Annotated in this window: 55 protein-coding genes, 1 tRNA gene and 2 pseudogenes (2 of these 58 only partly in view); 35 read left to right on the top strand and 23 right to left on the bottom strand. The window is 67.7% G+C overall.

From position 1 onward, the window contains the following. On the top strand, window positions 1–97 hold the 3' portion of the coding sequence (locus SPHME3_RS0118075; protein WP_017977924.1) for a DUF2794 domain-containing protein. 242 nt of this gene lie to the left of the window's left edge; the window shows 97 of its 339 coding nt (coding positions 243–339); its start codon lies off the left edge, out of view; its stop codon occupies window positions 95–97. A 160-nt stretch (window positions 98–257) separates the two neighbouring features. Here the strand turns inward: SPHME3_RS0118075 and SPHME3_RS0118070 are convergent, their stop codons facing one another. Together SPHME3_RS0118070 and SPHME3_RS0118065 are read right to left on the bottom strand one after the other, a co-directional pair. Next, on the bottom strand, window positions 258–1,283 hold the full coding sequence (locus SPHME3_RS0118070; protein WP_017977925.1) for a hypothetical protein: 1,026 nt from the start codon (window positions 1,281–1,283) through the stop codon (window positions 258–260). A gap of 213 nt (window positions 1,284–1,496) precedes the next feature. Next, window positions 1,497–1,847, bottom strand: a complete 351-nt coding sequence (locus SPHME3_RS0118065) for a DUF6481 family protein (RefSeq protein ID WP_017977926.1) — start codon at window positions 1,845–1,847, stop codon at window positions 1,497–1,499. Between the two features lie 172 nt (window positions 1,848–2,019). Here SPHME3_RS0118065 and SPHME3_RS0118060 point away from each other — a divergent pair, with 172 nt between their 5' ends. Next, window positions 2,020–2,682 (top strand): spermidine synthase, encoded by a 663-nt coding sequence (locus SPHME3_RS0118060; protein ID WP_020486404.1) that lies wholly within the window; start codon window positions 2,020–2,022, stop codon window positions 2,680–2,682. A gap of 127 nt (window positions 2,683–2,809) precedes the next feature. On the opposite strand, the gene SPHME3_RS0118055 is transcribed toward SPHME3_RS0118060, so the two are convergent. After that, window positions 2,810–4,234: an aldehyde dehydrogenase family protein gene (locus tag SPHME3_RS0118055; RefSeq protein ID WP_024310467.1), complete on the bottom strand. Its 1,425-nt coding sequence runs from the start codon at window positions 4,232–4,234 to the stop codon at window positions 2,810–2,812. A gap of 109 nt (window positions 4,235–4,343) precedes the next feature. Between SPHME3_RS0118055 and SPHME3_RS0118050 the strand changes: the two genes are divergently transcribed. The 7 genes from SPHME3_RS0118050 (at window position 4,344) to SPHME3_RS0118020 (ending at window position 14,336) form a co-directional block, all read left to right on the top strand. After that, window positions 4,344–5,321, top strand: a complete 978-nt coding sequence (locus SPHME3_RS0118050; RefSeq protein WP_017977929.1) for a quinone oxidoreductase family protein — start codon at window positions 4,344–4,346, stop codon at window positions 5,319–5,321. A 211-nt stretch (window positions 5,322–5,532) separates the two neighbouring features. After that, window positions 5,533–8,904 carry a glycosyltransferase gene (locus tag SPHME3_RS0118045; protein ID WP_017977930.1) on the top strand — a complete coding sequence of 1,124 codons (3,372 nt, stop codon included), beginning with the start codon at window positions 5,533–5,535 and terminating at the stop codon, window positions 8,902–8,904. Window positions 8,905–8,917: 13 nt separating this feature from the next. Further along, window positions 8,918–9,592 (top strand): phosphoribosylanthranilate isomerase, encoded by a 675-nt coding sequence (locus SPHME3_RS0118040; protein WP_081609118.1) that lies wholly within the window; start codon window positions 8,918–8,920, stop codon window positions 9,590–9,592. 95 nt (window positions 9,593–9,687) lie between these two features. Next, window positions 9,688–10,440, top strand: a complete 753-nt coding sequence (gene modA, locus SPHME3_RS0118035) for a molybdate ABC transporter substrate-binding protein (RefSeq protein WP_017977932.1) — start codon at window positions 9,688–9,690, stop codon at window positions 10,438–10,440. Further along, a complete protein-coding gene (modB, locus tag SPHME3_RS0118030; protein WP_017977933.1) occupies window positions 10,440–11,129 on the top strand; it encodes a molybdate ABC transporter permease subunit in 690 nt (229 codons plus the stop codon). Before modA ends, modB begins: the two co-directional genes overlap by 1 nt. Next, window positions 11,119–11,721 (top strand): ATP-binding cassette domain-containing protein, encoded by a 603-nt coding sequence (locus SPHME3_RS0118025; RefSeq protein ID WP_017977934.1) that lies wholly within the window; start codon window positions 11,119–11,121, stop codon window positions 11,719–11,721. The genes modB and SPHME3_RS0118025 overlap by 11 nt, the downstream gene beginning before the upstream one ends. Before the next feature lie 80 nt (window positions 11,722–11,801). After that, window positions 11,802–14,336, top strand: a complete 2,535-nt coding sequence (locus SPHME3_RS0118020) for a TonB-dependent receptor domain-containing protein (protein WP_156002606.1) — start codon at window positions 11,802–11,804, stop codon at window positions 14,334–14,336. A gap of 167 nt (window positions 14,337–14,503) precedes the next feature. On the opposite strand, the gene rpsI is transcribed toward SPHME3_RS0118020, so the two are convergent. From rpsI to SPHME3_RS0118005, 3 genes are all read right to left on the bottom strand, one after another. Continuing rightward, complete coding sequence (rpsI, locus tag SPHME3_RS0118015) at window positions 14,504–15,064, bottom strand: 30S ribosomal protein S9 (protein WP_017977936.1); 561 nt, start codon at window positions 15,062–15,064, stop codon at window positions 14,504–14,506. Further along, window positions 15,064–15,543 carry a 50S ribosomal protein L13 gene (gene rplM, locus SPHME3_RS0118010; protein WP_017977937.1) on the bottom strand — a complete coding sequence of 160 codons (480 nt, stop codon included), beginning with the start codon at window positions 15,541–15,543 and terminating at the stop codon, window positions 15,064–15,066. The genes rpsI and rplM overlap by 1 nt, the downstream gene beginning before the upstream one ends. Window positions 15,544–15,687: 144 nt before the next feature. Beyond that, complete coding sequence (locus tag SPHME3_RS0118005) at window positions 15,688–16,746, bottom strand: COX15/CtaA family protein (RefSeq protein ID WP_018251128.1); 1,059 nt, start codon at window positions 16,744–16,746, stop codon at window positions 15,688–15,690. Window positions 16,747–17,054: 308 nt separating this feature from the next. Here SPHME3_RS0118005 and SPHME3_RS0118000 point away from each other — a divergent pair, with 308 nt between their 5' ends. The 10 genes and pseudogenes from SPHME3_RS0118000 to SPHME3_RS20300 form a co-directional block, all read left to right on the top strand. Next, window positions 17,055–17,450 carry a hypothetical protein gene (locus SPHME3_RS0118000; RefSeq protein WP_017977939.1) on the top strand — a complete coding sequence of 132 codons (396 nt, stop codon included), beginning with the start codon at window positions 17,055–17,057 and terminating at the stop codon, window positions 17,448–17,450. A gap of 404 nt (window positions 17,451–17,854) precedes the next feature. After that, on the top strand, window positions 17,855–18,526 hold the full coding sequence (locus SPHME3_RS0117990) for a ZIP family metal transporter (protein WP_017977941.1): 672 nt from the start codon (window positions 17,855–17,857) through the stop codon (window positions 18,524–18,526). Between the two features lie 74 nt (window positions 18,527–18,600). Then, complete coding sequence (locus SPHME3_RS0117985) at window positions 18,601–18,951, top strand: hypothetical protein (protein ID WP_020486406.1); 351 nt, start codon at window positions 18,601–18,603, stop codon at window positions 18,949–18,951. Window positions 18,952–19,064: 113 nt separating this feature from the next. Further along, window positions 19,065–19,436 (top strand): MerC domain-containing protein, encoded by a 372-nt coding sequence (locus tag SPHME3_RS0117980; RefSeq protein ID WP_017977943.1) that lies wholly within the window; start codon window positions 19,065–19,067, stop codon window positions 19,434–19,436. Window positions 19,437–19,477: 41 nt separating this feature from the next. Then, window positions 19,478–19,945, top strand: a complete 468-nt coding sequence (locus tag SPHME3_RS0117975; protein ID WP_017977944.1) for a Fur family transcriptional regulator — start codon at window positions 19,478–19,480, stop codon at window positions 19,943–19,945. Window positions 19,946–19,999: 54 nt separating this feature from the next. After that, window positions 20,000–21,925, top strand: coding sequence for a 1-deoxy-D-xylulose-5-phosphate synthase (gene dxs / locus SPHME3_RS0117970; RefSeq protein ID WP_017977945.1), 1,926 nt, complete (start codon window positions 20,000–20,002; stop codon window positions 21,923–21,925). Further along, window positions 21,922–22,071, top strand: coding sequence for a hypothetical protein (locus SPHME3_RS21440; protein WP_017977946.1), 150 nt, complete (start codon window positions 21,922–21,924; stop codon window positions 22,069–22,071). Before dxs ends, SPHME3_RS21440 begins: the two co-directional genes overlap by 4 nt. After that, window positions 22,064–23,134 carry a LuxR C-terminal-related transcriptional regulator gene (locus SPHME3_RS0117960; protein ID WP_231291985.1) on the top strand — a complete coding sequence of 357 codons (1,071 nt, stop codon included), beginning with the start codon at window positions 22,064–22,066 and terminating at the stop codon, window positions 23,132–23,134. The genes SPHME3_RS21440 and SPHME3_RS0117960 overlap by 8 nt, the downstream gene beginning before the upstream one ends. Before the next feature lie 60 nt (window positions 23,135–23,194). Next, entirely contained in the window at window positions 23,195–23,422 is a 228-nt protein-coding gene (locus SPHME3_RS0117955) for a hypothetical protein (RefSeq protein WP_017977948.1), read from the top strand. Between the two features lie 107 nt (window positions 23,423–23,529). Beyond that, a pseudogene (locus SPHME3_RS20300) lies at window positions 23,530–23,829 on the top strand (PIN domain-containing protein); the annotation flags it as partial. Here the strand turns inward: SPHME3_RS20300 and SPHME3_RS0117945 are convergent. Further along, complete coding sequence (locus tag SPHME3_RS0117945) at window positions 23,830–24,501, bottom strand: RBBP9/YdeN family alpha/beta hydrolase (RefSeq protein ID WP_017977950.1); 672 nt, start codon at window positions 24,499–24,501, stop codon at window positions 23,830–23,832. It lies immediately after the preceding pseudogene. Between the two features lie 403 nt (window positions 24,502–24,904). On the opposite strand from SPHME3_RS0117945, the gene SPHME3_RS0117940 reads away from it, so the two are divergent. From SPHME3_RS0117940 to SPHME3_RS0117920, 5 genes are all read left to right on the top strand, one after another. Next, window positions 24,905–25,645: a TlyA family RNA methyltransferase gene (locus SPHME3_RS0117940; protein ID WP_017977951.1), complete on the top strand. Its 741-nt coding sequence runs from the start codon at window positions 24,905–24,907 to the stop codon at window positions 25,643–25,645. Between the two features lie 114 nt (window positions 25,646–25,759). After that, on the top strand, window positions 25,760–26,278 hold the full coding sequence (locus tag SPHME3_RS0117935; RefSeq protein ID WP_017977952.1) for a TspO/MBR family protein: 519 nt from the start codon (window positions 25,760–25,762) through the stop codon (window positions 26,276–26,278). Between the two features lie 34 nt (window positions 26,279–26,312). Continuing rightward, window positions 26,313–26,579 (top strand): accessory factor UbiK family protein, encoded by a 267-nt coding sequence (locus SPHME3_RS0117930; protein WP_017977953.1) that lies wholly within the window; start codon window positions 26,313–26,315, stop codon window positions 26,577–26,579. A gap of 110 nt (window positions 26,580–26,689) precedes the next feature. Next, entirely contained in the window at window positions 26,690–27,193 is a 504-nt protein-coding gene (locus SPHME3_RS0117925) for a type III secretion system chaperone family protein (protein ID WP_017977954.1), read from the top strand. 4 nt (window positions 27,194–27,197) lie between these two features. Next, on the top strand, window positions 27,198–27,989 hold the full coding sequence (locus tag SPHME3_RS0117920; RefSeq protein ID WP_017977955.1) for a pyrroline-5-carboxylate reductase family protein: 792 nt from the start codon (window positions 27,198–27,200) through the stop codon (window positions 27,987–27,989). Between the two features lie 35 nt (window positions 27,990–28,024). Here the strand turns inward: SPHME3_RS0117920 and SPHME3_RS0117915 are convergent, their stop codons facing one another. Then, window positions 28,025–28,513, bottom strand: coding sequence for a MarR family transcriptional regulator (locus SPHME3_RS0117915; RefSeq protein ID WP_024310470.1), 489 nt, complete (start codon window positions 28,511–28,513; stop codon window positions 28,025–28,027). A gap of 61 nt (window positions 28,514–28,574) precedes the next feature. Between SPHME3_RS0117915 and SPHME3_RS0117910 the strand changes: the two genes are divergently transcribed. Further along, window positions 28,575–29,681, top strand: coding sequence for a branched-chain amino acid aminotransferase (locus SPHME3_RS0117910; RefSeq protein ID WP_017977957.1), 1,107 nt, complete (start codon window positions 28,575–28,577; stop codon window positions 29,679–29,681). 95 nt (window positions 29,682–29,776) lie between these two features. Beyond that, window positions 29,777–29,851, top strand: a tRNA-Gln gene (locus SPHME3_RS0117905). A 288-nt stretch (window positions 29,852–30,139) separates the two neighbouring features. Here the strand turns inward: SPHME3_RS0117905 and SPHME3_RS0117900 are convergent. The 10 genes and pseudogenes from SPHME3_RS0117900 to SPHME3_RS0117855 all read right to left on the bottom strand — a co-directional run bounded on the left by SPHME3_RS0117900 (window position 30,140) and on the right by SPHME3_RS0117855 (window position 38,800). Beyond that, on the bottom strand, window positions 30,140–31,219 hold the full coding sequence (locus SPHME3_RS0117900; RefSeq protein ID WP_017977986.1) for a CaiB/BaiF CoA transferase family protein: 1,080 nt from the start codon (window positions 31,217–31,219) through the stop codon (window positions 30,140–30,142). Between the two features lie 2 nt (window positions 31,220–31,221). Beyond that, window positions 31,222–31,536, bottom strand: coding sequence for a 2Fe-2S iron-sulfur cluster-binding protein (locus tag SPHME3_RS0117895; RefSeq protein WP_017977987.1), 315 nt, complete (start codon window positions 31,534–31,536; stop codon window positions 31,222–31,224). After that, a complete protein-coding gene (locus tag SPHME3_RS0117890) occupies window positions 31,533–32,531 on the bottom strand; it encodes an NAD(P)H-dependent flavin oxidoreductase (RefSeq protein ID WP_017977988.1) in 999 nt (332 codons plus the stop codon). Before SPHME3_RS0117890 ends, SPHME3_RS0117895 begins: the two co-directional genes overlap by 4 nt. Then, window positions 32,531–33,692: pseudogene (locus SPHME3_RS20295) on the bottom strand (acetyl-CoA C-acetyltransferase). Before SPHME3_RS20295 ends, SPHME3_RS0117890 begins: the two are co-directional and overlap by 1 nt. Window positions 33,693–33,703: 11 nt before the next feature. Further along, entirely contained in the window at window positions 33,704–34,477 is a 774-nt protein-coding gene (locus tag SPHME3_RS0117880; protein WP_017977990.1) for an enoyl-CoA hydratase/isomerase family protein, read from the bottom strand. Then, window positions 34,474–35,544 (bottom strand): phosphotransferase, encoded by a 1,071-nt coding sequence (locus tag SPHME3_RS0117875; protein ID WP_017977991.1) that lies wholly within the window; start codon window positions 35,542–35,544, stop codon window positions 34,474–34,476. The genes SPHME3_RS0117880 and SPHME3_RS0117875 overlap by 4 nt, the downstream gene beginning before the upstream one ends. After that, complete coding sequence (locus SPHME3_RS21435) at window positions 35,541–35,696, bottom strand: hypothetical protein (RefSeq protein WP_017977992.1); 156 nt, start codon at window positions 35,694–35,696, stop codon at window positions 35,541–35,543. Before SPHME3_RS21435 ends, SPHME3_RS0117875 begins: the two co-directional genes overlap by 4 nt. After that, window positions 35,693–36,877, bottom strand: coding sequence for an acyl-CoA dehydrogenase family protein (locus tag SPHME3_RS0117865; protein ID WP_017977993.1), 1,185 nt, complete (start codon window positions 36,875–36,877; stop codon window positions 35,693–35,695). The genes SPHME3_RS21435 and SPHME3_RS0117865 overlap by 4 nt, the downstream gene beginning before the upstream one ends. After that, window positions 36,874–37,635, bottom strand: coding sequence for an SDR family NAD(P)-dependent oxidoreductase (locus SPHME3_RS0117860; protein WP_017977994.1), 762 nt, complete (start codon window positions 37,633–37,635; stop codon window positions 36,874–36,876). Before SPHME3_RS0117860 ends, SPHME3_RS0117865 begins: the two co-directional genes overlap by 4 nt. Window positions 37,636–37,675: 40 nt before the next feature. Next, window positions 37,676–38,800 carry an acyl-CoA dehydrogenase family protein gene (locus tag SPHME3_RS0117855; RefSeq protein WP_024310474.1) on the bottom strand — a complete coding sequence of 375 codons (1,125 nt, stop codon included), beginning with the start codon at window positions 38,798–38,800 and terminating at the stop codon, window positions 37,676–37,678. 178 nt (window positions 38,801–38,978) lie between these two features. Here SPHME3_RS0117855 and SPHME3_RS0117850 point away from each other — a divergent pair, with 178 nt between their 5' ends. After that, on the top strand, window positions 38,979–40,496 hold the full coding sequence (locus SPHME3_RS0117850) for an acyl-CoA synthetase (protein WP_017977996.1): 1,518 nt from the start codon (window positions 38,979–38,981) through the stop codon (window positions 40,494–40,496). A gap of 152 nt (window positions 40,497–40,648) precedes the next feature. Here SPHME3_RS0117850 and SPHME3_RS0117845 read toward each other — a convergent pair whose 3' ends face one another. The 4 genes from SPHME3_RS0117845 to SPHME3_RS0117830 are packed head-to-tail and all read right to left on the bottom strand — an operon-like array spanning window position 40,649 to window position 46,162. Beyond that, on the bottom strand, window positions 40,649–41,755 hold the full coding sequence (locus SPHME3_RS0117845) for an NAD(P)-dependent alcohol dehydrogenase (RefSeq protein WP_017977997.1): 1,107 nt from the start codon (window positions 41,753–41,755) through the stop codon (window positions 40,649–40,651). 8 nt (window positions 41,756–41,763) lie between these two features. Continuing rightward, window positions 41,764–42,612: a helix-turn-helix domain-containing protein gene (locus SPHME3_RS0117840; RefSeq protein WP_017977998.1), complete on the bottom strand. Its 849-nt coding sequence runs from the start codon at window positions 42,610–42,612 to the stop codon at window positions 41,764–41,766. A 20-nt stretch (window positions 42,613–42,632) separates the two neighbouring features. Next, entirely contained in the window at window positions 42,633–43,862 is a 1,230-nt protein-coding gene (locus tag SPHME3_RS0117835; protein WP_017977999.1) for a cytochrome P450, read from the bottom strand. After that, window positions 43,862–46,162 (bottom strand): TonB-dependent receptor, encoded by a 2,301-nt coding sequence (locus tag SPHME3_RS0117830; protein ID WP_017978000.1) that lies wholly within the window; start codon window positions 46,160–46,162, stop codon window positions 43,862–43,864. The genes SPHME3_RS0117835 and SPHME3_RS0117830 overlap by 1 nt, the downstream gene beginning before the upstream one ends. A 202-nt stretch (window positions 46,163–46,364) precedes the next feature. Between SPHME3_RS0117830 and SPHME3_RS0117825 the strand changes: the two genes are divergently transcribed. The 6 genes from SPHME3_RS0117825 to SPHME3_RS0117800 all read left to right on the top strand — a co-directional run bounded on the left by SPHME3_RS0117825 (window position 46,365) and on the right by SPHME3_RS0117800 (window position 52,571). After that, on the top strand, window positions 46,365–47,780 hold the full coding sequence (locus tag SPHME3_RS0117825) for an aldehyde dehydrogenase family protein (RefSeq protein WP_017978001.1): 1,416 nt from the start codon (window positions 46,365–46,367) through the stop codon (window positions 47,778–47,780). A 385-nt stretch (window positions 47,781–48,165) separates the two neighbouring features. After that, the gene (locus tag SPHME3_RS0117820; RefSeq protein ID WP_231291986.1) at window positions 48,166–49,428 is read left to right on the top strand and encodes an OmpP1/FadL family transporter; all 1,263 of its coding nucleotides are present in this window, start codon (window positions 48,166–48,168) and stop codon (window positions 49,426–49,428) included. Between the two features lie 10 nt (window positions 49,429–49,438). Continuing rightward, the gene (locus SPHME3_RS0117815; RefSeq protein ID WP_017978003.1) at window positions 49,439–49,846 is read left to right on the top strand and encodes a YeeE/YedE family protein; all 408 of its coding nucleotides are present in this window, start codon (window positions 49,439–49,441) and stop codon (window positions 49,844–49,846) included. Further along, window positions 49,843–50,262 carry a DUF6691 family protein gene (locus tag SPHME3_RS0117810; protein WP_017978004.1) on the top strand — a complete coding sequence of 140 codons (420 nt, stop codon included), beginning with the start codon at window positions 49,843–49,845 and terminating at the stop codon, window positions 50,260–50,262. Before SPHME3_RS0117815 ends, SPHME3_RS0117810 begins: the two co-directional genes overlap by 4 nt. A 250-nt stretch (window positions 50,263–50,512) precedes the next feature. Further along, a complete protein-coding gene (locus tag SPHME3_RS0117805) occupies window positions 50,513–51,913 on the top strand; it encodes a sensor histidine kinase (RefSeq protein WP_017978005.1) in 1,401 nt (466 codons plus the stop codon). Between the two features lie 10 nt (window positions 51,914–51,923). After that, window positions 51,924–52,571 (top strand): response regulator transcription factor, encoded by a 648-nt coding sequence (locus tag SPHME3_RS0117800; RefSeq protein WP_017978006.1) that lies wholly within the window; start codon window positions 51,924–51,926, stop codon window positions 52,569–52,571. Here SPHME3_RS0117800 and SPHME3_RS0117795 read toward each other — a convergent pair. Further along, on the bottom strand, window positions 52,521–53,588 hold the full coding sequence (locus SPHME3_RS0117795) for a hypothetical protein (RefSeq protein WP_231291988.1): 1,068 nt from the start codon (window positions 53,586–53,588) through the stop codon (window positions 52,521–52,523). The genes SPHME3_RS0117800 and SPHME3_RS0117795 overlap by 51 nt on opposite strands. A gap of 411 nt (window positions 53,589–53,999) precedes the next feature. Here SPHME3_RS0117795 and SPHME3_RS0117790 point away from each other — a divergent pair, with 411 nt between their 5' ends. Both SPHME3_RS0117790 and SPHME3_RS0117785 read left to right on the top strand, forming a co-directional pair. Further along, window positions 54,000–54,575 carry a hypothetical protein gene (locus SPHME3_RS0117790; RefSeq protein WP_017978008.1) on the top strand — a complete coding sequence of 192 codons (576 nt, stop codon included), beginning with the start codon at window positions 54,000–54,002 and terminating at the stop codon, window positions 54,573–54,575. A gap of 58 nt (window positions 54,576–54,633) precedes the next feature. Next, on the top strand, window positions 54,634–54,959 hold the 5' end (the start) of the coding sequence (locus tag SPHME3_RS0117785) for a hypothetical protein (RefSeq protein ID WP_231291989.1). The gene runs 337 nt beyond the window's last position; 326 of the gene's 663 nt are visible here — the first part of the coding sequence; it begins with the start codon at window positions 54,634–54,636; its stop codon lies off the right edge, out of view.

Genomic DNA, 54,959 nt, shown 5'->3' with positions numbered 1-54,959 from the left:
GCTGATCGGCGAGCAGGGCATGGTCCTGAAGCGCGGCCAGGAGCTTGGTCCGGTACTGGCGCCGATCGAGCGGCGGTTGATGAAGCTGGTCGACTGACCGAGGGGCGAGGGCTCGCCTATCGATCGTCATCGCAGCGATGGTTCGGATATCCTTGTTATAGTGGGCAGCAGGAGCCGCGATACACCCCAGCCGTCGCTGGGGTGACCGCCGCTCGGATCAGAGGATGACGGGGAAGGCGGCGCCTCCCCCGGCTCCCTCAAGCGTATTGCACCGGTGGCAGTCGGCGGCGGAGCGATTGCGACAGCGCGGTCACCACGGCACGGCGCATCGGCTGCCAGAAGGCCGACAGGCATAGCAGCGCCGATCCGATGACGAAGGCGGTGAGCGCCGCGCCCAGTTCGATGGCGCCGGCGCTGCGGAACAGCGCGTAGAGCGCGGCCAGCACATAGGCGAGGCCCGACACCAAGAGCGCACGCCGGTCGACCGCCAGCGCGATGGCGGCGAAGCAGACGTAGAGCGCCAGCACCACCACGGCCATCCCTGCGCCGATATCGCCCCGGAACACGCCCAGCATCTGGAAGATCGAATGTGCGATCATCGGTGCAGCGGCGAGGTGTAGCCAGAAGGCGACGTCCGACCGACGCGTCTTGCGTTCGGTATCGCTCATGTCCCAACGCATCGCCGCGGCGAAGACGCCAAGGCCGCCGACCAGCAGCAGTGGCCACACCGCATCCTTCACGTCGGGGATGGCGGCGAGGATCAGGCCGATCGCGGTTGCGACCAATGCGGCCGCCCCGGCGGCGACGGTGATCGGCACCATGAAGCGGCGCCAGTGCAGCCACGCTGCGCCGGCGGTGGCCAGGCCAATGCCCGCGATCGCCAGCGCCCCCACGCGATCACTCAGGTTTGGCACGATAGCCTGCACGCCCTCGAACAGACCGCCAGCGACACCGCCGACGAAGGCGATCAACAGCAGGATGCTGGGCAGCGCCATCCGACGTTTGGCGGTGAAATATTCCGCGAGCACCCATGCCGTGCCCGCGACGAACACGCCACCGAGCGGACGGGCAAGCGAGGTGCCGATCTGCCCCACCGCGACGAGCAGCAGCACGATCGCGATCGAAACGAAGATGTCGTTGAAGCCGGTGAGCAGACGGAAATGCTCTTCGTCCACCGCCGGTGCTGCGTGCGCCGCGGCGATGTGCGCGCGCAGCGCCGCCGCGGCGTCGGCGGAGATCGCCCCCGCCGCCACCGCGCCATCGATGTCGCTTTCGCTATACATGGCGATCCTTCCCCAAGTTGCCGATCGGGGGAGGCTATCAGTAGTGTATTATTTGTTCAACACACTAATATCTTGGGTGTTTGGGCGCTTAGCGGACGAGGGGTCCCTAGCTCCGTCACCGCGACCTACGGGACGCAATGACGGTGGGGTTTCGGTGGGTGTGACGGGCGACTCGCCTGAGCGGTGATGTGCCGCGCCGTCACTCACGCGGGATCAGCGCTTGCCGACGCGGGCCTTGCGGGCGGCGTAGCGGGCGTCGCGGGCAGCCTTCATCTCCGCTTCCGTCGGGATGCGGGGCTTGGCCTTGGCGGCCGCTTCTTCGGCAGCGATGCGCGCGGCTTCGGCCGCGGCCTTCTTCTCGGCGATCGCCTGTTCGCGGGCGGCCTTCTTTTCGGCGCTCGCCTTGGCGCGCGCAGCTTCCTTGGCTTCAGCGGCGGCGATACGCTCGGCGAGGACCGCTTCGTCGACCTGCGGACGGTTGCGCAGCTTCTCGAGTGCGGCCTCCTTGGCCTTGGCGGACAGCGCGGCGCGCTCCTGGAACGTCTGGGGTTTGTAGGCGGCCATGTGGTGAACGGTATTCCTTATTGTCGGACTGACGGGTCGACGATGCGACCTCGGCGGCGTGCCGTTACAGCAAAACGTCGCATTCTCCAAAACGCTGCGTGTGGAACCGGCTCGCGGTGCGGCGGGCGAGCGTGTAGGGCGGCGCCTTTCGCCGCAACGAAGGACGCGATCGATGACTCCGCGCGAGCTATTGGGAACCGCCGAGGTGCCGGGCGGCGAGCCGCTGCGCCTGTTCCGCCGCGGTGGCGATTTCATGATCGTGCTGGAACGCAACGAGCTGATGAACAGCCGGATGAGCGGGTCGGAAGAGGCGCTCGCCGTCATGACGATCGAACGGCTGGCGTCTCACACCCCGCATCTGCTCATCGGCGGATACGGCATGGGATTTACATTGCGCGCGGCCTTGGCGGCATTGGGGCGGGATGCACGTGTGACCGTGGCCGAGCTGGTGCCGGAGATTATCGCCTGGGCGCGTGGGCCGATGGCGGACCTGACCGCGGGCGGGCTGGACGATCCCCGCGTGACGGTGCGGATGGGTGACGTCGCCGACGCGATCGGGGCGGCGACGTATGATGCGATCCTGCTCGACGTCGACAACGGGCCTGACGGGCTAGTGCGCGCCGAGAACAACCGGCTCTATTCGAACCGCGGGCTGGCGGCGGCGCGGGTCGCGCTGGCGCCGGGGGGCATATTGGCGGTGTGGTCTGCGGGGAAGGACGCGGCGTTCACCAAACGGCTGCGCGACGCCGGGTTCGAGGTGGACGAAGGGAGCGTCCGCGCGCGCAGCAACGGCAAGGGCGCGATGCATACGATCTGGTTCGCGCGGAAGCGGTAGGGCTGCCCCAAGGCCCGTCATCCCCGCGAAGGCGGGGATCCAGACACGCCACCGGTTCGGGCCGACTCGCGACGTCAGCGATTCTGGATTCCCGCCTGCGCGGGAATGACGGTGATGATGTGGGCCGTTACGCCGGCTCGCCGACGATCGTCTTCAGCTCCATGAAGTCGGCGATGCCGTATTTGCCGCCTTCGCGGCCGTTGCCCGATTGCTTGAAGCCGCCGAACGGCGTGCCGACCGGGCCGCTCCAGCCGTTGATCGTGACGAGGCCGGCGCGCAGGCGCGGCGCGACCTTGGCCGCTTCCGCCGGATCGCCGGAGATCGCCGCCGACAGGCCATATTCCGTGGCATTGGCCAGGCGCACGGCCTCGTCGCGGTCCGTGTAGCGCGTGATCGTCGCGACTGGGCCGAACGTTTCCTCGCGCGCGATGCGCATGTCGGGCGTCACGTCGGCGAAGACGGTCGGGCGGACATAATAGCCGGCGTTGCGACCATCGGGACGACCCGGGCCGCCGGTGACGAGCGTCGCGCCTTCGTCGATCGCCGACTGGATCAGCGCCTGGATCTTGTCGAACTGCGCCTTGTTGACGACCGGGCCGATATGCGCGCCCATCTCGGCAGGATCGCCCACGGGCACGGATTCGAAGATCGCCTTGGCGACCTGCGCCGCTTCCTCCGCCTGGCTGTCGTGGACGAGCAGGCGGGTGGGCGCGATGCAGCTTTGCCCCGAATTGGCGAGCACACCCTGTAGCGTCGGCGGCAAGACGCTGGCGAGGTCCGCGCCCTCCAGCACCAGATTGGGGGCCTTGCCGCCCAATTCCTGATGCACGCGCTTGACGGTCGCCGCCGCAGCCTGTGCCACCGCGATGCCGGCGCGCGTCGATCCGGTAAAGCTCACCATGTCGACGCCGGGGTGAGTCGACAGCGCCGCGCCGACTGTGGGGCCGTCGCCGTTGACGAGGTTGAAGACACCCGCGGGTACGCCCGCCTCGTGCAGGATTTCGGCGAGGATCATCGCACAGCTCGGCGCTTCCTCGGACGGCTTGAGAATCATCGTATTGCCGGCGGCGAGCGCGGGCGCGACCTTGGCGCAAATCTGGTTGAGCGGCCAGTTCCACGGCGTGATCATCGCGACGACGCCGATCGGTTCGTGGACGACGCGCGCCTTGCCGACCTGTTCGGAGAAGGTGAATTCGCGCAAGGCCTTCACCGTGCCCATCAGGTAACCGAGGCCCGCGGGCGCTTGTGCCGCCTGCGCGAAGCCGACCGGCGCGCCCATTTCCTGGCTGACCGCCTTGGCGAGATCGGGGATGCGGCTCTTGTACACCTCGATCACGCGGTCGAGCAGGTCGGCGCGTTCCTCCGGCGTGGTCTGCGAGAATGTCTCGAACGCGCGGGTCGCGGCGGCGACCGCCTTGTCGACGTCGGCCTGCGTGCCGAGCGTGATCGTCGTCACTGCCTGTTCGGTCGACGGATCGATGACGTCATAGGGGCGGCCACCCTCGCTCGCCACCCAGGCGCCGTCGATGTAGAAGGTGAGGGGATCAGTCATCGCATCGCTCTCCATCGGATTTGCATCGATAGTGCGATGCGCCGGGATCGGTTGCAACCCGAAACGCGTATCGCGGGTTGGGGCGGGGCACGAGAAGGACGGACGGCATATGAGCGAACGCGTCGCACGCATCACCCGCACCGGCGGGCCGGAGGTGATCGAATGGGTCGACGTCGACCTGCCGCCGCCCGGGCCGGGCGATGTGCGGATGCGCCACCATGCGGTCGGCCTGAACTATATCGACACCTATCATCGCAGCGGCGTCTATCCGGTCGACCTGCCGGCGGGGCTCGGCAGCGAGGCGGCGGGTGTGGTCGAGGCGGTGGGTGAGGGCGTCGACGGCCTGTCGGTGGGCGACCGGGTCGGCACGTTCGGGCCGTCGCGCGGCGCCTATGCCACGGCACGCAACGTCGCGGCGAAGCAGCTTTTCCGACTGCCCGACGATGTCGACGACCGCACCGCCGCCGCGATGCTGCTGAAGGGCTGTACGGTCGAGGCGCTGGTCGACCGCTGCGCCCGTGTGCAGCCGGGGCAGACGGTGCTGGTGTGGGCGGCTGCGGGCGGTGTCGGGCAGCTGATGACCGGCTGGCTGAAGGCGATCGGCGCGACGGTGATCGGTACGGCCGGCACGCAGGCGAAGGCGGAGCATGCGCGGGCGGCAGGTGCGGATCACGTCCTGCTCCACCGCGACGAGGATGTCGTGGCGCGCGTCAAGGACATGACTGATGGCGCGGGCGTCGCGGTGGTGTTCGACGGCGTCGGCATGGCGAGCTGGGAGCGGACGCTGGCCGTGACCGCGCGCCGCGGCCTGATCGTCAGTTACGGCAATGCCGGTGGCGCGGTGACGGGCGTCAACCTGGGCATGCTGGCGGCCAAGGGGTCGCTGTTCGTCACCCGTCCGACGCTGTTCGACTATTATGTCACGCCTGAGGAACGGCAGGCGGGGATCGAGCGGCTCTATGCGATGCTGCGATCGGGCGCGATCCGGCCAGAGATCGGTCAGACCTTTGCGCTGGAGGACGCGGCGGACGCGCACCGGGCGCTGGAAGCGGGCGAGACGCGGGGCAGCACGATCCTGACCGTTTGAGGCACCGGATCGCGGAGCGCAGAGAAAAGGGGCAGTCACCCTGTCGGGGTGGCGCAAGTCGTTCGACGGCATCGTGCTGTAAAGGCCGGGTAATGGTCGCACGCAATCGGATAGGCGAAGCAATAGGCGTCGTCAGCATGAACGGTTTGTCATTCTGACGTCTTGATCGTGCCATCGATCGTCGGGCATGGCGGGCGCCGGAGTGTCGCCAATGTCCCAGAATTCGGTTTTCTACGATGCCAGCGGTCGGCGTAAACGGCGGTTTACGCTGGCGGTCGTCGCGTTCGTCCTGTTGCTCGTGCTGTCGGTCGCGATGTTCGCGGTGTCGATCGGCGCGGTCCCGGTCGCGCCGCTGCTGCCCGTGGAGGTCGAACGGCCGCCGTTGCAGCGGATGGCGGCGCCGCACGGCGTGTTGCGGCGCGCGCGGCGCAGCATCGCTTATTACGAGAACAAGCTGTTCGGCACCGCGGCGCGCAAGCCCGCGGCATCGGGCAATCCGACGCTGGCCATCGCCTTCCACACGCCCTGGGACCCGTCGAGCGCCGCGAGCCTTCGCCGCCATGTCGAACAGCTCGACTGGGTAATCCCCGGCTGGGTGTCGGTGACGGGAGCCAACCACCAGATCACCGTGTTCCGCGACACCGCCGGCCGCACCATCCTGAACAAGGCGATCCACCGTCCGGTGGTGTTGCCGATGATCCAGAATGCGCTGAACGGCAATTGGGACGGCAAGGGCACCGCCGCGCTGATGGCCGATCCGAAGGCGCGCGCGGCCTTCCTGGACAAGCTCGTGCCCTGGCTCGCGAACAATCGCGCGGGTGGCGCCTTCTTCGACTTCGAAAATCTGCCCGCCAGTGCGCAGGCCAATTACCGCGCCTTCCTGGCCGATGCGCAGCGCCGCTTCGCCCCGCGCGGCTGGGTGGTCGCGATCGCGGCGCCGGTCGGCAATCCGGAATGGAACCTGCCCGCCTACGCCAAGGTCACCGACAAGATTTTCCTGATGGCGTATGACGAGCATGAAACCTCGGGCGAGCCGGGGCCGATCGCGTCGCAGCATTGGTTCGTCGAACAGGTCGCCAATGCCTCGCGCGGGATCCCGCCGCAGAAGCTGGTCGTGGCGATCGGCTCCTACGCCTACAATTGGTCGCCCGCCGGCAACGACGCGATGAGCGTCGAGGAAGCGTGGCAGGCCGCACGCGATTCGGGCACGGTCCCGACCTTCGATCCGGTCAGCGGCAACAGCAGCTTCGCCTATAAGGAAGGCGACGAGAGCCATGTCGTCTGGCTGCTCGATGCGGCGTCCGCCTATAACGAGATGACCTTCCTGCAGCGCGCGGGCATCGGCAGCATCGCGCTGTGGCGCCTGGGTGCCGAAGACCCCAGCGTGTGGAAGCTGTTCGGCCGCGATCATCGCACGCTGCCGCCGGCCAGTGTCATCGATACGATCCCCGCGGGCACCGACGTCGACATCGAAGGACCGGGCGAAATCCTAAAGGTGGCCGGCACGCCCGTCACCGGCCAGCGGTCGGTCGTCACCGGCCCCAATGGCGCGATTACCGACGTGCGCTTCGATCGCCTGCCGGCGCCGCTGGAGGTGGACCGTACCGGCTATCGCAAGAAGCTGCTCGCGCTGACCTTCGACGATGGACCGGACCCCAAGTGGACGCCGCAGATCCTCGACGTGCTGAAGCGCGAACATGCCCCGGGCACCTTCTTCATCGTCGGGGAGAATGCGCTGACGCAGCGGCCGTTGTTGCAGCGGATGATCATGGAAGGCCATGAGATCGGCAGCCACACCTATACCCACCCCAATCTCGCGACCTCGTCGCCGGGGCAGGTGCTGTTCGAGCTGAATGCCAACCAGCGCCTGTTCCAGGCCTTCACCGGCCGATCGCTGCGCCTGTTCCGCGCGCCCTATTTCGGTGATGCTGAGCCAAGCACCGCGGACGAATTGGGGCCGGTGCTCCAGGCGCAGAACCGTGGCTATGTCTCGGTCGGTCTGCACGTCGATCCGGACGACTGGAAGCGGCCGGGCGTGCAGGCGATCATCGACCGCACGATCGCGCGCGTCACGGATGGTCCCGCCAATTGCACCAACGATTCGCCCGTCGATTGCAGCCGCAATGTGATCCTGCTGCACGATGCCGGCGGCAATCGTGCCGAGACGGTCGCGGCGCTGCCGGTGATCATCGATCGGCTGCGGGCGATGGGCTATCACTTCGTGCCCGTCTCGACGCTCGCCGGCCTGTCGCGCAATGCGTCGATGCCGCCGATCAGCGCCAGCGATCAGCTCGCTGCGCGTGTCGACCTCGGGCTGTTCAGCGCCTTGGGCTTCATCGTCGTCGCGCTGCACTGGATGTTCGCGATCGCGATCACCGTCGGCATCCTGCGCGCGCTCGCGCTGTCGGCCCTGGCGCTGATCCAGGCGCGGCGCGAGGGACGTGAGGTGTTCCCCGCGATCGACCCGACGCGCTTCGTGACGGTGATGATCCCTGCGTACAACGAAGAACGCGTGATCGAACGCGCTGTCCGCGGCGTGCTCGCCTCCACCGATGTCGCGATCGAGGTGATCGTGATCGACGACGGGTCGAAGGACCGCACCTCCGCCGTCGTGGCGGAGGCGTTCGGCGACGATCCGCGCGTCCGCCTGCTGACGCTGGAGAATGGCGGCAAGGCGCGTGCGCTCAACACCGCACTGGCGCAGGCGAAGGGCGAGATCGTCATCGCGCTCGACGCCGACACGCAGTTCGAACCGACGACGATCGCGCGCCTCGCTCGCTGGTTCGACGATCCGAAGCTGGGCGCGGTCGCGGGCAATGCCAAAGTGGGCAACCGTGTGAACCTCGTCACCAAGTGGCAGGCGCTGGAGTATATCACTGCGCAGAACCTGGAACGTCGGGCGTTCGCGCGCCTCAATGCGATCACCGTGGTGCCGGGCGCGGTCGGCGCATGGCGGCTGGCCGCGATCCAGCAGGTCGGCGGCTATCCGCACGATACGCTGGCCGAGGACCAGGACCTCACCATCGCGATCCAGCGCGCGGGCTGGGCCGTCCGCTACGATCAATATGCAGTGGCGTGGACCGAGGCGCCCGAGACGTTCCGCGCGCTCGCCAAGCAGCGATTCCGCTGGGCGTTCGGCACGCTGCAATGCCTGTGGAAGCATCGCTCGGCGATCGGCAGCAGCCATCCGCGGGGGCTCGGCTGGGTCGGTCTGCCCCAGGCGATCGTGTTCCAGATCCTGCTCGCCGCGATCAGCCCGATCATCGACCTGGCGCTGCTGGTCAGCTTCGTCGTCACCTATCTCGACGTGCAGGCGCACGGCTGGGCGCAGACGAGCCACGACGTCTACACGATGCTGACCTTCTGGGCGGTGTTCACGACGATCGACCTGTTGGCGGCAACGGTCGCCTTCGCATTGGAACGGCGCGAGAAGTGGAGCCTGTTGTGGCTGCTGATCCCGCAGCGCGTCGGCTATCGCCAGATCATGTATTACGTCGTGCTGAAGGCGATCACGCAGGCGATGCGCGGACCGATGGTCGGCTGGGGCAAGCTGCAACGCACCGGCCGCGTGCAGGCGGGGTGAGGGAGCGCGCGCCGTGTTCCGAACACGCGTAAAGGTGTGTTGCATCGCGTCACGTGCCGAAGCGGACATGGCGACCGCCGCCGGGGCGGATGCATTGGGCCTGGTGGCGCGGATGCCATCAGGCCCCGGGCCGATCCCCGATGACCGGATCGCCGACATCACCGCGGCCGCCCTGCCGCCCGTCGCCACGTTCCTGCTGACGTCGGAAACCACGGCTGAGGCGATCGCGGAGCATGTTTTACGAACGCAGCCGACGACGGTGCAAATCGTATCGCACATCGATGCCGCGGAGTCCCGTGAGCTTGCGGAGCGGCTTCCCCACGTCCGTCGGGTACAGGTGATCCACGTCGAGGGGCGCGAGGCGCTCGACATGATCTCCCTGTATTCGCCGTATGTCCACGCATTCCTTCTCGATTCCGGCCGGCCGAATGCGGCGATTGCCGAATTGGGCGGCACGGGCAGGGCGCATGACTGGACGATCAGCGCCGAGTTCGTCCGCGCGAGCACGCGTCCGGTCTTTCTGGCCGGCGGCCTGTCCGCTAGCAACGTGGGCGAGGCGATCCGCCAGGTGAGGCCATATGGGCTCGACCTGTGCTCCGGCGTGCGGACGGACGGTCATCTCGACGCTGCCAAGCTCGACGCGTTCATGCATGCCGTGCGCGCGGCTGACATGGCGATGTCTCGATAGGCTGTCGTGCCGTGAGCCGGTAAACGTCGGCAGAATGGCATCGCCTTCCCGGCGCGCTAGGTTTACGAACGGTTGCACGCGTTTAGGGAGCCTGCATGATCCGTCCGTTGCTGTTTTTGGCGTCGCTGTTCGCTGCCGCTCCGGCGATCGCGCAGGCCAAGCCGCCACTGGTGCTGGCGGCGGCTAGTCTGCAGGAATCGATGACCGCCGCCGCCGACGCCTGGGCGAAGCGGGGCCATCCGCGGCCCGTCATCTCCTTCGCCGCATCGTCCGCTCTGGCGCGGCAGGTAGAGGCGGGGGGCGACGCTGACCTCTTCGTGTCGGCGGACCTGCAATGGATGGACGCGCTCGCCGCGAAGCGACTGATCGTGCCGGCAAGCCGCGTCACCTTCCTCGGCAACCAGCTGGTGGTCATCGCCGCGAAGGACAATCCGGTGCGCATCCCGGTGCGCCCACCCGCCGCGCTGGCGCGGGTATTGGGTGCGGGGCCGCTCGCCATGGCGGATGCACCGGTCCCGGCGGGCCAATATGGCGAGGCGGCGTTGAAATCGCTCGGCGTGTGGAGTGCGGTCGCGCCCAAGGTGGTGCGCGGCGACAGCGTCCGCGCGGCGCTGACATTGGTCGAACGCGGCGCAGCGCCGCTCGGGATCGTCTATGCCACCGATGCCAAGGCGTCGGCAAAGGTGCGGATCGCGGGCGTGTTTCCGGCGACTAGCCATCCGCCCGTCACCTATCCGATCGCGCGCCTCGCCCGATCGACGAACCCGGAAGGCGAGCGGTTCCGCCGCTTCCTGATCAGCGCGCCGGGCAAGGCGATCTTCCGCCGTTACGGGTTCCTGCCCCGCTGATGCTCTCGGCGGAAGAATGGGGGATCGTCGGGCTGAGCCTGCGCGTCGGCGGGGTGGCGGTGGCGGCGATGCTGCCGGTCGCCTTCGCGCTGGCGTGGGCTTTGGCGCGCGGGCGGTTTCCGGGCAAATTGCTGCTCGACGCGATCGTCCACCTGCCGCTGGTGGTGCCGCCGGTGGTGACGGGGTGGCTGCTGCTTATTGCCTTCGGTCCGAACGGCCCCGCCGGCGCGCTGCTCGAACATTGGTTTGGGGTCAGCGTGCTGTTTCGCTGGACCGGGGCGGCGATCGCGGCGGGGGTGATGGCGATGCCGCTGATGGTGCGCGCGATGCGGCTGTCGATCGAGGCGGTCGACCCGCGGCTGGAAAGCGCGGCGCGCACGCTGGGGGCGGGGCCTACCCGCGTGTTCTGGACGCTGACGCTGCCGCTCAGCCTGCCTGGCGTTCTGGCGGGCGCGGTGCTGGGTTTCGCGCGCTCGATCGGGGAGTTCGGCGCGACGATCACCTTCGTCTCCAACGTGCCGGGGCAGACGCAGACCCTGCCGCTCGCCATCTATTCGGCACTCCAGCAACCGGGGGCGGAGCCGAGCGTGTGGCGGCTGTCGGGGATCGCGGTGGCGCTGAGCCTGATCGCGCTGCTGGCGTCCGAATTGCTCACCCGGCGCGTGCGACGGGGGCTGCATGTCCTTTGAAGTGCGCGTCACCAAGACGCTGGGCGACACGCGCGTCGCGATCGATCTGGCGGTAGGCGAAGGGCTGACGGTGCTGTTCGGCCCCTCGGGCATCGGCAAGACCAGCGTGCTCAACATGGTCGCCGGCCTGCTGCGCCCCGATGCAGGCCGGATCGTGGTCGGCGACACGGTGGTGTTCGACGCGGTGGCCGGCATCGACCTGCCGCCCGAGCGGCGGCGGGCGGGCTATGTCTTTCAGGACCCGCGGTTGTTCCCGCACCGCCGGGTGCGCGCGAACCTGCTGTACGGGGCGAAGGACGAGAGCGCCCTCGACGCTACTGTCGCGATGCTGGGCATCGGCCATCTGCTGGGACGCTGGCCGGGCACGTTGTCGGGCGGCGAGGCGCGGCGGGTGGCGATCGGGCGGGCCCTGCTCAGCGATCCCGCCTTCCTGCTACTCGACGAACCCTTGTCGTCGCTCGACCGGGCGCGGCGGGGCGAGATCATGGACGCGATCCTGCGCGTCCGCGACGAGGTTCGCCTGCCGATCCTGATGGTGACGCACGACCCCGACGAAGCGGAGCGGCTGGGCACACGTATCGTCCGCTTCTGACCAATCTTTCACCGCAATTGCCTGCCAGACATTGGGGCGGTCTGGAGCATTGCGGCCGGGCTTTGGGGGGAGAAGCGGTCATGCACGACTCGCGTCTTGGCTGTCTGCGTGTGCTCGCTGGCGTTGCGATGTTGGCTCCGGGTGTCGCCGCAGCGCAGGCGGACGAGGGGAAGACGGGCGACATCGTCATCACCGGCAAGCGACCACGTGGGTCGGCGATCGGCGATGTGGAGCCGGTTGCTGTCCTCGACGCCGGGCAATTGCGGACGCTCGGCACCAATATCGACGATATCCTGCGTCAGTTGAAGCCGTTGACCACGTCGGCAAGCGGCGCGGATCCCGTGTTCCTGCTCAACGGGCGCCGCATCTCCGGCTATCAGGAGGTGCAGACGCTGCCGCCCGAGGCGATCGAGCGGACCGAAGTGCTGCCCGAAACGGAGGCGTCGCGCTTCGGCTTTCCGCCGACCGTAAGGCTGGTCAATTTCGTCACGAAGCCGCATTTCCGGGCGCTGGCCGTGGAGCAGAGCGCGTCGACCACGACCGATGGTGGTGGCAGCGCCGCGACGCTGTCGCTCAGTCCGACGCGGATCGATCGCGACCGGCGTTTCGTCGCGACGATCGAATATCTACACCAGGACGCGTTGCCCTATGCGCGGCGGCCGACCTTCGCCGATCCCGACAGCCTGTTCGATCCGACCGGCAACGTCACCGGGATCGGCGGGGCCAGCCTGTCGCCGACGCTCGACGCGCTGGCGGGGCAACGCGTGATGGCGGCGCCCGTGCCGCTCGATCCGGCCCGGCGTGGCCTATTGTCGGCCTATGCCGTGGCGGCGAACGTGCCGCGCCGGTTCGACATGGCGCCGTATGGAGCGCTGCAATCGAACGACGAGGTCAAGATCAACGCGACGCAGGCCGTACCGATCGGCAAGACGGTGACGGCATCGCTCAATCTGTCGATGGACGCCAAGGGCGGGTCGCGACCGGGTGGCCTCGCCACCGCGGTGCTGCGCGTGCCGGGTAGCAACCCGTATTCGCCCTTCGGCACCGACGTGCTGCTGTATCGCAATCTGCCGGAGGCCGGCGTCCTGCGCCAGTCGGGCGGGGGCCTGCAATTGCACGCGGGTGGTACGGTGCAGGGGAGCGTGAAGCGTTGGCTGTGGACCGTCACCGGCAATTACGACCGGGCGCTGACCCGCTTCATGCTCGACCAGGGCGTGGATCTGACACGCGTCCAGGCGGCGATCACGGCCGGCGCCGATCCGTTTCGCGGCTTTGCGGTGCAGGACGTCGCGACCCGGTTGACCAGCCGCAGCCGATCCGTCGCGGAGACGTTGTCGAGCAACGCGACGGCGACGGGACCCGTGGCGCGACTGCCGGCGGGGGAGGCGCGGATGACGCTGATCGCGGACTATGCCCGCACCGGTAGCAACGGCACCCTGGCTGGGAGCGACGGGACCGCACGGAGCCTGACGCGGTCGGTGCGGAGCGCGAGCGCCAACGTCGATCTGCCGATCGCATCGCGGGAGCGGGGCGTGCTGGGCGCGATCGGCACGCTGTCGGCCAATGCGACGCTGGGCGTATCGTCGGTGTCGGATTACGGGAGCCTGCTGTCGCGCTATCTGGGGCTGACCTGGACCCCCGTTTCGCCGGTGCAGGTCACCGCGTCGCTGAACGTGACGCAGAACGCGCCGGACATTGCGCAATTGACCCAGCCGGTCGTCACGATCACCAACGTCGCCTTCTTCGACTTCGCGACGGGCACCAATGCGCTCGTCACCCTGACGAGTGGCGGCAATGCCGATCTGGCGCCGGAGCGGCGGCGCGTCAGCACAGTGGGGGCAACGTGGAAGCCGATGAAGGCTCGCGAGTTACGGCTGGCGCTGAATTATATCGAGACGCGGATCGACGATCAGACGGTCAACATCGTCCGGGGAAGCCCCGCGCTGCTCGCGGCGTTTCCGGAGCGGTTTCGCCGCGATGCCGATGGCCAGTTGCTGACGGCGGACCTGCGGCCGATCAACGTCGCCTTCGAACGGGAGCGCAAGCTGGAGGGGCGGATCAACCTGTGGACGCCGCTGGGCGCTGCGCCCAAGCCGCCTGCCGCGCCGGCCGGCAGCACCGCCCCGCCGCCGCCGCAACGGCAACGGCCGTCGCTGTACAGCTTCGTTACCGCGACTCTGCGGCTGGACGATCAGGTGAGGTTGCGGCCGGGGCAGCCGGTGTTCGACGCGCTGGACGGCGATGGGGTGAGCAGCGTGCAGGAGCGGTCGCGGTTCGAGGCACAGGGGGCAATCGGCGGTTCGGTGGGGGCGGTGCAGGGCGGCATCTTCGGCCTGTGGAAGTCGACGACCCGGATCCGCAGCGATATTCCGAGCGCCGACCTGCGCTTTTCGCCGAGGATGTTCTTTTCGCTCTATTCGACGTTCGATGCCGCCAAGCTGGCGCCGAAGGCCGATTGGACGAAGCGGATGACGCTGCAATTCACGGTGCAGAACCTGTTCAACAACCGGGTGCAGGTTCGGGACCGTAGCGGGGCGACGCCCTATGCCTTCCAGCCGTCGTTTCTGGACTGGTATGGGCGGATCGCGAAGCTGTCGGTGCGTAAGTTATTCTGACGGCAACGAAAAAGGCGGTCCGATGCCGGGCCGCCTTTTCGTTTTTGGCTTCGGGCCGTGCCGTCACGGAGCAAGTCCGTGACGTCAGACGAAGGCAGCGATGCCGCCTTCGCTGGCCGCCGTGGCGAGTCTTTGGATTGCCGAAACAATCCAAAGCCGCCCGCGGATTAACGCTTCGAGAACTGGAAGCTGCGACGCGCCTTGGCGCGGCCGTACTTCTTACGCTCGACCGTACGGCTGTCGCGGGTCAGGAAGCCAGCGGCCTTGACCGGCGAGCGCAGGATCGGCTCGTACTTGGTCAGCGCCTGGCTGATGCCGTGCTTGACCGCACCGGCCTGGCCCGAGAGGCCACCGCCCTTGACGGTGCAGACGACGTCATACTGACCTTCGCGCTCGGTGATGCCGAACACCTGGTTGATGACGAGGCGCAGCGTCGGACGCGCGAAATAGACTTCCTGGTCACGACCGTTGATCGTGATCTTGCCCGAACCCGGCTTCAGCCAGACGCGTGCAACGGCGTCCTTACGACGGCCGGTCGCATAGGCGCGGCCGAACTTGTCGAGTTCCTGCTGACGCAGAGGCGTGGTCGGCTGGGTCTGCACCGGCGCGGCGGTTTCGCCCTCGGCACCATTGGCGGCACCGTTGGTCGCCGGAGCGGCGGCGGGAGCCTGGGCCGCCTGCTGGGTCAGCGAGGCGAGGTCGGAAAGGGACTGGCGATTGTCGGTCATTACGCGCCCACCTTGTTCTTGCGGTTCATGCCCGCGATATCGAGAACCTCAGGGTTCTGGGCTTCGTGCGGATGCTCCGAACCCTTGAAGATGCGCAGGTTGCGCATCTGCTCGCGGCCGAGCGGACCACGCGGGATCATACGCTCGACGGCCTTTTCGAGAACGCGCTCCGGGAAGCGGCCTTCGAGAACCTTGGCGGCGGTGATGCCCTTGATGCCGCCGGCATAGCCGGTGTGCTTGTAATAGACCTTCTTCGCCGCCTTGTTCGACGTGAAGCGGATCTTGTCGGCGTTGATGACGATCACATTGTCACCGCAGTCGACGTGCGGGGTGAACGACGTCTTGTGCTTGCCGCGCAGGATGTTGGCGATGATCGACGCGGTGCGGCCGACGACGAGGTCGGTGGCGTCGATGATGTGCCACTTCTTTTCCACCTCATGCGGCTTGGCCGACTTGGTGGTCTTCATGAGCGCCTTCATGGGCGAGACCTTTCGGTTTGAAACGAGACACGCCGCCTGTTTCCAAGCGGCGTGGTTGAGCGTGCCAATGCGGGAGGGTCCCGCGAAAGTCAAGCAAACAGCGGGTTTGCTGACGGGTAAAATAATACCACAGGCCGACGTTGGTCAGGCGAAGCGGCGGTCGCGGCCCCCGATTGCATGCGCGGCAAAGACGGTGGCGATCAGCAGCAGCGCGGCATTGCCCTGATGCGCGACGGCGATGTCGATCTGCACGCCGCTCATCAGTGTGGCGATGCCGAGTACGATCTGCAGCGTCACGAGCAGCACGACCCACAGCCCCGCCTTCGAGCCGCTGCGCGTCGCACGGATCGCGAGCCAGACAAGCGCGGCGGCGGTGGCGAACGCCCACCAGCGGTGGAAGAACTGGACGACGACGGGATTGTCGACCGCATTGCGCCACGCGGGATCGACCATGGGCACGCCCGCGGGGAACAGCGCGTCGCCCATCAGCGGCCAGCTGGCGAAGGCATAGCCGGCATCGAGGCCGGCGGTGAACGCGCCATAGACGAGCTGGACGACCAGCGCCGCCAGCGCGAGCACCGCGGTGCGCGTCAGTCGCGCGGGCGGGGCCGAGGGATCGCGGTGCAGCGCCATCAGGTCGAGCGCGGTCCAGACGATGCCGGCGAGGATGGTCAGCGCGGTGAGCAGATGGACGGCGAGGCGGATATGGCTGACGTCGGTACGGACCGACAGGCCCGAGGCGACCATCCACCAGCCGATAGCCCCCTGGAAACCACCGAGCGCCAGCAGCGCGCCGAGGCGCCAGCCATAGCCTGCCGGAATCTGGCGCCGCACCGCGAACCACAGCAGCGGCAGCGCGAAGGCCATGCCGATCAGCCGGCCCCACAGACGGTGCAGATATTCCCAGAAGAAGATGTGCTTGAACCCGGCGAGCGTCATATCACGGTTGAACGCCTGATATTCCGGGATGCGTTTGTAATTGTCGAATTCGGCCTGCCACTGCGCCTGGTTCAGCGGCGGGATGGTGCCGCTGATCGGTTTCCATTGCGTGATGGACAGGCCGGATTCGGTCAGGCGGGTGATGCCGCCGATCACGACCATCGCGACGATCAGGCCGGCGACGACGAACAGCCATCGCGCCACGCTGCGAGGGCGGGCACGGGAAAGGAAAGCGGCGCTGGGTTGAAGCATGTCGAGGCTCATACGCCTGTTCCCGACCGCCGACCAGCGGCGTCGAAACCGCCAAAACGAGCGTGGAAGTGGACGAAGTGGACGATACGGTGTGTCCCGAAGCCCTCCCATGCGACGGGGCGGATCGACCGGAGCGGCGAGGGACGTCCTACGACGGAACAGGATGCCGGCAACGAATCGCGCCGGACCGAATCAGTCATATGCCGACTGTTCACGCTTTTGCCCAAATAGGACAGCGATATTTTGCGTCCATATAGAGCATGCACCTTCCCGTAACCAAATCGCGATAGACCATGTCCAGGATTGGGCGGGAGTTTTCGATGTTTAACGTGACGGTAGACATCGAACGCGGCTGTTTCGAAAGTACAATCTTCGGCTTTTGGACGCTCGAGACCATCAGCGACTTCCATCGCGCAGTCACCGAGGCGGGGCGCCGTATCCAGGCGACCGGGCGGGCGCCGATTAGCCTGTGCGATTACACCGGTGCGATGACGCAGAGCCAGGAGGTCATCGCGGCGTTGACCAAGATCATGGAGAACCCGATCGTCCGATCGCGGCGGGTCGCCATGTACACGGGTGACGTCATGCCGCGGATGCAGGCGGTCCGCGCGACGCGCAACCGCCCGGAGTTCCGGTTCTTCACCGACAAGGACGAGGCGCGGGCCTGGCTGTTTGCGGAAGAGGGTGACGTGTCGTCGCAACCGGTTGCGGCATAGGTGGGACGGGGGCGGGGGGCTGACACGGGTCATGACGCGCGGATCGATCGGCACGTGCTGATCGGCGTAGGAGCGGTACTATAATTCCTCCCCCGCCAGGGGGAGGTGGCGCCGCCGAAGGCGGTGACGGAGGGGGCGGATAGGAACGTCTCCGCCAACTGGGCGCCACCCTGACCTCCCCCTCCGTCATGCCTGCGGCATGCCACCTCCCCCTGGCGGGGGAGGAATGAAGGACGGCATCGCGTGTCGTTTGCGCGGGTTCGATGACCCGCGCCCCACCGCCGACTGGACAATGCCTCCAACCGCGCCTAGCGGATGATATATTATATCATGGAGGTGACGATGCACGACGACGTGCAAGTGCCGGGCGCGCTGGCGTTCGGGACGACGGGGGCGGCACGGTGATGCTGGTCCCGTATCTACTGGGGATCGCCGCCGCCGGATCGACCTATGCCGGCGGGCGGCTCGCCATGCAGTTCGGGCGGCGGCGGGACTTGTTGTTCGGGCTGACCGGCGGGATGGTGGTGGGGCTGGCGTTGCTCGACCTGTTGCCCGAAGCGGTGGAGGGCGGCGGGAGTGCGAGCGAATGGGTGTTTGGCGCGGTCGCGATCGGCATGGCGCTATATATCCTGCTCCACCGATTGCCCGGAGGGGCGATGGTCGGGCGCGTCAGCCTGGCGCTGCACAGTCTGATGGATGGCTTGGGCATCGGCTTTGCCTTTCAGGTATCGCAGTCGACCGGCTGGCTGGTGGCGGCGGCCGTGCTGGCGCACGACATGGCGGACGGCGCCAATATGATCGGGATATCGTCCACCGCGTGCCGGCCGGAGCGGGCGCACCGCTGGCTGATCGCCAATGCCGCCGCGCCGCTGGCGGGCGTCGCGATCGGGCAGGCGATCCGCATCGACGCGCATCACCTGTCGTTGCTGCTCGCGCTGTTCGCCGGTGGCTTTCTGTACATCGGCGCGTCCGAATTGCTGCCGCGCAGCCGCGGCGGCGCGCGTGGCTATGGCGCGGGGCTGGCGAGCATGGCGGGGATCGGCGTGATGGCCTGCGTTACCTATGCGGCGGGGTGACGCCGCCGTGTGGCTTCATCGCCGGTACAGCCGGGGCGGATAGCATCGCGCCATATCACGGGAAGGACGATGGCATGACGATTCCGGTTGGACGCGGGTGGGCCTTGACGCTGCTGATGGCGGCCGCATGCGTGCCCGCGCCGCTATTGGCCCGGCCGTTGGCGAACGGCGCGTCCGGTCCGTCGACGTTCATCGTGTCGTGCGACTGCGCGACGTCCGCGAAGCGGGCGAGGGTGCAGCGCAGGATCGAGCGCGCGGGCGGCAGGATCCTCTATTCCTATGCGACCATCGGCGGATTTGCGGTGACGGCCCGACGCCCCCGGGACGGCGCGGCGTTGCGGCGAAGGTTGGCGCATATTCCGGGAATCCAGTCGGTACAGCCCGATAGCGTGATCCGGCTCGCCCGGCCCGGCGCGCCGCAGTGACGGCGTCGCCTGTTGCCGTAAAATTCGGAGATGTAATGTTGTAACGCAGCGCGGCTGCGCCTAGATGGTCGGCTCGGATGGACCATAGGACTCACTCCCATACGACCTCGGTCGTGCGCAGCTTCGGCTGGGCGGGGCTCGATCGCGCGGCGATCGCGTTGTCGGGGCTGTGCGTCGTCCATTGCATCGCGAGTGCGGTGCTGCTCGCCATGCTGTCCGCGGCGGGCGGGCTGCTGCTTAACCCGCTGTTCCACGAGATCGGTCTCAGCATCGCGATCCTGCTCGGCGCGGTGGCGCTGGGGCGGGGGGTGATGGAGCATGGCTATATCATGCCCGCCGCAATGGGATCGTTCGGTCTGGGGATCATGGCGGGCGCGATGAGCCTGCCGCATGAGGGCGGCCATGGCGCGGAAACGCTCTGGACCGTGATCGGCGTCGGCCTGCTCGCCTTCGGGCACGACCTGAACCGCCGCGCCGGGCACTGACGCCGCTTGCCGCGGGGGCGAGCGCACCTTATTTCAGCAGCATGGCCAGCCACGCGCATCACGATCACCACGAGCCGCAAGGCGACGACCTGATGAAGGCCGCGCAGACGACGCTGGAAAAAGCGGGCGAGCAATGGACGCCGATGCGGGCCAGCGTGTTCGCGGCGCTGGCGGCGTTCGACAAGCCGGCCAGCGCCTATGACATCGCCGATGCATTGTCGCAGCGTGAGGGGCGGCGGGTGGCCGCCAACAGCATCTATCGCATCCTCGACGTGTTCGTCGCCGCGAACCTGTCGCGAAAGGTCGAAAGCTCCAACGCTTACGTCGCCAACGCGCATCCCGATTGCCTGCACGACTGCATCTTTCTGGTGTGCGATTCCTGTGGACGAACCGTGCATCTGGACGATGACAGCGTCACCCGCGGAGTGCGATCTGCCGCGCAAGCTGCTGGATTCACACCGGTTCGTCCCGTGATCGAGGTGCGGGGGCGCTGCGCCGACTGCGACTGACGCCGGTTCGCGCTGCCAATCGACAGCCGATGGCGAAGCGCGTAGACGGGTGGGATGGCCGAACTCCCTGAGACTCCGCTGCTCGATACCGTCAACACCCCGGAAGAGCTGCGAAAATTGAAGCCCGAGCAGCTGCGCCAACTGGCGGACGAGCTGCGGCAGGAGACGATCTCCGCCGTCGGGACGACCGGTGGCCACCTCGGCTCCGGACTGGGCGTGGTCGAGCTGACCACCGCGATCCACTATGTTTTCGATACGCCGCGCGACCGGCTGGTCTGGGACGTCGGGCATCAATGCTATCCGCACAAGATCCTGACCGGGCGCCGCGACCGCATCCGCACGCTGCGCCAGGGTGGCGGCCTCAGCGGCTTCACCAAGCGGAGCGAGAGCGAATACGATCCGTTCGGCGCGGCGCATTCGTCGACCTCGATCTCGGCGGCGCTGGGCTTTGCGGTGGCGAACAAGCTCGCCGGCACGCCCGGGCGTGGCATCGCGGTGATCGGCGACGGGTCGATGTCCGCCGGTATGGCCTATGAGGCGATGAACAACGCCGAACAGGCGGGCAACCGCCTGGTCGTGATCCTGAACGACAATGACATGTCGATCGCGCCGCCGGTGGGCGGGCTGTCGGCGTATCTGTCGCGCATCGTGTCGAGCCGCGAATTCTTAGGCGTGCGCGACATCCTGAAGCGCTTCGCCCGCCGCCTGCCGCGGCCGTTCCATCACGCGGCGCGCAAGACCGACGAATTCGCCCGCGGCATGACGATGGGCGGCACGCTGTTCGAGGAGCTGGGCTTCTATTACGTCGGGCCGATCGACGGGCACAACCTCGACCATCTGATCCCGGTGCTCGAGAACGTCCGCGATGCCGAGGAAGGGCCGATCCTGGTCCATGTCGTGACCAAGAAGGGCAAGGGCTATGCCCCCGCCGAGGCCGCGGCGGACAAATATCACGGTGTGCAGAAGTTCGACGTCATCACCGGTGCGCAGGCCAAGGCGCCTCCCGGGCCGCCGCAATATCAGAACGTGTTCGGCGACCAGCTGGTCAAGGAAGGGCAGCGCGATCCGACGATCGTCGCGATCACCGCGGCGATGCCGTCGGGCACCGGCGTCGATCGCTTCGCCAAAGCGTTTCCGGATCGCGCGTTCGACGTGGGGATCGCGGAACAGCATGCCGTTACCTTCGCGGCGGGGCTCGCGGCGCAAGGGATGCGGCCGTTCTGCGCGATCTATTCGACCTTCCTGCAACGCGCCTACGACCAGGTGGTGCATGACGTGGCGATCCAGAATTTGCCGGTGCGCTTCGCGATCGATCGCGCGGGGCTGGTCGGTGCCGATGGCGCGACACATGCCGGATCGTTCGACGTCACCTATCTGGCGACTTTGCCCAATTTCGTCGTGATGGCGGCAGCGGACGAGGCGGAGCTGGTGCATATGACGCACACCGCGGCGCTGCACGACAGCGGGCCGATCGCGGTGCGCTATCCGCGTGGGGCCGGCGTCGGCGTCGACCTTCCGCAAGTGCCGGAGCGGCTGGAAATCGGCAAGGGCCGCGTCGTGCGCGAGGGCAAGACGGTCGCGATCCTGTCGCTCGGCACCCGGCTGGAGGAGGCGCTGAAGGCGGCCGACACGCTGGAGGCGAAGGGACTGTCGACCACGGTCGCCGACCTGCGCTTCGCCAAGCCGCTGGACGAGGCGCTGATCCGCCGCCTGCTCACCGCGCACGAGGTCGCGGTGACGATCGAGGAGAATGCGGTCGGCGGCTTCGGCGCGCATGTGCTGACGCTGGCGAGCGACGAGGGGCTGATCGACGGCGGGCTGAAGCTGCGCACGATGCGCCTGCCCGACACGTTCCAGGATCAGGACAAGCCCGAGAAGCAATATGCCGAGGCGGGGCTGGATGCCGACCATATCGTCAGCACGGTGCTGACCGCGCTGCGCCACAATAGCACGGGCGTGCATGAGGGCGCGCGCGCGTGAGCGGACCGCTGAAGGCCGCGATCATCATCGGCCTGGCGGTCGTGGTGCTGATCGCGGTCAACGTGCGCATGTACCGCGCGATGAAGGCGGCGACGGCGAAGGGCCGGGCGCTGGAAGCGGACCCGCGCGAGGACCGCTGTGTCTGAGGCGGGCCGCTTCGCCTCATTGACGGAGGCGGAGCGGCAGATTCTGGCGCTGCTGGCGGCGGGGCATACCGCCAAGACGGCCGCGGCGGCGCTGGGCCTCAGCGTCCATGGGGTTAACGAGCGGCTGCGCGAGGCGCGGCGCAAGACGGGTGCGGGCAGCAGCCGCGATCTCGCCCGCGCGCTGGTCGCCCAAGAAAATTGTGACGCAAAAATCGGGGTGGCCCCCGCCGTTGCCGTGCGGCCAGAGGCCGTGCCGGACCTGCCGCAACGTGCGGCGGGCACGACACGGAAAGGGGTGCGTCCGATGGTATTGGGACTCGGCATGGCGGCGGCAGTGCTGCTGGGCGGCATCGGCTGGCAGCAGGAGCGGGGGCAGGCGCCCGATCCGTTGCTCGGCTCTCTGGTGGTGGACAAGCCCCATGACGCGGCGGCGTTGCATGCGCGGGTGCGCCGGGAAGCGCGTGACGCCGGCTGGGCCGCGCCGGCGGAAACGCGGCTGATGAACCGGTTCGGCAGGGTCGACGGGATCAACAGCCTGCGCGTCCTGTGCGCGACGGATCTGTGCGAGGTGGCCGGGCGGATCGCACCGGGCGGCACCGCCAATGCGGCGTTGCTGGAGGTGCAGCAGGTCGCCCTTTTCGGCGTGCGGACGCTGGGATTTTCCAGCGAATCGAGCTTTTCGGTGGGTGGGGACGACACGGGGCAGGGGGCTGCGTTCGTCGCCTATCTCTACCGGCGCGCCGCCGACGTGCCCTATGTAGTGACGACGACGCCGGCGATGCACGCGACGATCCCGCCGGGGCCGTTCACGCTCGGCGTCACCTTCGATCGACCGATGCAGCCGGGGGACCTTTCGTTCGCGACGTCCGACCGCGGCGCCTATCCCGAATGCGACGGCACGCCGCGCCGGTCGGCGGATGGGCGCAGCTTTACGATGCAATGTACCGCGGTGGCCGGACAGGCCTATGCGGTGGGCTTCAACAGCGCACACTATCGCAACTTCAAGAGCCTGGACGGGGTGCCGGCGGAGCCATCGCTACTGACGTTCGACGCGAAGCGCTGACGGCGGAGGCCCACGGCCGGCCGCTCGCACGGCGGCCGGTTTCGTGGTATGCGACGTGCCATGAAGCTCGAGAAGACCGCCGATGGTTATGTGGTGCAGGTGCCCGACGATGTCGTCGCGGCGCTGGGGTTGCATGAGGGCGACCAGGTAAAGGTCGCCAAATCCAACGTCATCTCCTTGGAGGTGTCTGATGAGGATCGTAATTCGGCGATCGATCGCATGAAGGCCCTGGCAAGGCCTTTGCCCCCCGATTACAAATTTGACCGTGACGAAGCCAACGCGCGCTGATGGTCGCGTTCTTCGACTCGAATATACTCGTTTATGCCTTCGGTAATGAGCCCCGCACGGCGACGTCTTACAAGCTGCTACAATAGGGCGGGGCCGTCAGTACGCAGTCGTTGAACGAACTGGCCAACGTTCTACGCAAGAAGCTCAAATGGGAATGGCCCCGGATCCGTGAGGCAATCGAGACGGTCACGGATCGGTGTTCCACTTTGGTAATCCTCGATCTCGACCTCCACCACCTCGGCCTGCGCCTCGCCGAACGCTATCGCCTGTCGGTCTACGATGCGATGATCGCCGCGGCGGCGCTGACGGCGGAGTGCGATACGCTCTATTCCGAGGATATGCACGACGGGCTCGTCATCGACGGGCGCGTTCGGATCGTGAATCCGTTTGCGCCCGTCGCGGGATAGCTATCGGCCGAGATAGTGCGTCTGCGCGGCGTCGGTCGCGTTGATCGCCAGGATCGAGCGGGCATCGCCGGGGGAGCGGGCATGGCCGTGCCCATCGGTGCCGGCGGCGATCACGCGGTCGAGCAGTTCCTGTCCTTCGCGCCACCAGCCGACCCCGCTGGCGGCATTGAGGTGACCCTGGGGCCCGGCATCGACGAAATGACTGCCCCATTGCGCCGCGAGGCTGTGCGCGCGGTCGATGGTGATCCAGGGATCGTCGCTCGACGCGACGACGATCGACGGGAAGGGCAAGGGCGTCTTCGGTGTCGGCGCGAAGCCGCGCAATTCGTCGGGCGCGTTCGGGCGGTCGACGTCCGCAGGCGCGACGAGCAGCGCGCCGGCCACCGGCCAGCCATAGGGTTGCGGCGACAGTTCCGCCCACCACGCCACCGCAAGGCAGCCGAGGCTGTGCGCGGCGAGGATCACGGGGGCTTCGGCGCGGGCGATCGCCTGGTCGAGCTTCGTCACCCAAGCGTTGCGGTGCGGCGTATGCCACATGCCGAGTTCGACACGGACGGTGTCGGGCCGCGCCTCCTCCCACAAGGTCTGCCAGTGCGAAGGCCCGGAGCCGCCGAGGCCGGGCACGGTCAGGATGGTCGGCAAGGTCGCGTCGTAATGGGAAAATCCGGTCATGCTGCATCTCCCTCCAGTGGGGGACAGCGGGGCCGGCCGGCGTATCGGGACACGCCGTACGGTCATGCTTCCCGACAGGCAAGGTAATCCTACTATTCCTATAGGCAATAGAGTCGCGGCTGATGGAGGGCGGGATGCGACGGGTGGAGCGGGAGGGGGCTCCGCGTGCCCTGGGGGCCGTCATTCCCGCGTAGGCGGGAATCCATAACCTCTGACATTCGCGATGGAATCGGGACGGTAGCGCGTCTGGATTCCCGCCTTCGCGGGAATGACGGGTGGTGTCGGGGTGGGCGACTACCCAGGAATGACGGGCGGGCGGGCGGGCGGGTAGGGTGGGGGGCGCGAGACTGCCTCGCACAGCAGGGGGCGTGACGCCGGGCGGTGCCCTCGCTACGGAGCCCTGATGGCGAAAATCCGTGCCGACCAGTTGCTCGTAGACCGCGGGCTCGCCGAATCGAAGACGCGGGCGCAGGCGCTGATCATGGCCGGCCTCGTGTTTTCGGACACGCGCAAGATCGACAAGCCGGGGCAGGCGCTGCCCGACGACGCGCCGCTCGACGTGCGCGGACGCGATCATCCCTGGGTGTCGCGCGGCGGGATCAAGCTGGCGCACGGCCTGGATCATGTCGGGTGGGACGTGACCGACGCGGTGGCGATCGACGTGGGATCGTCGACGGGCGGCTTCACCGACGTGCTGCTGACCCGTGGCGCGGCGCGCGTCTATGCGGTCGACAGCGGCACCAACCAGCTCGCGTGGAAGCTGCGCCAGGACCCGCGGGTGATCGTTCACGAACAGACCAGCGCGCGCATCTTGACCGACGCGCATATTCCCGAGCCCGTTGACCTGATCGTGTGCGACGCGAGCTTCATCGGCCTGTCGAAGGTGCTGGAACGGCCGATGACCTTCGCGCGGGAAGGCGCGCGCCTGCTGGCCCTCATCAAGCCCCAGTTCGAGGCGGGGCGCGAGGAGGTGGGCAAGGGCGGCGTGGTGCGCGATTCCGCCGTGCATGCGCGGGTGTGCGACGACGTGGTCGCCTGGCTGCAGGCGAGCGGCTGGAGCGTCGCGGGCGTCACCGAAAGCCCGATCACCGGGCCCGAAGGCAATATCGAATTTCTGGTCGCGGCATCCCGAAACGGGCCATGACGGAACGATAATCGTAACGGACGCTTTACGAACGGGCCGTCACGCGACAAGGGGCGCGAAAGGCATGCGGAGGAAGCGTCGGTGAGCGGGATTGCGTCCAAGGGTCAGCTGCGAATGTCGTTCCTGCGCTGGGCGATCGTGACCGTGCCGCTGATCCTGCTGCTGGGCTTCGCCTCGGGTCGTGCCGTGCCGGCGGGGTCGGAGAACAGCTGGTACGTCGCGCTGCAAAAGCCCGCGCTGACGCCGCCGGGATGGGTGTTTCCCGTCGCCTGGACGTCGCTGTACATCCTGCTGGGCCTGGCGGTCGCGCTGATCCTGCATGCGCGCGGCGCGCGCGGGCGGGGGCTGGCGCTGGCGGTGTTCGCGGTGCAGTTCGCCCTCAACCTCGCCTGGACGCCGCTGTTCTTCGGCGCGCATCGTATCGGCGCGGCGCTCGTCGTGATCGTTGCGATGCTGCTGCTGTCGATCGTCACAACGGTGTTGTTCGGGCGGATTCGTACCGCTGCGGCGTGGCTGATGGTGCCCTATATGGTGTGGATCAGCTTTGCGGGCGTGCTGACCTGGCGGATCGGCCAGCTCAACCCCGGTGCGGAAACCCTTGTGCCGGGCGCACACACGTCCCAGATGCTGTGACGATACGCACGCTTATGTGCCGGGAACCGAAGATATGCAGTCCGACAACCGCCTGTTCGATGATTTCGTGAAGCTGATGAACGGCGCCGCCGGTACGCTGGCCGGCGTGGGGCGCGAGGCGGAATCGGGGGCGCGCGCCCGGATGCGCGAATGGATCGGCGGGCTCGATTTCGTCAGCCGTGACGAGTTCGAGGTGGTGAAGGCGATGGCCGTCGCCGCCCGAGACGAGAATGACGCGCTGAAGGCCCGGATCGAAGCGCTGGAGGCGAAGCTTGCCACCAGTGCGGCGCCGGTTGCCTGATTGGGGCGCCTGACCCACTTTTCCACAGCTTTATCGACAGGCTTGTCCACGACGGGGTTGCATGGGGCTTTTTGCCTCGGCAGCCTCGTCGTGCGATAAGGGGCACGATAATGCTCGATTCCGCCGAACACGACACCGATCCCGCCGCTCCCATCGACATGCTCGAGGCTTATTACGCCGCGCATGGCTGGGAGCATGAGCGGCATGACGACGAGATCGTCGCGACGGTCAAGGGCAGCTGGACCACCTACGAATTGCGCGCGCTGTGGCGTGAGGACGACAGCGTCCTGCAATTCCTCGCCTTCCCTGACATCAAGGTGACTGACGATCGCCGTGGCGGCGTCTATGAGGCGATCGGGCTGGTCAACGAACAATTGTGGATCGGCCATTTCGAGCTTTGGTCGTCCTCTGGCGTCTTGCTCTATCGGCATGCGGCGATGATCGACGGCGAGGACGAGGGCACGATGTCGCTGGGTGCGGCCGAGCTGCTGGTCGAATCGGCGATCGAGGAGTGCGAGCGCTTCTACCCGGTGTTCCAGTTCGTCCTGTGGGGCGGCAAGACCCCGCGCGAGGCGCTGGCCGCTGCGTTGATCGAGACGCAGGGCGAGGCCTGAGGCGGTGAAGCTGCTGATGATCGGCGCCGGCAACATGGGCGGTGCGATGCTGCGCCGCTGGCTCGCGGCCGGCATGGAGGCGCGCCACGTCACCGTCGTCAGCCCCAGCGGCCGTGCGATGCCCGATGGCGTGCGCGTCGTGCCTGCGGTGCCGGCGGCGGAGGAGGGGGCGTATGACGTCATCCTGCTCGGGCTGAAACCGCAACAGCTGCGCAGCCTGTCGGGCGGTGCGATCGCGGGCCATGCGCCGCGGCTGCTCGTGTCGATCCTGGCCGGGGTGGAGGAGGCGACGCTGGCGCCGCTGTGCCGCGCCGGGGCGGTGGTGCGCGCGATGCCGAACCTGCCCGTCGCGATCGGCAAGGGCGTGGTGGCGCTCCATTCCTCGACCGCGGACGAGAGTGTGCGCGACGAGGTGACCGCGTGGATGCGGCCGTTGGGCCATGTCGAATGGATCGCCGACGAAGCGCGGTTCGACGACGTGACCGCGCTGGCGGGCTGCGGGCCGGGCTTCGTGTTCCGCTTCGCCGATGCGCTGGCGCAGGCGGGGGCGGCGCTGGGGTTGCCGGCGGATCAGGCGGCCCGGCTCGCGCTCGCGACGCTGGAGGGCGCCGCGGTTATGGCGGCCGACGCCGATGCTCCGCCTGCGACGCTCGCCGATCGCGTAGCGAGTCCGGGCGGATCGACGCGGCAGGGGCTGAACGTGCTCGACCGTGCCGACGGGCTGGTCGCGCTGCTGACCGATACATTGGCCGCCTCGGCGCGCCGGAACCGCGAGATGGCGGCCGAAACGCGCTGAGCCGCAGGGCGCGGCCCAGCCGATGGGCGTGCGGGTTAGAGCCCCAGCTTCTGGATGTTGGCGCGCTCGGCCTCGGGGATCATGCCCTCCAGCACCGCCCAATAGCCCGACACCGCCTCTTGGCCGGCAGACTGATAGGCCTGCGCCATCTTGATCCGCACCGCCTCGAACAGGTCGCTTTCGAGCTGCGCCCCCTCCGTGGTCAGGCGCAGCAGCCGCTGGCGGCGGTCGCGTTCGCCGGGGCGGGCGGTGACGAGCTTGCGGTCGCTCAGCTCGTTGAGTACGCGACCCAGCGATTGCTTGGTGATCGCCAGCATCGCCAGCAGCTCGCTGACCGTCAGATCGGGCTTGCGGGCGATGAAATACAAGGCACGGTGGTGCGCGCGGCCCAATCCTTGGGCGGCAAGCCCCTGGTCGATGGAGCGCGTGAGATGGCTATGGCCGAAATACAGCAGTTCCATGCCACGACGGAGTTCGGGTTCACGCAGGAATTGCGCGGATGCGGAGGACACTGGGGCAGCCATATTGACCGGTTTAGCCACCGTCCCTACGCGTCTGCAACCCCTGATGTCTGAGAGAAATCAAATGAATGCGCCTTCGACGGCCGGGTCGGCCGCTTTTCGCTTCGATCCCAGCACCACGCCGGTGGACGCCAACGAGCGCGCGGCGCGGCTGGTCGATCCGGGGTTCGGCCGCGTCTTCACCGACCATATGGCGGTGATCCGCTACACCGAGGGGCAGGGCTGGCACGACGCCGTCATCACCGCGCGCGCACCGGTGACGGTCGATCCCTCCACCGCGGTGCTGCATTATGCACAGGAGATTTTCGAAGGGCTGAAGGCCTATCGCCTGGATGACGGCGGCATGGCGCTGTTCCGTCCGGACGCCAATGCGCGCCGCTTCAACAACAGCGCGCGGCGCCTCGCGATGCCCGAACTGCCCGAGGAGCTGTTCCTCGAATCGTGCCGCCAATTGGTCCGGACCGAGCGCGACTGGTTCCCTCAGGTTGAGGGCGGCGCGCTGTACCTTCGCCCCTTCATGTATGCGAGCGAGGCGTTCCTGGGCGTGAAGCCGTCCGCCGAATATCTCTACATGGTCATCGCATCCTCGGTCGGCGCCTATTGGAAGGGTGGCGCGCGCGCCGTGTCGATCTGGGTCAGCCAGAATTACACGCGCGCCGCGCCCGGCGGTACGGGCGAGGCGAAGTGCGGCGGCAATTACGCCGCCAGCCTCGCCGCGCAGTCGGAAGCGATCGCGCAAGGGTGCGACCAGGTCGTCTTCCTCGACGCGGTCGAGCGCCGCTGGGTCGAGGAACTGGGCGGCATGAACGTCTTCTTCGTATTCGACGACGGATCGATGGTGACGCCGCCGCTGACCGGCACAATTCTGCCCGGCATCACCCGCGATTCGATCATCCGCATCGCCCGCGACCAGGGCCTGACGGTGCGCGAAGAGCCCTATGGCATCGACCAGTGGCGCGCCGACGCCGCGAGCGGCCGCCTGACCGAAGCCTTCGCCTGCGGCACCGCCGCGGTCGTCACCCCGATCGGCCAGGTGGTGGAAGCGACCGGCCGCTTCACCATCGGCAGTGGCGGCACCGGCCAGCTCACGCAGCGCATGCTCGACGCGCTGTCGGCGATCCAGCGCGGCCGCGCCGCCGACCCGCACGGCTGGCTCGAACGACTGGATTGAGGACGCATGGCCGGGTTTTCGTGGCTTTCACGCGAAAACTCGGCGCGTTGGGGCTTTTCACACGCCGCCCGCTGGCTATAAGGCGCGCCTCCCGGTGGGGCGTCGCCAAGCGGTAAGGCAACGGTTTTTGGTACCGTCATACGCAGGTTCGAATCCTGCCGCCCCAGCCATCTGCCTGAAATCCCAGCCGAACGTGATGTGTGCCTGTCGTGGTGGACCGCTGGCTGGAAGGCCGCGCGTGCCATGGGGGCGCTCCGCGGTGACGCGGATGATGCTGGCGGTGCTCGACAGGCGGGCCAGGGCAGAAAATCGAGATAATCGAGCGGGTGCTCCAAGCGATCGCTAGGGGCATACTGTCCGCTTCTGATCGGTAAGCGGGGTGAGCCGACGTTCGGCCATGCGACCTGGCATCAGGCCTCGGCCGACTGCGGGCGGGGAGACGTCCTCTCACACTCGCATCAGGCGGTGCTCCATAGTGTCTTTGTGGGATCGGCGGTTCGCCCGTCCTGTATCGCGCCTGGCGTTCGGGAGAAGCGGGGGGCTGGCGCGGTGTGGGGGATGCCGTGCTGATCGACGAACGTGCCGCGCGCCTGGAGATGGGGGTCGTGGAGCGCCTCTTGCGTGGTGAGGACGGGGTAGACGCAGGCGTCGGTGCCGTGGAACAGCGCCGTCCAGTGCGCGCAGGGCTGGCTGGCGAAGGCGGCTTCGAGCAGCCGTGTGGTTTCGGGCCATGCCGCCTCGCGCTGCAGGTCCGATGGGCGGTCGCAGGCGATACCCAGCGTCGTGAGCAACTGCGCCCAGAACTGCGGCTCGATCGCGCCGACAGCGATCTGGCGACCGTCGGCGCACATATAGGTGCGGTAATATGGGGCGGCGCCGGCCAGGGGGTTTCGGTCGCGGTGCAGTGAGATGCGCCCCGATGGCGTCAGGCCGGTGAACATCGTCATGAGGTTGCTGACGCCGTCGACGATCGCGGCGTCGACGACCTGCCCGCGGCCGGAGCGTTCGCGCTCCCACAAGGCGGCCATGATGCCGAAGGCGAGGAACATCGAGCCGCCGCCGAAGTCGCCGACGAGGTTGAGCGGCGGGGGCGACCGTTCGCCGGCATGGCCCATCGCGGCGAGCGCGCCGGTCATGGCGATGTAATTGATGTCATGGCCGGCGGTTTGGGCGAGCGGGCCATCCTGTCCCCATCCCGTCATCCGGCCGTAGACGAGCCGGTCGTTGCGCCCGCACAGGACGTCGGGGCCGAGGCCGAGGCGCTCCATGACGCCGGGGCGGAAGCCTTCGATCAGCACATCGGCCGTGTCGCAGAGGGCGATCGCCCGATCGCGCCCTTCGTCGCTGCGGATGTCGAGCGTCATGACCGTGCGGCCGCGATCCATGATCGGGTTGGGCCAGCCGTTGCCGCCGGGGCGATCGATCCGCACGACGTCCGCGCCCTGATCGGACAGCAGCATCGCGCAATGCGGGCCGGGCCCGATGCTGACGAACTCCACCACGCGAAGGCCGACGAGCGGCCCGGATGCTTCGGCCATGGCTAATCCTCCGGAGCGATGCGGACGCGCAGGGCCGCGTCGGCGTCCGTCAGGAGCAGCTGGCAGGAGAGGCGGGAGTCCGCACGGCGATGATCGCTGCTGTCGAGCAGATCGTCCTCATCCGGACTGACCGGTGGCAGGGCGCCGTCACCGTCTTCGACATACACATGGCAGGTGGCGCAGGAACAGCATCCGCCGCACATCGCGAGAAGCTCGTCGATGCCGGCGTCGCGGATCGCCTCCATCACGCTCACGCCCGCCGTGGCGTCGACCTGGCGCATGGTGTCGTCGCGCAGGATGACGGTGATCGCGGTCATGCCGCCATCTCGTGCGGCGCGACGATGCAGTGCGTCAGCCGCGACGTGATGATCCGTTCGGCGTCCCGTACGATGCGCGCGACCAGGTCGCGGCAGGTCGGAATGTCGTGGATGAGGCCCTGGATCTGGCCGGCCCAGATCAGACCGGCGTCGAGGTCGCCGGTCTCGAGCGCGATCCGCCCCTTCGCGCCGGATACCAGCGGGCGGATATCCTCGAACGTCGTTTCGGGACGGTTCGATAGGTCGACGACGCGATCGGAGACGCTGGTCTTGGCGACGCGGCCGGTGTTGTGGAAGCGGCGGAAGATCAGGTTGGTCGCGCGCTCGTCGTTGGCGACGATGAATTGCTTCACCGCGTCGTGGATCGGCGCCTCGACCGTCGCGCAGAAGCGTGTGCCCATGTTGATGCCATCGGCACCGAGCGCGAGCGCGGCGGCGAGGCCACGGCCATCGCCGAAACCGCCGCTCGCCAGCATCGGCACGCGCACCCTGTCGGCGGCGGCGGGGATCAGGACGAGGCCGGGAATGTCGTCCTCCCCGGGATGGCCGGCGCATTCGAAACCGTCGATCGAGATGGCGTCGACGCCCATCCGCTCGGCGGACAGCGCGTGGCGGACGGCGGTGCATTTGTGGATGACGGTGATGCCGTGCGCCTTGAAATGCTCGACATGCTCCTGCGGGCGATGGCCGGCGGTTTCGACGATGGTGACACCCATGTCGATGATCGCGCGGCGATAGTCGGCATAGGGCGGCGGCGATACCGAGGGCAGGATGGTGAGGTTCACCCCGAACGGCTTGTCGGTCATCGTCCGGCAGCGTTCGATCTCGCGGCGCAGATCGTCGGGCGTCGGCTGGGTGAGGGCGGTGAGGATGCCGAGGCCGCCGGCGTTGGACACCGCCGCGGCCAGTTCGGCGCGGCCGACCCACATCATGCCGCCCTGTACGACCGGATGTTCGATACCGAGCAGATCGGTGATGCGCGTGCGCAGCGCCATCAGAGCGCCTCGACGATGGTGACGTTGGCGATGCCGCCGCCTTCGCACATGGTCTGGAGGCCATAGCGCTTGCCGCGCGCGCGCAGGGCGTGGATCAGCGTGGTCATCAGCTTCGTCCCGCTCGCGCCGAGCGGATGGCCGAGCGCGATCGCGCCGCCGTTGACGTTCAGCCTGTCGGGATCGGCGCCGACATGCTTCGCCCAGGCGAGCGGCACCGGCGCGAACGCCTCGTTCACTTCGTACAGATCGATATCGTTGATGGAGAGGCCGGCCTTGCGCAGCGCCTTGTCGGTCGCGAACAGGGGTTCTTCGAGCATGATGACGGGATCGCCCGCGGTGACGGTCAGGTCGACGATGCGGGCGATCGGCGTCAGGCCGTGCGCTTTCAGGGCGCGTTCGTTGACGACCAGCACCGCGCTGGCGCCGTCGCAGATCTGGCTGGCATTCGCGGCCGTGATGACACCGCCGTCGCGCAGCGGCTTCACCGAGGCGATCGCTTCGAGCGTGGCGTCCAGGCGGATGCCCTCGTCGCGCCAATGCGGTTCGTCGTCGACCATGATCGGCACGATCTCCGCATTGAACGCGCCTGCCTGGGTGGCGGCGGCGGCGCGGCGATGGCTTTCCAGTGCGTAGCGGTCGAGCGTCTCGCGATCGAAGCCGTATTTGCGGGCGATCGCTTCCGCGCCGTCGAACTGGCTGAATTCGGCGACGCCGAAGCGCGCGGCGATGCTCTCGCTGACCGGGCCGATCCCAATGCCTTCCCTTTTTGTGGAGCGACATGTTGGAGAACATCGGCACGCGGCTCATGCTTTCGGCGCCGGCCGCGATGACGACGTCCTGCGTGCCCGACATGACTGCCTGCGCGGCGAACTGGATCGCCTGTTGCGACGAGCCGCACTGGCGATCGATCGTCACCGCCGGCACGCTGTCGGGCAGTTTCGAAGCAAAGACGGCGTTGCGGCCGAAGGCGAAGGATTGTTCGCCCGCCTGGGTGACGCAGCCCATGATGACGTCCTCGATCGCAGCAGGATCGATGCCGGCGGAATCGACGAGCGCGTCGAGGACGCTGGCCGCGAGGTCGGCCGGGTGGACGGTCGACAACCGGCCGTTGCGACGGCCTCCGGGAAGGCGGACCGCGTTGACGATATAGGCATCGGCCATGATCAGGCTCCTCAGAAAACGGGCTTGCGGCGGGCGAGGAAGGCGGCGACGCCTTCGCGGGATTCGGGATGCGCGCCGGCGGCGGCGATGGTCGCGGCCTCTGCGTCGAGGTGATCGCGCAACGTGGCGGTCGCGCCCTCGAGCAGCAGGTGTCGCGCGGCCCCGATCGCGGCGGTCGGGGCGGCGACCAGCGCCTGCGCGGTGCGGAGCGCCTCGTCCGCCAGATCGGCGTCGGCGACGGTGCGGGTGACGAGGCCGATGCGCTCCGCCTCGTCTGCACCGATGCGCGCGTTGGTCAGAATCATCGCCTGGGCGCGGCGCAGGCCGATGAGGCGGGGCAGCAGCCAGCTCATCCCGCCGTCGGGGCTGAGGCCGATGCCGGTATAGGCCGCAGTGAAATGCGCCGAGCGCGACGCGATCACGACATCCCCCAACAAGGCGAGGCTTAGGCCGGCGCCGGCGGCGGGGCCGTTGACCGCGACGACCAGCGGCTTGGCCATCGTCGCCATCGTCACGACCGCGCCGTGCAGCGTATCGGCCAAGTCGCGCAGGAAGCGCGGCGCATCCTCGCCCGCCGCCGCCATGCCGCCGACATCGCCGCCCGCGCAGAACAGCCGGCCGGCGCCGGTTAGCAGGACGCAGCGGACGGCAGGATCTGCGGCGACGTCGGTCGCGGCACTGGCGAGGTCTGCGGCCAGCGTCGGGTCGATCGCATTGCCGGCGTCGGGCCGGTTGAGCGTGAGATGGGCGATGCCGCCGTCGCGGCGCAGCAGGACGGTGCTCATCGGCAGCTCTCCATGGCCTCGCGGGCCAGACGGGCTAGGCGGGGGAAGGCCGCGGCGCGCTCGCGGGCGTGGGCGGAGGCGGCAGTGCCGCGGATCACCCGGCCCTTGATGCCGTGGAAGATCGCAGCGAGGCGGAAGACGTTGAAGGCGACGTAAAAATCGTAATCGGGAATGGCAGCGCGGCCCGTGCGTGCGCAGTAGGCGGCGATGTACTCCCGCTCGCTGGGGATACCGAGCGCGGCAATGTCTGCGCCGGCCAGCCCGGCGACGATGTCGGGCGGCATCCGGTACATCATCGCATGATAGGCGAAATCGGCGAGCGGATGGCCGAGTGTGGAAAGCTCCCAGTCGAGGACCGCGAGGATACGCGGTTCGGTGGGGTGGAAGATCATGTTGTCGCAACGGAAATCGCCGTGGACGATCCGCGTCTCGTCGTCCGCGGGGATGTTGTCGGGCAGCCACGCGACCAGGGCGTCCATGTCCGCATCGCGGCCGGCATCGGCATCGTCCTGATATTGTTTCGACCAGCGGGCGATCTGCCGCGCGAAGTAATTTCCGGGCCGCCCGTAATCGTCGAGGCCGACGGCGGCGTAATCGACACCGTGCAGGGCCGCGAGCGTCGCGTTCATCGCGTCGAAATAGGCGGCACGCTCTTCCCGCGGCACGTCCGGGAAAGTCGCGTCCCAGACGATCCGCCCCTCAACCAGCCCCATCACGAAGAACGGCGTGCCGATGACGCCGTCGTCGGCGCAGATGCCGTGGACCGGTGCGACCGGCACGTCGGTGTTCGCCAGCGCGGTGAGCACGCGCGCCTCGCGCAACACATCGTGCGCGCCCTTCAACAGCGGCCCCGGCGGTTTGCGGCGCAGGACATAAGCGGCACCGGGCGTGGTCAGGCGATAGGTGGGGTTGGACTGCCCGCCCTTGAACTGATCCACGGTCAGCGGCCCGGAAAAGCCATCGACATGGTCGGTCATCCAGCGGGCGAGCGCGGCTTCGTCGAAACGGTGGGCGTCCCGGACGGCGGTGGTGCCCGCGTTGGCGGTCTGGCTGAGCGCTTCGGTCATAGCGCCGTCCAGACGGACGCACGCTTGGCGGCGAGGGCGTCAGGCGCGGCGCCCGGTGCGTCATGCGCTTGGGCGTTCGGTGCGGTGCGCGCTTCGAGGCGGGCGATCGTCAGCCGCCCCGCGCTCTGGAGCCGGATATAGCGGTGCGTCATGCCTGCGCCGCCTTCCAGTCGCGCTTGATCTTCTTGGCGAGGCTCCATTTGTGGACTTCGGTCGGGCCGTCATAAATGCGGAAAGCCCGGATTTCGCGGAACACCTGTTCGACGATCGTATCGCCGGTGACGCCGGTGCCGCCCATCACCTGCACGCAGCGGTCGGCGACGCGCATCAGCGCTTCGGACACGGCGACCTTGGTCATCGAGCTTTCCGGACCGCCGTTGGCACCACCGTCCAATGCGTCGGCGCACCAGTCGATCATCAATTCGGCCTGTTTCAGGTCGATGAGGTTTTCGGCGAGCATGAAGCCGACGCCTTCGTGATCGATCAGCACCTTGCCGAAGGCATGGCGGCGATTGGCGTAGTCGGTCGCGATCTCATGCGCGCGGACGCACGCACCGAGCCAGCGCATGCAATGCGACAGCCGGGCAGGGGCGAGGCGGATCTGGGCGTATTTGAACCCTTCGCCGCTGTGCCCCAGCATCTGGTCCGCCGGGATGCGCAGATTGTCGATCCGCACCACGGCATGGCCACCGGGCATCGAGCTGTCGATCGTGTCGAGCACGCGTTCGATGGTGATCGCCGGGTCGGGCAGATCGACCAGGAACATGCAGGCGCCCCCGGTCCCGTCGGTGGCGTCGGACTTCGCCATGACGATCCCGACCTTCGCGCCCTGGGCACCGGTGATGAACGCCTTGCGACCGTTGACCACCCAGTGATTGCCGTCGAGCGTCGCGGTGGTCTGCATCATCGACGGATCCGAGCCGGCGCCGCCGTCTGCCGCGGGTTCGGTCATGAAGAACGCCGAGCGTGCGTCGCCGCGCACCAGCGGATCGAGGAAGCGGCGCTTCTGATCGTCGCTACCGACCTTGCCGAGCAGGTACATGTTGCCCTCGTCCGGCGCGGCGGTGTTGACCGCGATCGGGCCGAGCGGGGACAGGCCGGACTGGCGCAGGACATAGGCGGTTTCGCGCTGCGTCAGATGGGTGCCATCGGGCAGGATGTGCGGGGTGAGCACGCCCGCCGCGCGCGCCTTGCCGCGCAATTCGTCGACCAGTGCGTCGCTGGGCCCGTGCGCGTCACGGCGCGGGTCGCTTTCGTAGGGGGCGACGACATCGCGGACGAACGTCTCCACCGCCGCGCCGATCGTACGCGCCCGCTCAGTGGGCGCGGTCATCGCGGCGCCATCCGGATCGCGCCGTCGAGGCGGATCGTTTCGCCGTTGAGCATCGGGTTGGTCACGATCGATTCGACCAGCTGCGCATATTCGTCGGGCTGGCCGAGGCGGCTGGGGAAGGGCACCTGCGCGCCCAGGCTGTCCTGCGCCTCCTGCGGCAGCGTCGCGAGCAGCGGCGTCCAGAAGATGCCGGGCGCGATCGTCATCACGCGGATGCCATAGCGCGCCAGTTCCCGCGCGATCGGCAGCGTCATGCCGACCACGCCGCCCTTGGATGCGGCATAGGCAGCCTGCCCGATCTGACCGTCATAGGCGGCGACGGAGGCGGTGTTGATGACGACGCCGCGCTCCTCGCCGATCGGCGCCGCGGTGTGGAGGGCCGCGGCGAATTTCGACAGGACGTTGAACGTGCCGATCAGATTGATCGTCACGATTTTCGAGAAGGACGCGAGCGGCAGCGCATTGCCGTCGCGGTCGATCACCTTGGCAGGCGGGCCGATGCCGGCGCAATTCACCAGGATGCGCGCCTTGCCGTTGACGCCCTCCGCTTCCCCGATGGCATCGGCGACCGCCTGTTCGTCGGTGACATCGACGCGCACGAAATGCCCGCCGATTTCCTGCGCCAGCGCCGTGCCGAGATCGGCGTTGAGATCGAAGATCGTGACCTTGGCGCCCTGAGCCGCAAGCCGTTTGGCGGAACCGCCGCCGAGGCCGGAGGCCCCGCCCGTCACGATCGCCGCAATGCCATCGATGTTCATCCTGTCGTCTCTCCGAATGGGTGGGGTTGGGAGGGCGCCGTCACAGCGCGCGGGCGATCACCATGCGCTGAATGTCCGATGTGCCTTCGTAGATCTGGCAGACGCGGACATCGCGATAGATGCGGGCGAGGCCGAATTCCTCGAGATAGCCGTAGCCGCCGAGCGTCTGGATCGCGCCGGATACGATCCGTTCGGCGGCCTCCGACGCGAATAGCTTCGCCATCGATGCGGCGGTCAGCGCAGGCTCGCCGACGTCCTTCAGCGCGGCGGCGTGCAGCACGAGCTGCCGCGCCGCCTCCAATTGCGTGGCGAGGTCGGCGAGGCGGAATCCGACCGCCTGATGATCGATGATCGGCTTGCCGAAGCTGCGACGGTCACGCGCATAAGCGACGGCGATGTCGAGCGCGGCCTGCGCCATGCCGACCGACTGGGCGGCGATGCCGATCCGTCCCGCCTCCAGATTGGCGAGCGCGATGGCATAGCCGCGGCCCTCTTCGCCCAGCAGCGCATCGGCGGGGACGTCGCAGTCGACGAACCGCAGCGCGCACGTGTCGGAGGCGGCCTGGCCGAGCTTGTGTTCGACCTTGTCGACGACATAGCCGGGCGTGTCGGTGGGGACGAGGAAGGCGGACATCCCCTTGCGCCCCGCCGCGGGATCGGTGACGGCGATCACCATCGCAACCCCGGCGATCTTGCCCGACGTGATGAATTGCTTGGCGCCGTTCAACCGCCATCCGTCATCGATGCGCGTCGCGGTGGTGCGGATCGCCGCGGCATCCGATCCCGCATCGCTCTCGGTCAACGCGAAGGCGCCGATCGCGTCGCCGGATACCAGTCGCGGCAGCCAGCGTGCCTGTTGTGCCTCGCTGCCGTCCTTGAGCAGGCCCGAAACCATGATCGAGTTCTGGATCGACACGATCGTCGACAGCGCGCCGTCGGCTGCGGCGAGCTCGATCAGGGCGAGTGCGTACGAGACGTAATCGGTGCCGGCCCCGCCGACGTCGGCAGGCGCGGTCATGCCCATCAGGCCAAGGTCGCCAAGCTGCCGGAACAGGTCGGGCGGATAGCCGCCCGCCGCTTCGAAACCGGCGCTTGCCGGGCGAAGACGCTCTTGCGCGAAGGCACGTACCATGTCGCGGATGGCGATCTGGTCGTCGGTCAGGATCACGTCTGCCTCTCCCGTAGCGCCCGGTTGTCGGGTCGCCGTGCCTGCCGGGATAGCGGACGCGAGGCGTTTGGGCTTTGCCCGGCACTCGCGCCGCTTTTCACATTTCTTGCGCTGCGATTGCCGGGCGATGCTGCGCTGTGGTTCGACCCGGTCATAACGATAAGGGAGAGGTGCGATGCATCCGGCAGACCATGCCGTCCGTCATCCGCAGAAGGCCGCGATCGTGTTGGCGACGTCGGGCGAGCAGATCAGCTTCGCCGCGCTGGATGCGCAGTCCAATGCCAGCGCGTGGCAGTTGCGGGCGTTGGGCCTGACCCGTGGCGATGTCGTCGCGACCGTGTTCGCCAATGCGCCCGAGGTGTTCGTATTCGGCTGGGCGGCGCAGCGATCCGGGCTGTACCAGACCGCGATCTCGAACAAGCTGAGCGCGCGCGACATCGCCTATATCCTGCGCGATTGCGGGGCGAAGCTGCTGGTCGTCTCGCCTGCTTATGCCGAGCTGGCACGGGCGGCTCTGGCAGAGGCGCCGGATGTACCGGCCTATTGCTGGACGGGCGCGCGCGAGGGGCTGGCGGACTGGTCCGCGGCGGTGGCGGCGCGGCCGACCACCCCGATCCCCGATGAAAGCGCGGGAACCGACCTGCTCTATTCCTCCGGAACCACCGGTCGGCCGAAGGGCGTAAAGGGCGCGCTGCCGACCGGGCCGATCGGCGCGGACACGCCGCTGACGCGGATGGGCAGTGGCCTGTACGGCATGGGCGCGGACAGCATCTATCTGTCGACGTCACCGCTCTATCACGCCGCGCCGCTGCGTTGGGCGATGGCGGTGCAGCAATTGGGCGGGACCGTGATCGTCATGGAGCGGTTCGATGCGGAGGAGGTGCTGCGCCTGATCGAGCGGTATCGGGTGACGCAGGCGACGTTCGTGCCGACGCATTTCGTGCGCATGCTAAAGCTGCCCGAGGCGGTGCGCCGCCGCTATGACTTATCGTCGTTGCGCGCCGTGGTGCATGCGGCGGCGCCATGCCCCGTGCCGGTCAAGCGCGCGATGATCGAATGGCTGGGACCGATCGTCCACGAATATTATTCGGGCACCGAAAGCTGCGGGATCACCGCCTTGTCGAGCGAGGAATGGCTGCGCAAGCCGGGGTCGGTCGGGCGTGCGGTGCTGGGCAATATCCATATCGTCGACGACGCGGGCGTCGAGCTGCCGCCGGGGGAAACGGGCAACGTCTTCTTCGGCGACGGGCCGCAATTCGAATATCTCAACGATCCGGTGAAGACGGCGGAGGCGCATAATGATGCGGGCTGGGCGACGCTGGGCGATATCGGGCACGTCGATGCGGATGGCTATCTGTTCCTGTCCGATCGCAAGAGCTTCATGATCATTTCGGGCGGGGTGAACGTCTATCCGCAGGAAATCGAGAATCTGCTGGTGACGCATCCGGCCGTCGCCGACGTCGCGGTGATCGGCGTGCCGTGCGAAGAGATGGGGGAGAGCGTGCTGGCGATCGTGCAGCCGGCCGCGACCGTGCGGGCGGACGATGCGCTGGCGGAGGAGCTGCGCAGCTTCGCCCGGCGCGAGCTGGGCGGGGTGAAGACGCCCAAGCGCGTGGTGTTCCAGGCCGAGCTGCCGCGCGAGCCGACGGGCAAGTTGCTGAAGCGCGTGCTGCGCGAGCACTATTGCCGCTAGCTGCGCGGCGTCGGGCGGTCGTCCGCGTTGTCGGCGCCGTCGTGCCATCGGTGTGGCGTCGCCGATCACCGCGCCGTCGGCGCTCTGCACCGCCAGGCGCCCGGCATCGTCGGCATGGCCGCCGCCGACGGTCGCCACATCGAATGGCAGGGTCAGGGGATGAGCACGACCTTGATGCACTCGCCACGCGCCTGCGCCGCGATGGCGTCGTTGATCTGGGCGAGCGGGAAGGTCTGGACCAGCCGGTCGAACGGGAAGCGACCGTCGCGATGCGCCGCGATCAGCTGCGGGATGAAGGTCTGCGGATCGCTGTCGCCTTCCATGATCCCGACGACGCGCTGCCCGAAGGTGATCATCGCGGCGATGTTGATCGGGACGGCATCCTCCGCCTTCGGGGGAACGCCGACCAGCCCGATCATGCCGCGGGAGGCGAGCGCGCCGAGCGCCGCCTCGATCGCCTCGACCCGGCCGCTGGTGTCGAAGGCGAAGTCGAAGCCATCGGCGATGATGCCGCGCAACGCTTCGGTGACGGGACCGGCCTTGGGATCGATGACGTGGGTCGCGCCGAGGTCCAGCGCGATCTGGCGGCGTGCCGCGACGGGTTCGACCAGCGCGATCGTCGTGCAGCCTTGGATTTTCGCGCCCATCACCGCAGCGAGACCGACGGGGCCGCCGCCGATGATCGCGATCGAGCTGCCCGCCGGACAGGCCATCGAGCGCATCACTCCGCCGGCGCCGGTCTGGAACCCGCAGCCAAGGGGCCCAAGGATTTCGAGCGGTGCGTCCGCGTCCTCGACCTTCACGACATTGCCCGCGCGGACGATCGCCTGGGCGGCAAAGCTCGACTGGCCGAAGAAGTGCGAGGCGATCGACTCGCCGTTGGCGGAATAGGCGGTCGACCCGTCCTCCAGCCGCATGCCGGCATAGTTCAGCGGCGGAAAATCGCGGCAATAGCTGGGCAGATGCTCCTGGCAGCGCGCGCAATGGCCGCAGCTGGAAAAGCCGAGGACGACACGGTCGCCGACCGCCAGCCCCTCGACTCCCTCGCCGACCTCTTCGATCACGCCTGCGCCCTCGTGGCCGAGCACGGCCGGCAGCGGGTAGGGGGCGAACTGGTCGCGAAAGACGAGATCGGTGTGGCATAGTCCGACCCCGGCGATCTTGACGCGGACCTCGCCGGCGCGCGGTGCTTCGACCGTAACCTCCTCGATCGAGAATGCGCCCTTGGGTGTGCGGGCAACCGCGGCGATGGTCTGCATGAGTGTCCCTATTGGATGGTATGGCGCCAGCCGCTGGGCGTCTGGCCCGCATATTGGCGGAAGGCCCGGGTGAAATGACTCTGGCTGGTGAAGCCCAGCCGGTCGGCGATGGCGGCGATCGACATGTCGGACGCGCCGAGCAATTCCTGCGCGCGATCGAGGCGCGCCTTCATCACATATTGATGCGGCGTCGTGCCGGTCGATTTCTTAAACACGCGGCAGAAATGCGACGGCGTCAGGCCCGCGCGCTGCGCCAGCGCCTCCAGCGTATGGTCGCCTTCGGGATGGGCGAGAATGTCGTTCATGATCTGGTGGATGCGATAGGCGGAGAAATCGGTGCTGGGGAAGGCGGCGTCGGCGACCGGCGTGGTGCCCCGCAGCGTGTGCGCGCGCAGCGCGCCGAGTAGCGTATCGATGTAATTCGCGCGTTCCTCGGTCTGCGCGGCGTATAATTCGCCCAGGATCTGCCGCGTCAGCGCGATGCCGAGCGGGTCTGCGAAGGCGAAGCGCATCGCGCGAAACTGATCGACCGCGCTCTGCCGTTGCAGCTCGTCGACCGGCACCGAGACGGTGACGACGTCGAGTTCGCCGTCGATCCGCCAGCCCGTGCTGACCCCTGCGGGGACGATCGTCGCGCAGCCGGGAATGGAGCGCGACTTGCTCCACTGATCCGCCTCCCATAGGCGGGTGTCGGGCTTGCCGCCGACATGGACGACGAAGACGGGATCGACCAGCGCCGGCAGTTCATAGCTGCCGATGAACTGCCGCCAGCGCGCGAATTGCCACGCGCCGATGTTGACGCTGCGATCGGGCGCGCGGCCCAGAGTTTTGGCGATGATCGTTTCGTTGCTGGGCATGCCCGTCGCGTCCCTCTCCATCACGCAGCCCGCAGAACGACGTCGAGGTTCTTCAGGCCGTTGATGAAGTTCGACCGGAACCGACGCGGCGGCGCTTGCACGTCGAACGATGTAACACGATCGGCGAGCGTGTCGAACGCGATACGCAGCTGCATTTCGGCGAGGCGCGATCCGACGCAGACGTGCTGGCCGGCCCCGAAGCCGACATGCTGCGCGCCCTTGCGACGAACGTCGAAGCGATCGGCGTCGGGGAAGGCGCTTTCGTCGCGATTGGCGGAGATGTACCACAGCACGACCTTGTCGCCCTTCGCGATGGCCTGACCGCCAACGATGGTGTCCTCCATCGCCGTCCGGCGCATGTGCATGACGGGGCTGGCATAGCGGACCATCTCCGGCGCGGCGGTCTTTAGCACGTCGCGGTCGGCGCGGATCGCATCCCACTGGTCCGGGTTGGCCGAAAAGGCGGCGACGCTGTGGCTGAGCGAGTTGCGCGTCGTTTCGTTGCCGCCGACCAGCACCAGGATCAGATTGCCGATGAAATCGCGGAACGGCACCGGCGCGCCGTCGATCTCGGCATTGGCGAGCAGCGAGGCGATGTCGCCGGTCGGTTCGGCGCGGCGCGCCTCGAACAGCTCCTGGCCGAAGGCGAAGAATTCGCCCAGCGTCGCACCCATCGCTTCCGGGCTCTGGCGGAATTCGGGATCGTCCTCGCCGACGAAGGCGTTGGTCCAGTCGTACAGCTTGGGCCACAGGTCGATCGACACGCCGAGCAGCTCGGCCAGCGTCATCAGCGGCAGCGGTGCGGCGAGGGCCGGCACCAGATTGATCGTCTCGCCGAGCGGGATGTCCGCGACCAGCTGCGCCACACGCGTCCGGATGCGCGTTTCGATGTCGCCGAGCCGGGCGGGGGACAGCGCCGGCATGACGAACTTGCGATAGCGGGTGTGGATCGGCGGATCGCGCGAGATGAAGGGGATGCCGATCGCCGAGTCGCCGGCGCCGGTCAGCCCGACCTCGTTTTCGTTGAAGATGCGATGGCCGCCATTCTCATAGGCCGACGAGAACAGCTGCGGCTGGCGCGACACCTCGACGATATCGGCGTGGCGCATGACCGACCAGAAGCCGGCACCGTCGCTTTCGGGGGTCCAATGCACCGGGTCTTCGCGCCGCAGGTGCGCGAACAGATCCCATGGCACCCCGGCTTCGTACAAGCCGGGGTCCTTCAGGTCGGCGGCGAGCAGCGTCGCCATCAGAACGCCACCCGGATCGAGCCGCCATAGGTGCGCGGCGTTGCGGGAACGAGGAAGTTGTAGGGGAAGCCGGCCCCGCGCAGATCGAGGCCATAGGCATAGACGCGCGCGTTGAAGAGGTTGTTGGCGAACGCCTTGATCGTGAAGCGACCCGTGGTCAGTGCGGCGGTCAGATTGACCTTGGCATAGCCGCCCTGTTGCAATTCGCTGTTGCGCTGCCCGGTGCCGACCGCATTGATCGCGTTGAACGGCGAGAAATACTGGCGCGAGAAATAGGCGACGCTGGGCGACACGGTGAGGCCGTTGGTGCCGTTCTTGAACACGGTCAGGTCGACGCCGCCCTGTGCGGTGAAGCGCGGTGCGAACGGCAGGTCATTGCCGTTGAGCACCGTGTTCTGGAGCGTCAGCTGCTTGTACGTCGAATGGAGGTAGCCCGCCGCAGCGGTCAGCACGATCGCCGGCGACACGCGCAGCCGCGCCTCGCCCTCCGCGCCATAGACTTCCGCCTTGGGCGCATTGACCAGGAACGACACCGGACCAGGCCGCGTGTCCTGCACCTGCTGGTTGGCATAATCATAGTAGAAGGCGGCGGCGGTCAGCGTCAGCGCGTTGTCGAAATAGCGGCCCTTCAGCCCGACCTCATAGGCATTGACGCGTTCGGGCGCGATATAGTTGATGCCCGCCGACGAGGTGTAGCCGCCGCCGTTGAACGCGCCCGAGCGATAGCCGCGGTTGTAGCTGGCATAGACCAGGGTGCCGCCGTCGAACGTGTAGCTGAGCGAGACGCGGCCGGTGAGCGCGTTGTTCCGGCCGTCGAGCGCAAAGCGCGCCGCCGGATTGTAGGCGCAGGTGCCGGGTACGCCGGGGCAGGGCACCGTCGTCGCCAACGGCGTCTGGGTGCCGCCGATATTGCCGGCGAACAGATAGGCATAGCCGTCGCGATACTGGCTGCGATCCCAGGTGTAGCGCGCGCCCAGCGTCAGCACGAGGCGGCTGGTGAGGTCGTAATCGCCTTGGGCGAAGACGGCGTAGCTGCGCCGCACCTGGCGGTAATGCTGGAAGAAGCCGCCGTTGACGTTAGGCCCGAGCGCCTGACCGATGTTGAACGTATTGTCGGTGGTGACCTGATCCCAACCGTAGAAGCCGCCGGCGACCAGCTTCAGCTTGTCGGCGCTGTAGTTGAAGCGCGCTTCCTCGCTGAACTGCTGGAAGGACGAGCGCCAGTTGATGTCGAGTACGTCGAGCGGTGAGCCGTCCGCCGCCTGTTGCAGGTTCTGCTTGCCGCCGTCGCGCGAGGTGATCGAGGTGAAGGTCAGCTTGGGCGAGAATTCGTAGGCGATCGTCGCCGATGCGCCATAGGCTTCGGTGCGGTTCAGCCCCATGCGGTTTTCATTGGTCTGGAAGAAGCCGAGGCCCGTGCGATAGGGCAGCAGGCCGTGGATCGCCGCCTGCGCGCCGCGGTCGCGCCCGCCATAGACCTTCAGCTTGATATCGAGCGGGCCAGCGCCCGGGCGGATGCGCAGGGTCGCGCGGCCTTGCAGCGTGTCCTGCGAATTGCCGTCGCGGCCGCCCGGGAAGACGTTCTGGATCTGGCCATCGCCCTTGGCATAATTGCCGGCGATGCGCAGGCCGAGCTGGTCTTCGACCATCGTCGTCTCGATCGCTGCCTGCGCGGTATAGGTGTTGAAGTTGCCGTAGCCGCCTTCGACATAGCCTTCGTTGCCGCTGAGCGTCGGCCCCTTGGTGATGAAGTTGATCGCGCCGCCGGTGGTGTTGCGGCCGAACAGCGTGCCTTGCGGGCCGCGCAGTACCTCGACGCGTTCGAGATCGAACAGGCCCATGCCGTGCGCGGTGCGGCTGGCAAGGTACACATCGTCGACATACACGCCGATCGGCGAGGCCTGGTTCGAATTGTATTCGTTGGCGACACTGATCCCGCGCAGCGAGAAATTGGGCTGGGTCGAGCCATAAGGGCTGCTGACCTGCAGGTTGGGCACCGCGGCGGCGAGGTTCGCCGAATTGGTGATGCCCTTGGTCGTCAGCGTGTTGCCACCGATCGCCGAGATTGCGATCGGCACGGCGAGGACGGATTGTTCGCGACGCTGCGCGGTGACGACGATGTCGCCGCCCTGGTCCGGGGTGGCGGCGGGCTGTTGCTGGTCATCCGCAGCGGGGGCGGCCGGCGGCGTCGTGGCCGCATCGGTGCCGTTCGTGGATTGAGGCTGCGTCTGGGCCTGCGCCATCGCAGGATATGTCAATGCGGCGCCGGCGAGCAGGGCCGTGGCGAACCTGGACATCATGGTCCTCTCCTTGTGATGGGAGGCTCTCGGGTGGCCTCTTCCATGCTGTTGTGTAGCGCAGGCCTTCGTCCGGTGCTTTGCATGGCCTTGTTTCGCTTTTTCACATTTCTTGCGCGCACCGCTGCACGGCTGCGGCGATCTGCTACGTCGATGGCACAAGGTGCTGCCCGCTTGCCGCGGAGCCGCCGCATAGGAGAGCGAGATGGATTTCGACGGTCCCTACACCATGACCATCGGCGGCCGGTCGGTGCCCGGCTCGGCCACGTTCGACGTCGTTAATCCGGCCACCGAAGCGGTGATCGCACAGGCCCCGGAGGCGTCGCGCGAGGATCTGGATGCGGCGGTTAAGGCGGCGCGCGATGCCTTCCCCGGCTGGGCGGCGACACCGATCGCGGAACGCCGCCGGATGATCGACGCGCTGGGTGATGCGATCCTCGCCAATCTCGACTCGTTCAAGCGCCTGCTGACACGCGAGCAGGGCAAGCCCCACGCCGATGCCCAGGGCGAGGTCGGCGGCGCGGGTATGTGGCTGAAGGGCGCGGCGACGCTCGACCTGCCGGTGACGGTCAACGAGGATACCGCCGAACGCTACAGCGAGACGCGGCACGTGCCGATCGGCGTGGTGGGCGCCATCGCTCCGTGGAATTTCCCGATGATCCTCGCGATGTTCAAGGTCGGGCCGGCGCTGCTCGCGGGCAACACGATGGTGCTGAAGCCGTCGCCGTTCACGCCGCTGACCACGCTGAAATTCGGTGAGCTGGCCGCGACGATCCTGCCCGCGGGCGTGCTCAACGTCGTGACCGGCGGCGATGGGCTGGGACCGTGGCTGACCGAGCATCCCGGCATCGACAAGGTGAGCTTCACCGGATCGACCGCGACCGGGCGCCGGGTCATGCAGAGCGCGTCGGCGACGCTGAAGCGCGTGACGCTGGAACTGGGCGGCAACGATCCGGCGATCGTCATGCCCGATGCCGACATCGCGGCGATCGCGGAAAAGCTGTTCTGGGCGGCCTTCACCAACAACGGTCAGATCTGCATCGCGACGAAGCGGATGTACGTACACGAGGCCGTGTACGAACCGCTGAAGGCGGCGCTGGTCGCCTATGCCAAGACGGTGAAGGTGGGGGATGGTTCGGAACAGGGCACGCAGATCGGCCCGATCAACAACCGACTGCAATATGAGCGTGTGCTGAGCCTGATCGCGGACGCGAAGGACAAGGGCTACACGTTCCTGATCGGCGGCGAAGCTTCGGACACGCCGGGGTATTTCATCCCGATTACGATCATCGACAATCCGCCCGAAGACAGCCGCATCGTGCAGGAAGAGCAGTTCGGCCCGGTGCTGCCGCTGATTCGCTTCGACGATGTCGAGGACGTGATCGCCCGCGCCAACGCCAGCGAATATGGTCTCGGCGCTTCGGTCTGGGGCGCGGACGAGGACGCCGCATATGCGGTCGCCGAACGGATCGCGAGCGGCACCGTCTGGGTCAACGAAGTGCAGCATCTGACGCCGTTCGCCGCGTTCGGCGGCATGAAGCAGTCCGGCCTGGGCGTGGAAGGCGGGCTGGAAGGCCTGACGGAATATACCAATACGCAGACGATCACGCGGCGGCGGTGATGTGATCGCGCGATCCTGACGGCCACGGCGTTTTGGGGGCGTTGTAGGGGCGTATTCGGATGGTCGCCCGTCGCGAAGCGGTTGTGCTTCCGCGACGGGCGTCCAGCTGTTCCGACGTCGTCAGTTTCTGAGTCGTGTGGGCCCAGTTGTAACTTGGACTTCGCGTGTAAAGTACAGATACTGCTGGCAATTTATCACAACAGAGTATCGGCGATAATTGTCGGCGCGGTCGCTGTGTAGCCCGCGTCCGAGATGATATTCCTGATCAGTGACCCTGAATACGTCGGATACGATGCATTTTTGGCAGTAAAGCCAAGATATCTTGCTGCCCTCGGCGACTCCCATTTATCGCCTACTGAAACGGTAGGAAAAGGGAGTGGCGCGCATGTTGGGACGCAAATTCACAAGGGTCGGTACGGCAAGCGCTGCCGTGGCATTGCTGGCTGCGACACCGGCCTTGGCGACCGATGGCTATTTCCTCAACGGCGTTGGCGCCAAGGCCAAGGGTATGGGCGGCGTCGCCATCGCCTTGCCGCAGGACACGCTTTCGATCGTGTCCAACCCGGCGGCGGGGACCTTCATCGGGCATCGCCTGGACGGCGGCGTGGAGATCTTCGTTCCTGATCGCGCTGCAGGCATCAGGGGCAATGCGGCCGGGCCCGACGCGCGGTTCGGCGGCAATGGCAGCAATCCGTTCGTGCTGCCCGAAATCGGCTATGTGCGGCCGCTGTCGGACAGGGTCGCGATCGGCATCGCCATCAGCGGCAACGGCGGGATGAATACGAACTACAGGGACAATCCCTTCGCCCGCTTCGGCGCGACCGGCCCGGCCGGGGTCAATCTGCAGCAGCTGTTCGTGTCGCCGACCCTGTCGGCGCGGATCGCGCCCGGTCACGGCATCGGGATCGCGCCGGTGATCGCGGTGCAGAGCTTTCGTGCGAACGGCCTGCAGCCCTTCGCCGCCGCCTCCGCCGATCCGCAGCATTTCACCGACCGCGGCACCAGCTGGTCCGCAGGCGTCGGCGTGCGCGTCGGCTATCTGGGGCAGCTTACCGACTGGTTGAGCGTCGGCGCCTTCTATCAGTCGAAGATCGCGACCGGACGGTTCAATCGTTATGCCGGGCTGTTCGAGGATCGGGGCAGCTTCGACATCCCCGCGTCCTACGGCGCGGGACTCGCGGTGAAGCTGGTGCCCGCGCTGACGATCGCGGCGGATTACAAGCGGATCGACTATGCCGGGGTGGGCGCGGTGGGCAATCCGCTGGCCCCCCTATTCCGGGGCGTGCCGTTCGGGGTGGCGGGCGGCCCCGGCTTCGGCTGGCGCGACGTCAACGTCATCAAGGTCGGCGCCAGCGTTGCCGTCAGTCCGAGGTGGCAGCTGCGCGCGGGCTATGGCCATTCGGACAATCCCGTCCCGCCGTCGCAGACGTTCCTCAACATCCTCGCGCCAGGCGTCGTGCAGGACCATTTCACGCTCGGCGCGACCTATACGACCCGCTCGGGCGTCGAGATCACCGGCTTCGCGATGCATGCCCCGAAACGGCGGGTCGAGGGCCGCGGATCGATCCCCGCGTCTTTCGGTGGCGGCGAGGCCGATATCCATCTAGGCGAGACGTCGATCGGACTGTCGTTCGGCAAGCGCTTTTGAAGGAGGTGGCATGAGCCTGGCGGACACGCTGATGCCGTTGGCGGGCGGTGTGGTCATAGGGGCGGCGGCCGGCGGGTTCCGGATGATGACCGGGCGGATCACCGGCATCAGCGGCATCTATCGACAGGCCATCACCGGCCCCGACCGGTGGTGGCGCCTCGCCTTTCTGGCGGGACTCGTCATGGCCGGCGTGGGCGCGACGGCGCTGGGTGCGATGCGCGGGGCAGCGGTGATCGACGCGATGGGCCTGCCGCTGCTGATCGGCGGCGGCCTGCTCGTCGGGTTCGGGGCGGGATTCGGCGGCGGCTGCACCAGCGGGCATGGCGTCTGCGGGATCGCCCGCCTGTCGCCACGGTCGCTGGTGGCGGTGCCGGTGTTCATGCTCAGCGCGATCCTGACGGTGCTGGTGACGAAATGACCCAGCGTCACGCTCCGGTCCTTACCGCCTTTGGATGCGGCCTGCTGTTCGGGATCGGCCTGGTGATATCGGGCATGACCGACCCGGCGCGCATCCGTGCGTTTCTGGACGTGACGGGAAACTGGAACCCCAGCCTCGCCCTCGTCATGATCGGCGCGATCGCGACCGCGGCACCCTTCTTCGCCTACGCGCGCCGGCGCGAAGGTAACGACGGGGGCGGCGGGCAGGATGGGCGACGGATCGACGCGCAGCTGGTGATCGGGGCGACGATCTTCGGCATCGGCTGGGGGCTCACGGGAATCTGTCCGGGGCCCGCCTTCGTCAACCTCGTCGCCGCGCCGCAGCCGGTCGTGTTGCTGCTGGTCGCAATGGGAGGCGGGCTCGCGCTGTCGCGCTGGATCGTCGCGCGGCGATAGGCGACGTCAGCGCTAAGCCTCCGCACCACGGGCGCTGATCCCACGGCCTATACCTGGCGGCGCGATTCACTCTGGTGCGCCGCGGAGGCAGTGCTCGCCGCAACAGGCCGTCGCTGCCGGGTCGTTTGGCGTCTTGCCCCATTTTGGGATGGCAGGTGGCAGCGGGATCGGCGCCGCACATTGTTCTCCATTTCGCAATGAGTTAGTACCGGGTCGGACCTGGGGCAAACGAATGCAACGATTCTGGGCCATGATCGATGAGGATCGTCGCCCCCCGCCCGCGGCCCCGCTGTCTGCGTCCTCCATCACCGCCGCCGCTGCCGCCATCCTGGTCACCTGGGCCGCACGGGTATTTGCGGGCGTGGAACTGCCCTTCCTGTTCTGCCTGGGGGCCATTCTATATGCGGCGCTGAACGAAGGCTTGGTGTCCGGCCTCGTCGCGACGGGGGTGACGCTCACCGGGACGACGCTGTTCGCCAGTCCGTCGAGCCCGCTGGTCACCGGCCGCAACCTCGTCATCGTGACCGCATTTGGGGCGGCCCTGTCGATCACCGGCGAATTGATGCAGCGCGCACGGCGCCGGGAACAGCGGGCCGCGGCTCATGCGCGACGACGCGAACAGACACTGCAGATCATGTTCGACGACTCGCCCGCGGCGATGTTGGTGGTCGATCCCGCCGATCGGATCGCCGCCGTGAACGACGCGACCGCCGAGCTGTTCGGCATAGACCGCCGCGCGTTCGCCGGGCTGCCGCTCGACCTGTTCGTGCCGCCGTCGTCGCGCAACGCCGCAGCGCCGCATCGATCGATCACCGCGGACGGACGAACGCTGCACGTGCGGGTTCTATCGAAGCCCATCCCCCTCGCCGGACGCGCCTACAGCATGCTGTACCTTCGCGACGAAAGCGAGGCGATCAAGGCCGCCGAGCAACTCGCCGAAACGCAGCGCGGACTCTACCGGATCGCGCGAGCCACATCGCTGGGCCAATTGGGATCGTCGATCGCGCACGAGCTCAATCAGCCTTTGGGCGCGATCGCCAATTATCTGGGCGTCGCGCAGGCGCTGCTCGCCGGCCAGACGCCACAGGTCGCGCCTGCGAACGAGGCGCTCGGCGACGCGCTGCGGCAGGTGTTTCGCACGGCGGCGGTGCTGCGCAAGCTGCGCGAATTCGTCGCCCGGCGGCCGCCGACGTTGCAATGGCTGGACGTTCACGCGCTGATGGAAGACGTCGTCAGGCTGGCGCACCTGGCCGTCAAGGAATCGGGCGCGCAGTTCGAAGCCTGCATCGACCGGGGACCTGCGGAGATACTGGTCGACGCGGTGCAGATCCAGCAGGTCCTGTTGAACCTTCTGGTCAACGCCGCCGAGGCTGTCGAGAATCGCCCGTCGCCCTCCATCGGGCTGCGCAGCTGGAGCGAGCATCCGGACACGCTGACCATCGCCGTCGAAGACAGTGGTCCGGGCGTGCCGCTCAAGGAGGATCGCGATCTGTTCGCACCATTCCAATCAACGAAAGCCGAAGGGGTAGGGATCGGCCTCACCATCTGCCGCAGCATCGTGGAGGCGCATGGGGGCCGCATCTGGTGCGACAATGAGTCGACGTTGGGCGGCGCACGATTCCTGCTCTCACTACCACGCCGGGATGCATAGGGGACCCATCATGCAGAACGAGTTGCCGATCTACATCATCGACGATGAGCCAGAGATGTGCCGCTCGTTATCGCTGCTGCTCGCGACGTCCGGGGTGCCGGCACGATCGTTCGGCAGCGCCGACCTGTTCCTCGATGCACTGGATTCCCTGCCGATCGGCGTCATCATCTGCGACGTCATCATGCCCGGGTCGTCCGGCCTCGCGCTGGTGCGTGCGCTGCCGCCGCTCGACCGGCCGGACCCCGTCATCGTCATTGCGGGCCATGCCGATATCCCGCTCGCCGTCGACGCGCTGAAGGCCGGGGCGTTCGATTTCATCGAAAAGCCGTTCGAGGCGTCGGTGATCGGCAAGGCGGTGGCGGGCGCCAAATCCCTGCTGCGCGACCGAATGGCCGCCCGGCAACGGCTGGACGCCTTGTCACCGCGCGAACGGCAGGTGCTGCACCTGATCAGCCAGGGCGCGACGAGCAAGGAGGCGGCGCGCGCCCTCGGCATCAGTCCGCGGACGGTCGAAACCTATCGCGTGCATCTGCTCGAAAAGACGGGTGCGGGCAGCACCGCAGAACTGATCCGCCTTGGCGTCGAACTCGATCGGTTGGGCGTGGGATCACTCGCGCCACTCGTCGCGCATCAGCTTGATGCTCAGGCTGTACACTAGCCCGCTCGGCGGCAGGCGCATGATGGCCTCGCACCGGCGGTTGGACGCGATGAGATCGCGCAGGAGGCGCGAGCCGAACCCCGTTTTCGCCGGCATCGAGACGGGCGGACCATCGATTTCCCGCCATGTCAGAAGCAGGGTGGCATCCCCCGCCTCGCTGCGGACCAGCGCCCAGCGGATATCGACCCGCCCCAACGGGCTGGTCAGGGCGCCATGCCGGATGGCGTTCGCACAGAGTTCGTGAAGGACGATCGCGATCAGGTTCGCCCAGCGCGCCGCCAGCGCGACGGACGATCCGGATTGCCCGACGCGGGGGCGCTGTGGATCGTCGAACCGGGCGGTAACTTGCGCCGTGACCTGCTGGATCGAACAATAATCGCCGGTGACCTCGCATCCGATCCGCGCGACGGCATCCAGGCTGCGCAGGCGATCGATAAAGGCCGCCACGACGGGATTGGCGCCCAGAGGGGCCAATGACAGGCGGGCAAGCGCGATGGCCAGCGAGACGAGGTTGCGCGAACGATGCACGGCCTCGGTCTGGGTGACGATGTCGAACGAACGGTCTTCGTCGGACGCGATGGAGAGGCTGACGATCCGGCCGTCGTCCGTGGTCGCGGGGATCGTGACAGGCAATCGCGACACCGCGTCCAGGCCGCCATCGTGCAGCCAACCGGACCGTGTCGCGCCGTCCGCGTGGTCCGTTATCCGGATGGCCGCGGGTAGGTCCTTCCACTGGATCGTCAGATAGACCGGCGATGCTTCGACGGACATGATGCGACGCTCCTCGCATAGGCGGTTCATGAGCGGGACGAGCCAGCGTCCGCCCCCGGGCGCACCCTGCTGCCGGAGCGGCATGTCCAGCAATTCCGAAACAATACGGATCGCATGCCGCGGGGTGATCCGTAATCGCGCGAATGTTCGGAAGGCCCTGCCGGTCGTAGCGATAGCGGCAGGAGGTGCGTCATGCCGGACAGAGTTCTGCATCGGGCGGTGAAAGGGAAAACCGACGATCGGCACGGCCGACTGATGCCCGCCCTCAGGGTGGACGCCCGTGCCGACCGTCGTGGGCGGCCGGGCTCCATCCTGCCGGATCGGTTCCGGGATCGCCGGGCTTGCCCCAAAGCCCCCCGCGTGGTGTCCGGCGTGGCCACGATGGCTGGCCGATCAGGACGACAGCCACTTCCGTCCTGAATCCCGGCGGTCGTCGCTCGCACCTCCCCCAGGTGCGAGCGGCACTGCCGATCGAAACGAAACCCGAAGATCTGCGGCGGTCGTCACGGACGCGGTCGTCGCGCGCGGTGCATTGCCGCGGGATCTGCCTGTCCGTCATCGTGCGGCCCGCCGATCCGCGCGGTGTGTTCCAGGCCGGACGGCGAAGCCTTCGCCGGCCGTTCACCCAACGACAGTTGGTCAACAGGAGCACTTGCCATGAAGAAAGCTATCTACAGTTCGCTGTCGGTTCTTGCATTCGCGATCGCCGTGCCCGCCGCAGCGCAGACATCGGGCACGGTGACCGGCGGCGCCGGCATCGGCATCGGTGTCGGCGGCTTCACCAACGGCGCCATCGATACCTCGGCGGTGAGCGGGACGAACAATCAGGCGCTCAGCGTCGATGTCACCCGCAACATCTCGGCATCGTCGGGCAGCGGCTTCGGCGGCACGATGAACATCAGCAGCCTGCCGGCCGGGTCGAGCTATGCCGTCGTCGGTGGGGTCGGTACGTCCGGATCGTCGATCGCCGCGAACATCGATGCGGCGAACAACGGCACCATCACCACCACCAGCTTCAATGCGGGCCTGTACGGCGGTCTGACCGGCGGTTCGGCGGCGCTCAACATGCAGGTCATGAACTTCGGCCAGAGCACCGCGGACTTCAAACTGGTCAGCTCGTTCGACGCGACCCACTCCGACCAGTTCAACCTCACCTCGACCGACTGGACGATGGCCGGGGCGGCAGGTGCCACCGCCTTCGGCTTCGGCTCGCTCGGCTGGGACGTCGACTGATCGACCACACTCGGGGTGGCGCGGCCGCCACCCCAATTCTTGAAGAGGGAGAGGGAAGATGAAACGTGTCCTGGGTCCAGCCGCCGTTCTCGCGCTTCTGCCACTGAGCGCCACGGCGCAGCAAATGGAGGCGCAGTCGAGCAATACGGTCAACGTCATGGCGATCACCGGGCCGCAGACCGACGTTCCCACACGGCAGGAGGTCGTCTACGGCGGGCACACGTGGACGACTCCGAGCGCCCAGGGCAGTTATTTCGGCGGTGCCAATCCGTGCCTGATCGGCAGCGGCGGCGGCGCGGCGGGCGGCCCCATCGCCTTCAACATCAACGTCGGCAAGAGCGACGAGGGGTGTCAGCGTAGGTCCGATGCTGCCGCGTGGCATGC

This window comes from Sphingomonas melonis DAPP-PG 224 (assembly GCF_000379045.1).
Classification (GTDB): domain Bacteria; phylum Pseudomonadota; class Alphaproteobacteria; order Sphingomonadales; family Sphingomonadaceae; genus Sphingomonas; species Sphingomonas aquatilis.
Note: the sequence above shows the minus strand (reverse complement) of the source record. Positions and strands in the feature narration are given on the sequence as shown.

Bases quoted from the DNA above. Each gene is read 5' to 3' on its own strand.
- SPHME3_RS0118070 (WP_017977925.1), bottom strand. From the start codon at position 1,283: ATGTATAGCGAAAGCGACATCGATGGCGCGGTGGCGGCGGGGGCGATC.
- rplM (WP_017977937.1), bottom strand. From the start codon at position 15,543: ATGAAGGCGCTCATGAAGACCACCAAGTCGGCCAAGCCGCATGAGGTG.
- SPHME3_RS0117880 (WP_017977990.1), bottom strand. From the start codon at position 34,477: ATGAGCACCGTCCTGCTGCGCCGCGACGGCGGCATCGCCCATCTCACG.
- SPHME3_RS0117930 (WP_017977953.1), top strand. From the start codon at position 26,313: ATGCAGTCCGACAACCGCCTGTTCGATGATTTCGTGAAGCTGATGAAC.
- SPHME3_RS0117800 (WP_017978006.1), top strand. From the start codon at position 51,924: ATGCAGAACGAGTTGCCGATCTACATCATCGACGATGAGCCAGAGATG.
- SPHME3_RS0117925 (WP_017977954.1), top strand. From the start codon at position 26,690: ATGCTCGATTCCGCCGAACACGACACCGATCCCGCCGCTCCCATCGAC.
- dxs (WP_017977945.1), top strand. From the start codon at position 20,000: ATGGCCGAACTCCCTGAGACTCCGCTGCTCGATACCGTCAACACCCCG.
- SPHME3_RS0117835 (WP_017977999.1), bottom strand. From the start codon at position 43,862: ATGGCGACGCTGCTCGCCGCCGACCTGAAGGACCCCGGCTTGTACGAA.
- SPHME3_RS0118000 (WP_017977939.1), top strand. From the start codon at position 17,055: ATGTTTAACGTGACGGTAGACATCGAACGCGGCTGTTTCGAAAGTACA.
- SPHME3_RS0117935 (WP_017977952.1), top strand. From the start codon at position 25,760: ATGTCGTTCCTGCGCTGGGCGATCGTGACCGTGCCGCTGATCCTGCTG.
- SPHME3_RS0117955 (WP_017977948.1), top strand. From the start codon at position 23,195: ATGAAGCTCGAGAAGACCGCCGATGGTTATGTGGTGCAGGTGCCCGAC.
- SPHME3_RS0117890 (WP_017977988.1), bottom strand. From the start codon at position 32,531: ATGGCGCTGCGCACGCGCATCACCGATCTGCTCGGTATCGAACATCCG.
- SPHME3_RS0117815 (WP_017978003.1), top strand. From the start codon at position 49,439: ATGAGCCTGGCGGACACGCTGATGCCGTTGGCGGGCGGTGTGGTCATA.
- SPHME3_RS0117820 (WP_231291986.1), top strand. From the start codon at position 48,166: ATGTTGGGACGCAAATTCACAAGGGTCGGTACGGCAAGCGCTGCCGTG.
- SPHME3_RS0117975 (WP_017977944.1), top strand. From the start codon at position 19,478: ATGGCCAGCCACGCGCATCACGATCACCACGAGCCGCAAGGCGACGAC.
- rpsI (WP_017977936.1), bottom strand. From the start codon at position 15,064: ATGACCGACAATCGCCAGTCCCTTTCCGACCTCGCCTCGCTGACCCAG.
- SPHME3_RS0117900 (WP_017977986.1), bottom strand. From the start codon at position 31,219: ATGGCCGAAGCATCCGGGCCGCTCGTCGGCCTTCGCGTGGTGGAGTTC.
- SPHME3_RS0117910 (WP_017977957.1), top strand. From the start codon at position 28,575: ATGAATGCGCCTTCGACGGCCGGGTCGGCCGCTTTTCGCTTCGATCCC.
- modB (WP_017977933.1), top strand. From the start codon at position 10,440: ATGCTCTCGGCGGAAGAATGGGGGATCGTCGGGCTGAGCCTGCGCGTC.
- SPHME3_RS0117875 (WP_017977991.1), bottom strand. From the start codon at position 35,544: ATGACCGAAGCGCTCAGCCAGACCGCCAACGCGGGCACCACCGCCGTC.
- SPHME3_RS0117945 (WP_017977950.1), bottom strand. From the start codon at position 24,501: ATGACCGGATTTTCCCATTACGACGCGACCTTGCCGACCATCCTGACC.
- SPHME3_RS0118045 (WP_017977930.1), top strand. From the start codon at position 5,533: ATGTCCCAGAATTCGGTTTTCTACGATGCCAGCGGTCGGCGTAAACGG.
- SPHME3_RS0117915 (WP_024310470.1), bottom strand. From the start codon at position 28,513: ATGGCTGCCCCAGTGTCCTCCGCATCCGCGCAATTCCTGCGTGAACCC.
- SPHME3_RS0117845 (WP_017977997.1), bottom strand. From the start codon at position 41,755: ATGCAGACCATCGCCGCGGTTGCCCGCACACCCAAGGGCGCATTCTCG.
- SPHME3_RS0117840 (WP_017977998.1), bottom strand. From the start codon at position 42,612: ATGCCCAGCAACGAAACGATCATCGCCAAAACTCTGGGCCGCGCGCCC.
- SPHME3_RS0118060 (WP_020486404.1), top strand. From the start codon at position 2,020: ATGACTCCGCGCGAGCTATTGGGAACCGCCGAGGTGCCGGGCGGCGAG.
- SPHME3_RS0118025 (WP_017977934.1), top strand. From the start codon at position 11,119: ATGTCCTTTGAAGTGCGCGTCACCAAGACGCTGGGCGACACGCGCGTC.
- SPHME3_RS0117985 (WP_020486406.1), top strand. From the start codon at position 18,601: ATGACGATTCCGGTTGGACGCGGGTGGGCCTTGACGCTGCTGATGGCG.
- SPHME3_RS0118020 (WP_156002606.1), top strand. From the start codon at position 11,802: ATGCACGACTCGCGTCTTGGCTGTCTGCGTGTGCTCGCTGGCGTTGCG.
- SPHME3_RS0117810 (WP_017978004.1), top strand. From the start codon at position 49,843: ATGACCCAGCGTCACGCTCCGGTCCTTACCGCCTTTGGATGCGGCCTG.
- SPHME3_RS0117940 (WP_017977951.1), top strand. From the start codon at position 24,905: ATGGCGAAAATCCGTGCCGACCAGTTGCTCGTAGACCGCGGGCTCGCC.
- SPHME3_RS0117825 (WP_017978001.1), top strand. From the start codon at position 46,365: ATGGATTTCGACGGTCCCTACACCATGACCATCGGCGGCCGGTCGGTG.
- SPHME3_RS0117805 (WP_017978005.1), top strand. From the start codon at position 50,513: ATGATCGATGAGGATCGTCGCCCCCCGCCCGCGGCCCCGCTGTCTGCG.
- SPHME3_RS21435 (WP_017977992.1), bottom strand. From the start codon at position 35,696: ATGACGCACCGCTATATCCGGCTCCAGAGCGCGGGGCGGCTGACGATC.
- SPHME3_RS0117830 (WP_017978000.1), bottom strand. From the start codon at position 46,162: ATGATGTCCAGGTTCGCCACGGCCCTGCTCGCCGGCGCCGCATTGACA.
- SPHME3_RS0117990 (WP_017977941.1), top strand. From the start codon at position 17,855: ATGCTGGTCCCGTATCTACTGGGGATCGCCGCCGCCGGATCGACCTAT.
- SPHME3_RS0118065 (WP_017977926.1), bottom strand. From the start codon at position 1,847: ATGGCCGCCTACAAACCCCAGACGTTCCAGGAGCGCGCCGCGCTGTCC.
- SPHME3_RS0118050 (WP_017977929.1), top strand. From the start codon at position 4,344: ATGAGCGAACGCGTCGCACGCATCACCCGCACCGGCGGGCCGGAGGTG.
- SPHME3_RS0117860 (WP_017977994.1), bottom strand. From the start codon at position 37,635: ATGAACATCGATGGCATTGCGGCGATCGTGACGGGCGGGGCCTCCGGC.
- SPHME3_RS0118055 (WP_024310467.1), bottom strand. From the start codon at position 4,234: ATGACTGATCCCCTCACCTTCTACATCGACGGCGCCTGGGTGGCGAGC.
- SPHME3_RS0117895 (WP_017977987.1), bottom strand. From the start codon at position 31,536: ATGACCGCGATCACCGTCATCCTGCGCGACGACACCATGCGCCAGGTC.
- SPHME3_RS0118005 (WP_018251128.1), bottom strand. From the start codon at position 16,746: ATGAGCCTCGACATGCTTCAACCCAGCGCCGCTTTCCTTTCCCGTGCC.
- SPHME3_RS0117790 (WP_017978008.1), top strand. From the start codon at position 54,000: ATGAAGAAAGCTATCTACAGTTCGCTGTCGGTTCTTGCATTCGCGATC.
- SPHME3_RS0117865 (WP_017977993.1), bottom strand. From the start codon at position 36,877: ATGACCGCGCCCACTGAGCGGGCGCGTACGATCGGCGCGGCGGTGGAG.
- modA (WP_017977932.1), top strand. From the start codon at position 9,688: ATGATCCGTCCGTTGCTGTTTTTGGCGTCGCTGTTCGCTGCCGCTCCG.
- SPHME3_RS0117850 (WP_017977996.1), top strand. From the start codon at position 38,979: ATGCATCCGGCAGACCATGCCGTCCGTCATCCGCAGAAGGCCGCGATC.